Here is a 56,665-nt window from a genome sequence, read left to right on the forward strand (position 1 = left end):
GGAGCGGGAGAAGAGTCTCGAACTCTCGACCTATACCTTGGCAAGGTATCGCTCTACCAACTGAGCTACTCCCGCATCGGAAACAGAACGCTATTATAAGTCACCGTTGGCGTTTGTCAACTATTGAACTTGGTTTTTTAATTATTTATTTAATTATCTTCTTGCGGTTTTCAGCGTCGGCTTCCTTGATCATCGGCATGGCGCGACGCAGGTAATACAGCATTGACCACACCGTCAACACCGCCGCCACCAGCAGCAGCAGGCTGCCCCACAGACGGGTATCGATGATGGAGAACAGCGTGTCGTAGTACAGCAGCATGGGGATGGCAATCATCTGGGCGGTGGTCTTGATCTTGCCCAGCGAACTGACGGCCACCGACTTGGACGCACCGATCTGGGCCATCCACTCGCGCAGGGCCGAGATGGCGATCTCGCGACCGATGATGACGAAGGCGATCACCGGGTGTACGCGATCCAGATGCACCAGCACCAGCAGTGCACCGGTGACCATGAGCTTGTCGGCCACCGGGTCGAGGAAGGCACCGAAGGCCGAGGTCTGGTTCCAGCGCCGGGCCAGGAAGCCGTCGAACCAGTCAGTCGCAGCAGCGACGATGAACACGGCGGTAGCGGCGATACCTTGCTCATAGCGGTTCAGGCCGATCTCGGGCAGATAGTAGACACCGACGACCAGGGGAATGAGCGCCACCCGCAACCAGGTCAGCAGAATCGGAATATTGAAAGGCATACGTCTTGGAGGGTGGGTGCGGCGTACACAAAAAAAATTTACCGAATAGTAGCAGAGTCGTCCCCTGCTGCGCCCGCCTTTCATTCGGCTGGCGCCGCGCGGCGCATCGCGCACGTGACGGATCAGTGCAATTGCCGGTAGATTTCCTCGGCCAGCTGGCGCGAGATACCTTCCACCGAAGCCAGGTCATCCACGCTGGCATCGACCACGCCGCGCAAGCCACCAAAGCGCACCAGCAGGCGCTGGCGACGCTTGGCACCGATGCCTTCGATCTCTTCCAGGCGCGAGGTCTGGCGTGCCTTGGCGCGCTTGGCCCGCATGCCGGTGATGGCGAAGCGGTGCGCTTCGTCGCGGATCTGGGCGATCAACATCAGCGCGGCCGACTCCTTGCCCAGTTCCTTGGGCGCGCGTCCATCTGCGAAGACCAGGGTTTCCAGGCCGACCTTGCGCCCTTCCCCCTTGGCTACGCCGACGATGAGGCTGATGTCCAGGCCCAGTTCAGTAAGGACCTGGCGTGCCATTTCCACCTGCCCCTTGCCGCCGTCGATCAGGACGATGTCGGGCATGACGCCTTCGCCGTTGGCGACCTTTTCATAACGGCGCGTGAGCACCTGGCGCATGGCGGCGTAATCATCACCCGGGGTGATGTCGTTGATGTTGTAGCGGCGGTATTCACCGTTCTGCATGGCATGGTGATGGAACACCACGCAGGATGCCTGCGTGGCCTCGCCCTGGGTGTGGCTGATGTCGAAGCATTCGGCGCGCAGTTCGTCCAGGTCGTCGCGTTCCAGCTCGAGCACCTCGGCCAGGGCACGCGTGCGGGCCTGCTGCGAACCCTGTTCGGAGAGCAACCGGGCCAGCGCGATGCCGGCACCCTTGGTCGCCATGTCCAGCCACTGCCGGCGCTGCCCCTGGGGCTGGAAGGTCAGCGTGATGCGGTGGCCACACTGTTCCATCAGCGCCACCATCAGGGCCGGATCGTCGAATTCGGTCCCCACGATCAGCGAGCCGGGGACGAACTTGTCGATGTAATGCTGGGCCAGGAAGGCCTTGAGCACTTCGACCTCGATGCTGTCCTCGGCGGTATCCATCGCATCGTCGACGTGCGTGGGGAAATAGGCACGGTCGCCGAGATGACGTCCGCCGCGCACCATCGCCAGGTTGACGCAGGCACGACCGCCCTGCACCACCACCGCAATGATGTCGATGTCGGCGTCGCTGACGGTTTCCATGCTCTGCTGGTGCAACACACTGGAGAGCGAGCCGATCTGGTCGCGCACGGCAGCGGCCTGCTCGAACTTGAGGTCGGCGGCGAAGGCATGCATCTTCTGCTCCAGCGCTTCCATCACCTCGCTTTGGCGACCACGCAGGAATTTCGAGGCGTTCTCGACGTCGATGGCGTAGTCCTCACGACTCACCAGATTCACGCAGGGGCCGCTGCAGCGATGGATCTGGTGCAGCAGGCAGGGACGCGTGCGATTGGTGAAGACCGTGTCTTCGCAGGTGCGCAGCAGGAAGACCTTCTGCAGGATCTGGATCGATTCCTTGACCGCGCCGGCATTGGGAAACGGCCCGAAATACTGGCTGCGCTTGTCCACCGCACCACGGTAATAGGCCATGCGCGGAAAGGCGTGGCCGGTGATCTTCAGATAGGGGTAGGACTTATCGTCGCGAAAGAGGATGTTGAAACGCGGCCGCAGGGTCTTGATCAGGTTGTTTTCCAGCAGCAGCGCTTCGGCTTCGCTACGGGTCACCGTGGTTTCCAGGCGGGCGATGCGCTCGACCATCATGGCGATGCGCGGGCTGGTCAGGGTCTTCTGGAAATAGCTGGAAACCCGCTTCTTGAGGTCGCGTGCCTTGCCCACGTAGAGCACATTGTCTTCGGCATCGAAGTAGCGATAGACGCCGGGCAGGTGCGGCAGGCGGCCGACCGTTTCAAGCACGATCTCGCGTGGATCGGGCAACGCAGAGGCAGGAATATCGGACATGGATATGACGGCAGCTTACAGCGATTGCAGCAATGTGCGCGCAGCCAGATAGCGCGCATCGGCTTGCAGCGCATCCCAGCCCGGGGCCTGGCCCAGCGGCAGCAGGCTGGCACGGCGTGTGGCGGAAGCGGTATCGGTGCCGCCCTTGAGACCGGCCAGGATGGCATCGGCCTTGTCGGGCGAATTGCAGATCAGCGCCACGTCGCAACCCGCATCCAGCGCAGCCTGCGCGGCCTCCAGCGGGCCACCGGCGACACTGGCGCCGTGCATGCTGAGGTCGTCGCTGAAGATCACACCCTGGAATCCGAAACGCTCGCGCAGCAGCGACAGCCATACCTTGGAAAAACCGGCCGGCTGGGCATCCACCTTGGGATAGATGACGTGGGCCGGCATCACCGCCGCCAGGCTCATGCCGAGCCAGTCGTAGGGCGTCGCATCCTCGCCGAGGATGTCATCCAGTTCCCGCTCGTCGACCGGGATGGCCACATGCGAATCGGCCGTGACGAAACCGTGCCCGGGGAAATGCTTGCCGCAATTGGCCATGCCGGCCAGCGCCAGGCCGTGATTGAGACTCTTGGCCAGCAAGGTCACCACGCGCGGATCGCGATGGAAGGAGCGGTCGCCGATCACGGTGGAGACGCCGTAGTCGAGGTCAAGCACCGGCGTGAAGGACAGGTCGATGCCACAGGCGCGCAACTCGGCGGCCAGCACGAAACCGGTGGCGGTCGCCAGCTTGGTGGCCTGCAGCACATCACGGTCCCACAGCTGACCCAGTTGACCCATGGCCGGCAGGCGGGTGAAACCGTCGCTGCGAAAACGCTGCACACGCCCACCTTCGTGATCGACCGTGATCAGGATGCCGGGGCGTGCCTGGCGGATGGCGCTGGTCAGCGCGATCAACTGCGCACGGTTCTCGTAGTTGCGGGCGAACAGGATGACGCCGCCGGTCAGCGGGTGCTGCAGGCGGGCGATATCGGCGGCATCCAGCCGCGTGCCGACCACGTCCAGCATCACCGGACCCAGGGGCTGGACGGCTTGGTTCATGACTTCTCCACGATGACAAAGGCGACGGCGTATTCCACTTCGTCGGTGATGGTGACGTGGGCGCTGAGGCCCTGCTCTTGCATCCATTGTTGCAAGGCGCCGCTGCAGACCACCACCGGCTTGCCGCTGGGGGCATTGAGGACCTGCATGGCGCGCCAGGTCATGGGCATGCGCATGCCCATGCCGATGGCCTTGGAAAAGGCTTCCTTGGCCGCGAAACGGGTGGCCAGGAAGCGGATGCCACGGGCCTCCACCTTGGCCTTGCGCCGCAGGTATTTTTCCATTTCCTGCGGCCCCAGGATCTTGCCGGCGAAGCGATCGCCGTGGCGCTTGAGCGCCGCTTCCAGGCGCGGGATCTTGAGGATGTCGGTACCGATGCCGTAGATCATGCGATGCGCCTCAAGCCTTGGTGCTGGACTTGGTCGCTTCCAGGCGCGCCTTGACCATGATGGCCTTCATTTCGGAGACCGCATTGCGCCAGCCCACGAAGACCGCATGCGCCACCACGGCATGGCCGATGTTCAACTCGGCGATCTCGGGAATGGCGGCAATCGCCTGGACGTTGGTGTAGTGCAGACCGTGCCCGGCATTGACCTTCAGACCGAGCTTGATGCCGGCCTGGACGGCGATGCGGATGCGTTCCAGTTCTTCCTGCTGCTCCTGCTCGCTGGTGGCGTCGGCGTAGCGACCGGTGTGCAGTTCGATCACCGGCGCGCCGGATTCGGCGGCGGCCTGGATCTGTTGCACGTCGGGATCGATGAAGAGCGAGACGCGTACCCGTTCCTGCTGCAACTGGCGGATGGCGGACTGCACATCGGCAAAGTGGCCGGTCACGTCCAGCCCGCCTTCGGTGGTGACTTCAGTGCGCTTTTCCGGCACCAGGCAGACATCCTGCGGCTTGATGAGACAGGCGAAGTCGATCATTTCCTTCGTCACTGCCGCTTCCAGGTTCATGCGGGTCTGCAGCAGCGGGCGGATGGCCTTCACATCGTCGTCGCGGATGTGGCGACGATCTTCACGCAGGTGCAGGGTGATGACGTCGGCACCGGCTTCCTCCGCTTCCAGGGCAGCCCGGATGGGATCGGGATAGCGGGTACCGCGCGCATTGCGCAGGGTGGCGACGTGGTCGATGTTGATGCCCAGTTCGATGGTCGGGCCGGCGGGCTGCAGGAAACTCATGGCGTCAGGATGCTTCGTGTGAGTGATATTCGGATGTGCTGTATGCATCTGGCCGCGCATCGCAGATGATGCGGCCAGACGATGATTGTAGCGACTTGGGAGCGTGCGTGGGAGGAGCGACGGCGAGCGCGCCGCCGCCGGATCACAATTGCATGAGGTCGATCAGGATCTGGCGCGTATTCAACTGCGCCCCACCAAGATGGTGCGCCAGCAGATAGCGCATCAGGAATTTGCTCTGGAGCTGGGTGGTAGGGTCGCTGTAGTCCTCGCGCTCCATGTCCAGCAGGGTCTTGCCGCTGACCTTGGGCGCACGGTCGGAAATGCGCTCCGGACGCGTCCCCTGCTCCGGATCGACGACATAGATGCCATCGGCCTGGACCGTCTTGCCGCTGACCACGCAATGACTCCAGTTGCCGGCCACGCCGGTCTGCCTGAGCAGGACCCGTTCGAACTGGCGCAGCACGATCGGTGCATTCTCGCCATGGGCCAGCTTGTTCAGGGTCGCCACGTAATGATCGAACAGCGCCGGGTGTGCGTCTTCGCGGGCCAGCAGCTTGACCAGCAATTCGTTGAGATAGAAACCGCACAGCAGCGCCGACTTCTCCAGTGGCAGCAGGCCACCGACCCATTCGGCATCGGTCAGGGTACGCACCTCGGACTTGCCGCTCCACGACAGCGACAGTGGCTGGAAGGTCTGCAAGGCGCCACGCAACTTGGAATGCGGGCGCTTGGCGCCCTTGGCCACCAGCGCCACGCGACCATGGTCACGCGAGAAGACGTCGATGATGAGACTGGTTTCCTTGTAGGGATAGCTGTGCAGCACGAAGCCCGGCTGCGCCAGTACCTTGTGCTCCTTCTCCGGCACGGCGCGGCTGCGCGCACGAGGCGCGGCCGGCTTGCGCGCAGGAGCCTTGACAGGCGCCTGCGGCACGACTGCCGGCGCTGCGGCATTTGCCGGGTCAGCCTGGCTGTCGAGCTGGGATTCGGTGAGCATGGTAGTCATGGATATCCGTCCTGAATGCGTGAAGCCACGTCGTTAGGGCGCGGCGTAATGCCATGATGATGCAGGAATTTCGCGCAGCCCGCAGGACGGGCCGCAGCCGGGATCATTCGTAGCCGTAGGCACGCAGGCCGGCTTCGTTGTCGGCCCAGCCCGATTTGACCTTGACCCAGATCTCCAGGTAGACCGGACCGCCGAAGAGACGCTCCATGTCCAGCCGCGACTGGGTGGAAATTTCCTTCAGGCGCGCGCCCTTCTGACCGATCACCATGGCCTTGTGGGTGTCGCGTTCGACCAGGATGGCGGCGAAGACGCGGCGCAGGTTGCCTTCCTGCTCGAACTTCTCGATCAGCACCGTGCTGGTATAGGGCAGTTCTTCGCCGACAAAGCGGAACACCTTTTCACGCACGATTTCGGAGGCCAGGAATTTCTCGCTGCGGTCGGTGATGTCGTCTTCGTCGAACATCGGCGGATTCTGCGGCAGCAGCTTGCGCACCTCCTCCTGCAGACGATCCAGCTGGAAGCGCTGCTTGGCCGAGACCGGCACCACGGCGGCGAAGTCATGATGCGAGGCCACTTCGGCAGCAAAGGGCATGAGGGTGGTCTTGTCCTTGTTGCGGTCGGCCTTGTTCAATACCAGGATGCAGGGCACGTTGGACGGCAGCAGGTCCAGCACCTGCTTGTCGGCCGGGCCGAAGGTGCCCGCCTCGATGACGAACAGGATCACATCAGCTGCCGTCAGGGTATTGGTGACGGTGCGGTTCAGGGTCTTGTTGAGCGCATTGCTGTGACGGGTCTGGAAGCCGGGCGTATCGACATAGACGTACTGGGTGTTCTCGATGGTCTGGATGCCGGTAATGCGATGGCGCGTGGTCTGGGCCTTGCGCGAGGTGATGCTCACCTTGGCGCCGACCAGTACGTTCATCAGGGTCGACTTGCCGACGTTGGGACGACCGACGATGGCGATGTAACCGCAACGGTAATCGTCTGCCGGGGTCTGCGCCGACGCGTCGCCGGCCATGGGGGAATCTGTCATGCTGTTCTGGATTGCGTGGCGGATGAAGCCGCCGAAATGGGTTCTGCCGCGACCGTTTCAGCGCGGTCGCCAGTGTTGTTCTTGCCCTCGTTGCGGGTGGCCGCCGCAGGGCTCTTCGGCTCCTTGGCGGACTTGGCCGGCTTGCTGGCCGGAGCACGCTCGGAGGAGGACGCCCCCTCCGGACGATTGCCCTTGCCGCTTTCCTGGTCCGGTGCATCGGGCTGGATGGTGGCGATGCCGGCCAACTTCAACTGGGTGGTGCGGGTGCGCGGCTTGCGGCCGGCCGAGGGCGTCTTGGCCAGCGCCAGCTGCACTGCCTCCAGCGCCAGTTTGGCAGCGGCCTGTTCACCGGCGCGGCGACTGCCACCGGTGCCGAAGACCTGGATGTCCAGCTTGGGCACCAGGCATTCGATCTCGAATTCCTGGCTGTGGGCGGCACCGTGGGTGGCAATCACGTTGTATTGCGGCAGCGGGATTTTCTTGCCCTGAAGGAATTCCTGCAGCAGTGTCTTGGCATCCTTGCCCAGCGTACGGGGATCGACGTGTTCCAGCACCGGGACGTAGAGCGAACGGATCACCGCGCGCGCCGCCTCGAAACCGGAATCGAGGAAGATGGCGCCGAACAGCGCCTCCAGGGTATCGGCCAGGATCGAGGGGCGGCGGAAACCGCCCGATTTCAGCTCACCCTCACCCAGGCGCAGGAACTGCGACAGCTCCAGCCGCTGGGCGATCTCGTACAGGGACTGCTGCTTGACCAGATTGGCGCGCAGGCGGGAAAGGTCGCCTTCGTCGATCTTGTCGTAGCGTTCGAACAGCAGGGATGCCACCACGCAGTTCAGTACCGAATCGCCGAGGAATTCCAGCCGCTCGTTATGCAAGGCGCTATGGCTACGATGGGTCAAGGCCTGCTGCAGGAGCGACGCATCCTTGAAAGTGTGGCCTAGCCGTTGTTGCAAGAGTTGAGGATCCATTTTTTCATCCGTCATTCAGTCTGCCGCCCCGTTCGCGCAGCGGCGCGAGGATCGGGGATTACCAGCCTGACCAGTCAGCGGGATCGGTGCAAAGCAAAGCTCAATACTGCTCCGGGTCTGCCTCCACAACGCAAAATTGCCAAATGGAAACTACGGAAAACTGCGAAACCTTCGAAAGCTGCTCGATCAGAACGTGGCGCGCCTTAGTGGAAGCTGCCGATCCGCTTGATATCGCCCAGGTTCATCCAGACAAAGAAGGCCTTGCCGACGATGTTCTGGTCCGGCACGAAGCCCCAGTAACGACTGTCGAGGCTGTTGTCCCGGTTGTCGCCCATCATGAAGTACTCGCCCGGCGGCACCGTGCAGGCAAAACCTTCAGCGTTGTAGGTGCACAGCTCATGATGCGGGAAGGCATCCGGGTTGGGCACGAAGTTGGGAGCACGCTCATCAGTGAGGATCTTGTGTTCCACGCCGGTCAGGTTTTCCTGCCATTGCTTATAGTACGTCAGATTTTCCTCGTCCAGATAATCCGGCAGCGCTTTATAAGAAATTTGTTCACCATTTACGGTTAAGCGCTTGTTTTTATAGACAATTTTATCACCAGGAACGCCAACCACGCGCTTGATGTAGTCCACCGACATGTCCTTCGGATACTTGAAGACCATGACGTCGCCGCGCTGCGGCTGGTTCACTTCGATGATCTTCTTGTTGATGATGGGCAGGCGGATGCCGTAGGTGAATTTGTTCACCAGGATCAGGTCGCCGACCAGCAAGGTGGGCACCATGGAGCTGGAAGGAATCTTGAATGGCTCGTAGAGGAAGGAGCGCAGGCAGAACACCAGGGCGATCACCGGGAAGAAGCTGCCCGAGTACTCGATCCAGGCCGGCTGCTTCATCAGGCTGGCCTGCAGGTCGGCGCGGCCGGTGGCCACGGCGCCGTCACGCTTGATGCCCTGGGCCTCGTCACGCGCCACGCGGGCATCGAACTCGGCCAGGGCGGCATCGGCGCGGGCGCGACGCTGCTTGGACAGGAAGAAGGTATCGGCGAACCAGATCACGCCGGTCACCAGCATCAGGACGAACAGAATGAGTGCGAAGTTGCCCAACAAAGCCTGCATGTTATTTATCTTCCACTTGTAAGATTGCCAGGAATGCTTCCTGCGGGATTTCGACCGAGCCCACCTGCTTCATGCGCTTCTTGCCGGCCTTCTGCTTTTCCAGCAGCTTGCGCTTGCGCGAGATGTCGCCGCCGTAGCACTTGGCCAGCACGTTCTTGCGCATGGCCTTGACGTTTTCGCGCGAGATGATGGTGGCGCCGATGGCGGCCTGGATGGCGACGTCGAACATCTGGCGCGGAATCAGCTCGCGCATCTTGGCCGCCACCTGGCGGCCACGGATCTGGGCGGCGGCGCGGTGCACGATGATGGCCAGTGCATCGACCTTTTCGCTGTTGATCAGCATGTCCACCTTGACCACGTCGGCGGCCCGGTATTCCTTGAACTCGTAGTCCATCGAGGCATAGCCGCGCGAGGTCGACTTCAGACGATCGAAGAAGTCCAGCACGATCTCGGCCATCGGCATTTCATAGGTCAGCTGCACCTGCTTGCCGTGGTAGCTCATGTTCATCTGGATGCCACGTTTCTGCGTGCACAGGGTGATGACGGAGCCCACGTATTCCTGCGGCATGTACAGGTTGACGGTGACGATGGGTTCGCGGATTTCCTCGATCTTGGACACTTCCGGCATCTTCGACGGGTTGTCCACCATCAGCATGGTGCCGTCCCGCTGCTGCACTTCGTAGACCACCGTGGGCGCAGTGGTGATCAGGTCCATGTCGAATTCGCGCTCCAGACGCTCTTGCACGATTTCCATGTGCAGCAGGCCCAGGAAGCCGCAGCGGAAGCCGAAGCCCAGCGCCTGCGAGACTTCGGGCTCGTACATCAGCGCGGCGTCGTTGAGCTTCAGTTTTTCCAGCGAGTCGCGCAGGGCGTCGTACTGGTTGGCCTCCACTGGGAAGAGGCCCGCGAACACCTGCGGCTGCACTTCCTTGAAGCCTGGCAGCGGCGAAGGCGCCGGCTTGCCGGCCAGGGTGATGGTGTCGCCCACGCGGGCCGATTTCAGTTCCTTGATGCCGGCGATGACGAAGCCTACCTGCCCTGCCGTGAGCGCATCACGCGATTGCGACTTGGGCGTGAACACGCCGATGCTTTCGGTCAGGTACTGGGTCTCGGTGGCCATCAGCAGGATCTTGTCCTTGGGACGCAGGGTGCCGTTGACGATACGCACCAGCATGACCACGCCGACATAGTTGTCGAACCAGGAATCGATGATCAGCGCCTGCAGCGGCGCATCCGGGTCGCCCTTGGGCGCCGGCACCTTGGCGACGATGGCTTCCAGCACCTCTTCCACGCCCAGGCCGGTCTTGGCCGAGCATGGGGTGGCATCAGAGGCATCGATGCCGATCACATCCTCGATCTCGCTCTTGGCGTTGTCGGGGTCGGCCGACGGCAAGTCGATCTTGTTCAGTACGGGCACCACTTCCACGCCCAGGTCCAGGGCGGTGTAGCAATTGGCCACGGTCTGCGCTTCCACGCCTTGCGAGGCATCAACCACCAGCAGTGCACCTTCGCAAGCCGACAGCGAACGCGAAACCTCATAGCTGAAGTCGACGTGACCCGGGGTATCGATGAGGTTCAGATTGTAGATCTGGCCATCCTTGGCCTTGTAGGACAGGGCTGCGGTCTGGGCCTTGATGGTGATGCCGCGCTCGCGCTCGATATCCATCGAATCCAGCACCTGCGCTTCCATCTCGCGGTTGGAGAGGCCCCCGCACAACTGGATGATGCGGTCGGCGAGCGTAGACTTGCCGTGATCGATGTGGGCGATGATCGAGAAATTACGGATATTGTTCATTAACAGACTGGAAACGATGAAAAAAGGCGCTCCGAAGCGGGCAGTGCCCAGCCGAGCGCCTTTGCAACAGCTTATTCGACCCGGCATTTTACCGGATTTCAGAGTGACAAGCCCGACTTTCAGGTGCCGGGCTGCGCTCGCGGAGGCGAAAAAACCTCAGGAAAGCGCGCCACGCGGCGCTGCCGAGCATGACCGACAGGCAACTTTTACTTGCGCGGAAATGAATCGACAGGCTCCCTCACACAGCTTTACCTGGCGGCAAGAAAATCCTGCAAGCGCAGCGGATCAAGATGGTAATGACACAACTGCAACCACTGCCCATCCCTCGCCTGCCCCATCAGGACCGGCACCAGCTCGTCATAGCGCGCCACCAGAGCCGGATCAGCATCCACATCGATCATTTCGATATGCGCCGGCTGCGCACCCAGCGCGGCGCGCAAGGCGTCACGCAAGTCATCACACAGGTGACAATAACTGCGCGAATAGATGATGAACTGCAATTCTGCGGGCTGGGCCGGCTGACCTTCACTAGGGGATGCAGGGGACGTATGGGACATGTGACAGAAGGGCGATCAATCCCGGGCGATGGATGGAAAAAGGCTGCGACTCCCGGGAATCGCAGCCTTGAGCATCAATGCCCGCAGGCATTGCTTAGCGGAGCGGACTTCCTCAGTTGCCGCCGTTCGGGCGCAGCGGCACGAATTGCGAGGAGTCGCCACGGCGTACCAGTACCGCGGCGCGCTTCTTGGCATCCAGCTTGGCGACCAACTGCCCGAATTGCTTCGCATCCTTGACATCGACTTCGTTCAGGCGCTGGATCACGTCGCCCGGGCGGATGCCGGCGGCTGCGGCGGCACCGCTGACGGCCTCCACCAGCACGCCGTTATCGACCTTCAATTCCTTCTTCTGGGCGTCAGACAGGTCGCTCACCACCAGGCCCAGGGCATTGGGGGTGTTATCCGGCTTGGCTTTCTTTTCCTCGGCCTGCTTGGGCTTGTCGGCTTCCAGCTCGACCACGGTCACCGTCAGGTCACGCGCACTGCCCTTGCGCCAGATGTTGACGGTCGCCTTGGCCCCCGGCTTGGTGGCACCCACCATGCGCGGCAGATCGCTGGGGCGTTCGATGGCAGCGCCGTTGTACTTCAGGATGATGTCGCCTGCTTCCAGGCCAGCCTTCTCGGCCGGGCCGCCGGCTTCCACACGCTGCACCAGGGCCCCCTGGGCACGCGCCAGGCCCAGCGACTCGGCCACATCCTTGGTCACTTCGCCGATCTGCACGCCGATGCGGCCACGTGTCACGCGACCGCTGGCCTTCAACTGGTCGGCCACGCGCAGCGCCTCATCGATGGGCACGGCAAAGGAAATCCCCATGAAGCCACCAGAACGGCTGTAGATCTGCGAGTTGATGCCGACCACTTCGCCCTTGAGATTGATCAGCGGGCCACCGGAGTTGCCCGGATTGACGGCAACGTCGGTCTGGATCAGCGGCAGATAGTCGCCGGTATCACGCGCCTTGGCCGAGACGATGCCAGCAGTGACCGTGTTTTCCAGCCCGAAGGGCGAGCCGATGGCCAGCACCCACTCTCCGACGCGAATCTTGTCGGAGTCGCCCATGTTCAGACGCGGCAGATTGCTGCCGTCGATCTTGAGCACAGCCACATCGGTGCGGGTATCGGAGCCGACGATCTTGGCTTTGAATTCACGCTTGTCGGTCAGGGTCACATAGACCTCGCTGGCACCTTCCACCACGTGGGCATTGGTCAGGATGAAGCCGTCGGCGGAGATGATGAAGCCGGAACCAACACCACGCGGCACCTCCTCCTGCTGCCCCTGCCCACCCTGTTTGCCATTGCCACGAGGCGTTCCGGGCTGCTGCTGGCGTGGGACGGGGATACCGAAGAAACGCCGGAAGAATTCCTGCATTTCCGGATCATCCATCCCGCCCTGCCCCTGGGCATTCTGGCGTACGCGCTCGGTAGTCCGGATATTGACCACACCGGGGCCGGTGCGCTCGACGATGTCGGCAAAATCGGGCAGCGCGGCCACACTTGGCGAGGCCACGGGCGGCGCAGCCAGCACGCCCGGAGCGGCGGCCACAACGGAGGCGGCCAGCAAGGCGCTGGCAAAGGTCTTCTTCAACGGAGTCATTGCAACAGTCTCTCTTCTATTTGGATGTCAGTTCAATGGAATCGGCGACTTGCCGGATCGCGGCGGCGGGCACTTCACCAACCACCGTCAACCAGTAGTCTCCCTGGCGGCGACCGAGGATATTCAGGGCCCCTTGCTGGATCGTACCTTCTTCCCCGCCCTGGCTACCGGGCTCGATGAACACCGAGATGGCGGCCAGACCATCGGAAAACACGATCTGTGACACCTCACGTCCGGCTGGCTGGTTCTGGGCAGGCACCGGTCCGTCCGGCGTCACACCGGGGATCATGCGTCTTACCTGCTGGATCTTACGAAATCCCGACGGTGGCGTAATCCGCCATGCGGAAAGATCGACCGGGCTCATGGCAGTCTTTTCCACCTGCCAGCCGCGCGTATCCCTGTAGGTGGGGTTGACGCGGCTGCGATCAATCCCGCCGATCTCTATTTGTGTGAAGGCGATCTGCTCGATCACCTCCCCCTTCGCTCCCAGCGTCTGGGCGCGTAACAACAGGCCCGTGGCCTTGTCGCCGCAGAACCGGTAACCGTAACGCAGCTTGTCCAGTGGCTCCAGCACCACGGCATCACACACCCGTCCGGCCACGCGCTCGGGGGCGCCAGCCTTGAATCGATAGTGGACAGCCAGTTCATCGGGGCGGGCATCCAGGATCGCCGGGAACACATCCCGGCTCACACGTTTTTCCATGCGCATGATGCGTACGTCAGGCAGATAGCCGACGACATCATCATTGTTGCGAATGAATTCGCTGGGCTTGCCATCGAGCAGCTCCAGCTTTTCGTGCTCGGTCTTGCCGGCGACCACGTGCGTGACACGCGAACTGCGGATCAAAGAGCCCTGCTGATAGACGAAACTACCCGAATAATTCAATCGCTGCGCGGCAGATTGCATTTTTTGCAACTGCGTCGGCAATGGGGAAGGAGTGGAAGCTTCACTGGCAGGAGATGCTGAAACGCCATCCGCCGCATGAGCGGATGGCGAGAACAACATGGGCAGGAAGCAGAGTACGCCGTACAGACGCCCCGTTTGACGCATCTTATTTATCGGCGTCAGAGGAGAAGGCAGCAGAACGGGCGTATTGCGCCGAACTATAGGAAGGCGAGAAACGCTGGTGGGCAGACAGGTACTGGTCGATACGCGGGTCGCGCTTGACTTCACCCTGCTGGGCCAGCGAACTGAACTGGTTCACGTTTTGCGGATTGCCGCTGGTATCGGCCACCGTGGCAATCGCCGACGGTACCGAAGGGGCAGCCAAGGGAGCCGAAGCCACCTGAGCGACCGGAGCCGCCATTCTGGCATCGGCATTGACTACCGCCTGCTGCGGCATGGCCACGAACACTGCGGCCACGGCAGCTGCAGCCGCTGCCGCGCTGGGCATCAACAGACGCACCAGACGGCTGGGACGAGCCGCGCGATGATCACCATTGGCGGCAGTCTTGACTGCAGCTGGCTGAACCTCAGCAGCGGCAGGCACTGCCGCGGTCACTGCGGCAGCCTGCGGCGCCACGATGGCCGGCTCGGCGTCCAGCAATGCCGCCATGCGGGCCGAGAAGCCGGCGCTCAGGGAGACATCCATCTCTTCCGAACGCAGCACCTCGCCGATGCGGTGGTAATCTTCCCACGCGTCCTGGGCGTTCTCGGAAGAACGCAAGGCCGCGAAGGCAAGGGTCATTTCGTCAGAGCTCAACTCGCCATCGGCAAGGGCTGAGATCTGTTCTCTGGTCGTTACTTTGGTATCCATAAGCAGTCACCCGGCAAAAATCTTAGTTCCATACCCGCTTTATTATTTTCTTTCTTACAACAGGCTTGCGGCCTCATTACCAGCGCTTGTCCGCCGCCGTATCCAGCAAGGGACGCAACTTCTCGGCAATTGCTTCCCGGGCGCGGAAAATGCGACTGCGCACGGTGCCGATCGGACAATTCATCGCATCTGCAATCTCGTCGTAGCTCAACCCCTCGATCTCGCGCAACGTGATGGCAGTACGTAATTCTTCCGGCAATGCCTCCATCGCCACGTTGACCGTTTGAGCAATTTGCTTGGTAGCCAACATCGACTCTGGAGTGTTGATGTCCCTCAGATGGTCCGCATCGTCAAAAGTTTCAGCTTCTTCTGCATCGGCTTCTGTCGAAGTTGGCGCCCGACGGCCCATGGTGACCAAATAGTTCTTGGCAGTGTTGATACCGATGCGGTACAGCCAGGTATAGAAGGCCGAATCGCCGCGAAATTGCGGCAATGCCCGATAGGCCTTGATGAAGGCTTCCTGTACCACGTCTTCAGCTTCGGCCTGGTCGCGCACCAGGCGCGAGACCAGCCGCATGAGCTTGCGTTGATACTTGACTACCAATAGCTCGAACGCCTTCTTGTCGCCGCGCTGGACGCGCTCAACAAGCTGCTGATCTATTTCGCGTTCTGTCGTCAAACCGGGTTCCTTGTTTTTTATGGCCGTGTTGTTTTATCGTCATTGCCCGTGGCAGATGCTTCCAGCCCGGCAATTTTCAAGTCTGCCGACCTTATTTTTCGAGCATCTTCGCTTTGGCCGTATTGTGACTGATCAGCCAGCGACATGCCACGGAAAGTGAACGGAAGGTATCTTCAGAAACCGAATCCGGAAGAATGGGAATGGTACGGGTCTTGCCGTTTTCCAGGCGCAGGCGCAGAAACAGCATGCCTGGCCAGATGGTGCTGCCGGCCAGCAATTGGGCCAGCCCGGCCTTCATGACCTGCGGCTTGGCGCGCGCCGACTGCACCAGGTGCTCCACCACGCGGATCTGCCCGGTGCCGGAAATATGCAGCCAGATGACCTTGCGATCGCGCAATACCATGGCCAGGGCGACTGCGGCTGCCAGGATGCAGCCTCCGGCGAGGCCCAATCGCGCCGGCAAGGACAGCGCGCCCGGCATCAGCAACGACATCAGTATGCCGGCCAGCGCCACGCACAGGCAGGCAAAGCCAGTGACCAGCAGGAGTAGCCGGGACGGTTTGATATCCGCAGAAACTGCTATAGACATGAGATGCTCGGGAGCGATGGCGCCGTTAAAACGACAAACCCGGCTTCCTGGGAAGCCGGGTCTTGCATTTTACATCTTGCCGATGACCAGGGTACCGTTGGTACCACCGAACCCGAAGGAGTTCTTGACAGCAATATCGATCTTCATGTCCCGCGCCTGGTTGGCGCAGTAATCCAGATCGCACTCCGGATCCTGATTGAAGATGTTCATGGTCGGCGGCGACACCTGATTGTGCACGGCCAGTACAGTCAGCACGGTCTCCAGACCGCCAGCGCCACCCAACAGGTGACCGGTCATGGATTTGGTCGAATTGACAACCATCTTGTAAGCATGGTCGCCGAATGCAGCCTTGATCGCGTCCGACTCGTTCTTGTCGCCCAAGGGGGTCGACGTACCGTGCGCGTTCAGGTACTGCACCTCATCGCCATTGACGCCTGCATCGCGCAGTGCATTGAGCACGCAGCGACGCGGACCGTCAAGGTTGGGGGCAGTCATGTGGTAAGCGTCGCCGCTCATGCCGAAGCCGAGCAGTTCCGCATAGATCTTGGCGCCACGGGCCTTGGCGTGTTCGTACTCTTCGAGCACCATCACGCCGGCACCCTCGCCCAGCACGAAGCCGTCGCGATCCTTGTCCCACGGACGGGACGCGGTCGCGGGATCATCGTTGCGGGTCGACAGCGCGCGCGCCGAAGCGAAACCACCGATGCCCAGCGGCGAGACACTGGATTCAGCGCCACCAGCAACCATCACATCCGCATCACCGTACATGATCATGCGCGCGGCGGAGCCGATGCAGTGCAGACCGGTGGTGCAGGCGGTGACAATCGCCAGGTTAGGGCCCTTCAGACCAAACTTGATGGACAAGTTGCCGGAGATCATGTTGATGATCGAGGCCGGGATGAAGAAGGGACTGATGCGGCGCGGACCACGGTTGGTCAGTTCGGCGTGGGTATCTTCGATCAGCGGCAAGCCGCCGATGCCCGAACCGATCATGACACCGATGCGCTCGGCATTCTCGTCGGTCACCGTCAAGCCACTGTCCTGGATGGCCTGGATACCGGCGGCCATGCCATAGTGGATGAAGGTGTCCATATGACGCGCTTCCTTGGCGGGGATGTAATCCTCGATATTGAAGCCCTTGACTTCACCGGCAAAGTGCGTGGTGAAGGGGGTAGCGTCGAATTTGGTGACGGTAGCGATGCCGGACTTGCCTTCCTTGATGGCACTCCACGTATCGGCGACGTTGTTGCCGACAGGCGAGATGCATCCCAGGCCGGTAATGACTACACGACGTTCACGAGTGCGGCTCAAGCAATTCTCCTGAAACTTTGACCAAAGCCCTTATCAGGCCTTGACTTGCGACTTGGCGTAGTCGATCGCCTGTTGCACGGTGGTGATCTTTTCGGCTTGTTCGTCGGGGATTTCCATTTCAAACTCATCTTCCAGTGCCATGACCAGCTCGACGGTGTCCAGCGAGTCGGCGCCCAGGTCGTCCACGAACGACGATTCGTTCTTGATGTCGGCTTCGGCGACGCCCAGTTGCTCAGCGACGATCTTCTTCACGCGTTGTTCGATATCGGACATAGTGTTCCTCCAGAGGGATGATAGGTTACAAAAGTGCGCGCATTTTAGCAGGTTTGCGCGGGGAAAATTTACTTTTAACTATTCCTGGCAAGATTGCGCCAAGTGCAGCTTAACTTCAAACAAAAGTCGGCAAAAGGACTTGAATCAAGCCCTCAGGACTTACTCAACCCATGTACATGCCACCGTTCACATTGAGGGTGGTACCGGTGATGTAGGCGGCTTGCGGCGAGGCCAGGAAGGCCACCGCATAGGCGATCTCCTCGGCCGCACCCAGACGACCCAGCGGAATCTGCTGCAAGATCGCGGCGGACTGCTGCTCGTTCAAGGCCTTGGTCATGTCGGTATCGATGAAGCCGGGCGCCACGCAATTGACGGTGATGTTGCGGCTGCCGATCTCGCGCGCCAGCGCGCGGCTCATGCCGGCCACGCCGGCCTTGGCGGCGGCGTAGTTCATCTGGCCGGGATTACCGGCCTCGCCCACCACCGAAGTGATGTTGATGATGCGACCGCTGCGGGCCTTCATCATGCCGCGCAGTACCGCGCGGGAGAGACGGCCCACGGCCGTGAGGTTGGTGGCGATGACGCTGTCCCACTCCTCGTCCTTCATGCGCATGGCCAGTTGGTCCTGGGTGATACCGGCATTGTTGACCAGGATGGACAGCGAACCGAATTCCTTCTGCACCTGCTCCACCACGGCCACGCTGGCCTCGGCATCGTTGACGTTCAACACCACGCCGCGACCGGCTTCCGACCCCAGCGCCGCCAGGTATTCACTGATGGCGGCCGCGCCGGCCTCGGAGGTGGCGGTACCGACCACCTTGGCACCCTGGCGCGCCAGTTCGGTGGCGATGGCACGACCGATACCGCGCGACGCGCCGGTCACCAGGGCGACCTGGCCCTGCAGATTCTGTGCACTCATTTCAGCAACTCCAATACTTTGTTCAGGGATTCCTGGTCGACGATGGCCTCACCCACCAGTTCGCCATTGATACGCTTGGTCAGGCCGGTCAGCACCTTGCCGGGACCACATTCGATCAGGTGGGTCACGCCACCGGCGGCCATCTTCTGCACGGTCTCGACCCAGCGCACAGGCGCTGCAGCCTGGCGCACCAGCGCATCCTTGATGGCAGCCGGATCGCTGACCACGGCCACATCGACGTTATTGATCAGCGCAATCTGCGGTGCGGCAAATGCCACGTTGGCCAGATAGGCTTGCAGGCGATCCGAAGCCGGCTTGAGCAGCGACGAGTGGAACGGCGCCGACACCGGCAGCGGCAACGCACGCTTGGCACCCTTGGCCTTGGCGATGTCGCAGGCGCGGCCGACCGCAGCCTTGTGACCGGCGATCACCACTTGCGCCGGCGCATTGAAGTTGACCGCCTCGACCACTTCACCTTGCGCGGCTTCGGTACAGGCGGCGCGCACGTCGTCGTCGGACAGACCGAGAATGGCGGCCATGCCACCCTGCCCGACCGGCACCGCTTCCTGCATGGCCTGGGCGCGGAAGCGCACCAGCGGCACGGCATCCTTGAACTGGATCACACCGGCGGCGACCAGCGCCGAGTATTCACCCAGGCTGTGGCCGGCAACCAGCGACGGCACCTTGCCACCGGCGGCCAGCCAGGCGCGATAGAACGCCACGGCAGCCGTCAGCATGACGGGCTGGGTGTTGGTGGTCAGGTCCAGGTCTTCCTTGGGGCCTTCGGCAATGAGCTTGCCCAGGTCGAACTGCAGCGCGTCGGAGGCTTCGGCGACGGTCTGGCGAACGATCTCGTTGTCGGCAAAACCGTTGAGCATCCCGATCGCCTGAGAACCCTGGCCCGGGAAAACAAAAGCAAATGTTGTCATGCTTGGATGTGATTGAGTTTGGATAAAAATGCGGGGCCGGCGCCAGAGAACCCGGCGCCACGCTCCCTGCCCTGCTTACATGCGCGCCAACACGGCGCCCCAGGTGAAGCCGCCGCCCACGCCTTCCATCATGACGGTGTGACCTGGCCGGATACGACCATCGCGCACCGCCTGGTCCAGCGCCAGCGGGATCGAGGCAGCCGAGGTATTGCCGTGTTCGGCAACGGTGACCACCATCTTTTCCAGTGGCAGCCCCATCTTCTTGGCCGTCCCCTGCATGATGCGGATATTGGCCTGGTGCGGCACCAGCCAGTCCACGTCGCTGGACTGCATGTTGGCTGCTTCCAGCGCTTCACGCGCCACTTTGTCCAGCACCGAGACGGCCAGCTTGAACACGGCCGGACCATCCATGTACAGATAGGCGGAACCGGCCACTGCACCATTGTTCACACTGCCCGGCACACAGAGGATGTGGCCGTGGCTGCCGTCGGCGTGCAGCTTGGTCGCCAGCACGCCCGGCTCCTTCGAAGCACTCATGACGATGGCGCCGGCGCCGTCACCGAAGAGCACGCAGGTGGTGCGATCCTTGAAGTCGAGGATGCGCGAGAAGACTTCCGCGCCGATCACCAGCACGTTCTTGTGGGCGCCGGACTTGATGAAGCTGTCAGCCACCGACATGGCATAGACGAAGCCGCTGCACACTGCCTGCACGTCCATGGCCGGCGCGCCGTTGGTGATCCCCAGCTTGCGCTGGACCACACAGGCGGTGCTGGGAAAGCCTCCCAGGTGATCCGGGGTGGACGTCGCCAGGATGATCAGGTCGATGTCGTTGGGCTGCATGTTGGCCGCCTCCAGCGCGCGCTGCGCTGCGGCCAGGGCCAGGTCGCTGGAGAGCTGGGTCGGCTCGGCGTAGTGACGCGCGGAGATACCGCTGCGCGTGACGATCCATTCATCCGAGGTCTCGATACCCTGCTCTGCCAGTTGTGCAGCCAGTTCGTGATTGGTCACGCGCTTGGTCGGCAGGTAGCTGCCAGTGCCGACGATTTTGCTGTAAGTGGTCATGCCGTCTTCTTGCTCTGTTAATTCGGTTGATCCAGCGAGACCGGTGCCGCAGGCTCCATCGCCACGACAGCCGTCTCGGCCGCGCGCCCCTGTCCCTGGGGCATCAGCTCCGCCATGGTGGCGGCAATACGGGCGAGCACATCATACTTGGCCGCATCATACGCGCGGCGGATGGCCCATTCGAACGCATACACATCGGCGCCGCCATGGCTCTTGAACACCAGGCCCTTCAGGCCCAGCAGGCTGGCGCCATTGTAACGGGAGGGATTGAGCCGGCGCGACAGCGCCTTGATGGCGCCATAGGCGATCAGGGCGCCCAGCTTGTTGATGAAGCCCTTCTTGAATTCACTGGTGAGCACGCTCTTGACGAAACGCCCCAGCCCCTCGGAGGCCTTCAGGGTGACATTGCCGACGAAACCGTCGCACACCACCAGGTCGGTCGTGCCTTCGAAGATATCGTTGCCTTCCACGTTGCCGTAGAAGTTGAGGATACCCTTCTCGTGGTCGGCACGCAGCAGCCCGGCGGTCGCCTTGACCAGCTCGTTGCCCTTCATGTCTTCCTCACCCACGTTCAAGAGGCCGACGGTCGGTTTGGGCTTGCCCTCCATGACCGCCACCAGGGCCGAACCCATCAGTGCAAATTGGTGTAAATGCTGAGGCTCGCAGTCGACATTGGCGCCGAGGTCGAGCATGTAGGTAGGGCCATCCTTCTGGTTCGGCAGGATGGTGCAGATGGCCGGGCGATCCACGCCGGGCAGGGTCTTGAGCACATAGCGCGACACTGCCATCAGGGCCCCGGTATTGCCAGCCGACACGGCCGCCTGGACCACGCCATCCTTGACCAGGTTCACGGCCACGCGCATGGAGGAATCCTTCTTGCGGCGCAGTGCGACCTCGATCGGGTCTTCCATGGTCACCACCTCGGTGGCGTTCTGGATCTGCACACGCGGCTCGCCGGCCAGCCGGTATTTCTTCAGCAGCGGCAGCAGCACGCTTTCCTGCCCTACCAGGATCAGCTCGGCATCGGATTCACGCTTCAGGAAGGAGGCAGCGGCCGGGAGAGTGACTGACGGGCCATGATCGCCACCCATGCAGTCGATTGAAATTTTGATGGTCATCGATTTGATTCAGAGCCTTGCCAGCCCACATTATGAGGCAGATTGGAGACCGCTCAAAATAGCACGCACGTACAGCGCGGAAAGTGAAGGTTCACGCAAGCAGGCAGGCACGTCCGCACGCGGATTACACGGATGCAACGGACATAAAAAAGCGGCGCAAAATGAACCTCCTGAATCAGAAGCTCATTGCGCCGCTTTTCTCCAAAAACAGCAAGCTCAATGAATGAGATTACTCGTCGTTCTTGGTCTTCAGCACCTTGCGACCACGGTAGAAACCGTTCGGGCTGATGTGGTGACGCAGGTGGGTTTCACCAGTCGTCGGCTCCACAGCCAGCGGGGGTGCAGTCAGAAAGTCGTGTGCGCGATGCATACCGCGCTTGGACGGGGTCTTTTTGTTCTGTTGAACGGCCATGATTACTCCTAAACCTTACTTAAGATTGAAAATTTTAACACACCGGATTGCGTTTTTCCGCAAACCCACTGTGCCGCTGCCCGGCAACGCCAGACATTCCCCAACAATACTTGTTACTGCTTCAACTTCTTCAGTACCTCAAACGGGGAAGCCCGTTCAGCACCTTTGGCCTCGGCCGCCACACCACCCTCAGGACAGACATCATGCTTGGGTGCCACCGGCAGGGCCAGCAGCGCATCGTCTTCGATCAGGTAGTTCACATCGAAGGCTGCCGATCCGACGATGACGTCGATCTCGTCATCATCCAGCAGTTCTTCGATGGTGTCGGCTTGCGCCTCATCTTTTGCCAATACCAGCAGCGACTTCGAATCAATCTCGAAATTCAATGCCGTCAGGCAACGCTGACAGATCAGATTAACTGCACCCGACACTGCCAGACTGAGTTGAGCATGCCCCAGCTTGTCGATGTCGCCGGAAAGAGCCCAACGAATCGTGCCGGAACGGTCAACCGTCTCTTGCGCCAGACGACCTAATTCAGCAACCGGAATCTCACCCTGCGCCTGCTGTTTCAGCCTGCAGAATTCGAACGCGTCGATAACAAATGCATTCATAGCCAAAGCAGAATCCGGAAAACCTGCGATCATAACAGAAAATTTCCTTACCAGTCAAAGCCTTAGCACACCATTTGCGGCAGACAGGCGAAAAAATCGCCCAACCTGTCGCGGCAAACCCTCTTTTACGTCGATTTTCCGCCAGAATCCCGGTTTTACTTGCCCACGTCGCCTGTCGACATCAGCCACCACACCACCACACACCATGTTGCAACAGCATCCCGAAACCTCCCCTACCCGCCTGATCCTGGGCTCCAGTTCGATCTATCGAAAGCAATTGCTGAGCCGGCTCGGCCTGCCTTTCGAGACCATGATCCCGGACATCGACGAAACCCCGCATGCCACTGAGACGCCCGAGGCCACCGCCCTGCGACTGGCGCGTGAAAAGGCCGCCGCCATCGGCGAGCGCAGCGGGCCGGCCCTGGTGATCGGCTCGGACCAGGTCGCCACCCTGGATGGCCTGCAGATCGGCAAACCCGGCAACCATGCCAATGCACTACGGCAATTGCAGTTGATGCGCGGGCGGGAAGTCGTCTTCCATACCGCCCTGTGCCTGTGGGATGGTCGAAATGGGCAGGCTGGCGCGACTGCGCAAGTCTGCAATGTGCAGACGCTGGTCCGCTTTCGGGACTTGGAGGATGCAGAGCTGGACGCCTACCTGCGCATCGAACAGCCCTACGACTGCGCCGGCAGCGCAAAGAATGAAGGCCTGGGCATTGCCATCCTGGAAAGCATACGCAGTGACGACCCCACTGCACTGACCGGCCTGCCACTGATCGCCCTGACCGGCATGCTGCGCCAGGCTGGAATCCGCTTCTTCAGGACGGAGAACGCCGGCAATCAGTAATTGCGACGCGGATAACCCTCGGCCAGGATGCGCTGCCACACCACCTCGCGCTGCTCCACATCCATGAAGACCCATTGCGCGACCTCATCGACGGTGCGACCGCAACCGCGGCAGACATCATCGAATGTGGTCGAGCAAACCGCCACACATGGCGTATCGGGCCGCTCGGGCGCAGGAGACAAGGACGAGGGAGACAGGGATGTGGAAGACATTGACAGAATCTGAACAGAAAACGTGAAGCGGCATGATCGGTCATATCGACCAGCCTCATGCGCGCCGTGTCCGCCATCTTACCAAGAACCGGTGCACTACCACCCCTGACACCAGAAGGGATAATCAGTCCTGACAGGGAAAACCCGAACGGAAATGCGGAAACGACAGACAAAAAAAAGCCCGCGACCAAGAGGTGCGGGCTTCAATCCAATTTCTTAAGGAGGAGATTGGAGGAGACAGGTGCAACTATAGCGACGGCCCACTGCCGAGTCTGCTTTATTGTGGCAATAGCAGATATTCACCACCCGCATAACTGTTGCAGCACCACCTCATCCACCTCACCCGCGTCACGCCACCTGAGCAACACTGTGCAGAGCCGACGTCACCGGCCGTGGCGGAGTACCACCCTTGCGCTCACAAGCTTGCACCAGCAACAGCACGCATAGCGCCAGGACCGTGCCACTCATTCTCATGATCAGCTCCCGATGTGAAGTGTCATGCAAGCACGATCCACCCTGGCGGGCAGCCTGTCAAGCCACGCTGCGCAAGCCCGGCTCCATGCGGGCGCTGGCCAGGTTCTTTTCGTAGAGCGCAGCAATCATGTCCGATTGCGTCATCATCCCGGCCAGCTTGCCGTCGGCCTGCACAATGGGGATCTGGTGCAAGCCATCGGCCATGCGCGGCACCAGCTCCAGCACCGGCGTATCCACCTGCGCCGTGATCACGGGACGGCTCATGATCTGCCCCACCACCTCCGGCTTGTCCGAATGACTGAACGGCACCCGGCGCAAGAGCTGCCGCAATTGCGCCACCAGTCCGGTATGCACCTCCACCCCGGCATGCTCCAGGAAATCGCTGCGACTGACGATACCAATCACATGCTGCCCCCGATCCAGTACGGGCATGGCGCGCAAGCGGTGCTGCTGCAACAGCCGCCAGGCCTCATCCAGCCGGGTGGCAAACTCCACCGCCACCACATCACGGGACATCACCGCCGCACACAGGGTCTGGCCGAAGCGGCGGTGGTAGGCGCGCATCTCAGTCTGCAGAAAGATTTCCTCCAGATCGTCGCGACCGATGTCGAGCACCTGATTGAAATCTTTCAGCACCTCATCCAGATCTTCATGCGAAAAGCCCAGCCGCGTGATCGGCAGTTCATCGCGCGTCTGGTGCGGATGCGGTGCCGCGCTGTGCTGCGCATGGGGATAGCGGCGCCCGGTGGCGTTGTTGAAAAACAGTGCCGTCAGCAACAGCAGCGCCGAATTGAGCAGCACCGGCGACAACACGAAGGCATAGCCCATCTCATGCACCACTGGCCCACCCAGTACGGCGGTCAGCGCCACCGCGCCGCTGGGCGGATGAATACAGCGCAGCAGGAACATCGCGCCGATGGCCAGCGAGATTGCCAATGCCGCCGCCAGCGCCGGCTCCTGGACCAGCCTCGCGCAGGTCACACCGATAAGCGCCGCGCACAGGTTGCCACCGATGATGGACCAGGGCTGGGCCAGCGGACTGGATGGCACCGCGAACAACAGCACCGCCGACGCCCCCATGGGCGCGATCAGCCAGATGGTGTGGACTTCATGCGGAAGGACTGCATAACTGATCAGGCCGACCAGCAGAATCCCGAACAGACTGCCGGCGCAGGAGCGCATGCGCTCGAAGCGATCGACATTGGTCTTGGCAGGAATAAAACTTTTGAACCACAGCAAGATAGAATCGGGCATATCCGTTCCCTGACAACTTGGGCAGACGACAACCTGGGACGCAGCCACGTACCAGGCCAAACCGCAATTACATCACAAGATGATATATATGTCCCGCTTACCCCGTATTGCGCAGTTCCGCGCACCGGCAAACTCCCTCCACGATGAAGGCCAGTCCTCATGAAAAGCGCCAGCCGCCTGCAAAAGGAGGATTTCGAAGCCCTGTCGGATTTTCGCTACCAGTTGCGCCGCTTCCTGCGCTTTTCGGAAGACGCCGCGCAAAGTGAGGGCCTCACTCCCTTGCAATACCTGTTGCTATTGCATATCAAGGGCTTTCCCGGGCGCGAGTGGGCCAGCATCAGCGAACTGGCCGAACGCTTGCAGGCCCAGCACCACGGCGTGGTGGCGCTGGTTACGCGCTGCGTGAAGGCGGGACTGGTCACCCGTGCCCCGGATGATCGCGACAAGCGACTGGTGCAAGTCCGGCTGACCGAACTGGGCGAGCAGTACCTGCACCGCCTGGCGCAATTGCACCGCGACGAACTGCAATCCCTGTCGGGCGTGTTCCAGGTCTCGCACATCTCGGCCTTCAACGACCGCGACTGAGCTTGCACATCGCCGTCCGGCTGGGCGCCTGTGGATGTCCGCAGGCCCTGCCGCGGCAAGCTGCTGTTATGCTTGCGACAACTTGCCACCACCCATCCCCATGAATCGCAAACCCGCCACCGCCGCTGCGCCCTCCCGCGCCATCACCAAGGAAGACGTGGCGCGCGCTGCCGGTGTTTCGCACATCACGGTATCGCGGGTCATCAATACGCCGGAGAAGGTGGCCCCCGCCACCCGTGAGCGGGTCGAGGCCTTCATCAGCAGCATGGGGTACATCCCCAACATGCTGGCCGGCGGGCTGGCCTCGCGGCGCACACGCATCGTGGCCGCCATCGTGCCCACCATCAGCCATTCGATCTTCGCCGAAACCGTGCGTGGGCTGTCCGAACAACTCAGCCTGCAGGGCTACCAGTTGTTGCTGGGACAGACCAATTATTCGGAAGAAGCGGAAACAGGGCTGGTGGAAGCCTTCATCGGCCGTCGGGTCGACGGCCTGGTGCTGACCGGCGTGCAGCATTCGGTACGTACCCGCCAGCGCCTCAAGGCGGCCGGCATCCCGGTGGTGGAAACCTGGGATCTAACCCCGCAACCGATCGACATGCTGGTCGGTTTCGACAACCATGCCGCCGGCCACGCCATGGGGCAGTACCTGCACCGCAAGGGTTATCGCCGCATGGCCTTCGTGGGCGGCGAAGACCCGCGTGGCCTGGCACGCTATGCCGGCATGCGCGAGGCGCTGCTGGCACAGTCGGCAGCGGAGCCGGTGCATCTGGTCATGCCCATGGGCTCCTTCCTGCAGGCCGGGCGCGAAGCCATCTGCCGGCTCCTGGCATTACAACCCGGCATCGACGCCGCCTTTTTCAGCAATGACGTCCTCGCCGCAGGCGCTGCCCTGGAGTGCGCCCGACGCGGCATCGCCGTGCCGCAGCGCATCGCGCTGGCCGGTTTCGCCAATCTGGATATCGCGCCGGAAGTCTTGCCCGCCCTCACCACCGTCCAGATCAGCGCCCACCAGATCGGACTGACGGCCGCCGAGATGCTGCTGACCCGCTTCGATGGCGATGCAGTCACGCAAACGGTATGCGATCTCGGCTACGCCATCCTCGAACGCGACAGCGCCTAAGGCTCAGGAGGCTCAGGAAGCCCAGCAAGCCCAGGGACCTCAGGACATAAGGTCGTCGGCAGTCGCCTGTTCGACCCGATTGCGCCCGATCCGCTTGGCCCGGTACAGGGCCAGATCGGCGTGCTTGATCAGTTCGTCGAGTCCCTCGCCATCACCCAACGCCGCCACGCCGAAGCTGGCACTGACCTTGATCCGGCGCCCGTCCTCGATCTCGAAATCGGCGTGCTCCAGGGCCGCACGCAATTTCTCGGCAGCGCTGCCAGCCTGCGCCAGGTCGGCTTCCGGCAGCAGGATGACGAACTCCTCGCCGCCATAGCGTGCCAGCACATCCACCTTGCGCAGCAAGCCGGCCACGAGCTGGGCCACGCCGCGCAGGATGACGTCGCCAGCCTGGTGGCCGTAGGTGTCGTTGATGCGCTTGAAGTGGTCGATATCGAACAACACCACCGCCATGCCCCGCCCATAGCGCTGCGACAGGCCCATCTGCTGGCCGGCCTGGGTGAAGAAGGCACGCCGGTTCAGCACCCCCGTGAGGAAATCGGTATTGGAGGAGGTCTGCAGCTGCGTGATCAATGCTTCGCGCTCGCTGGCCAGGCTATTGCGCTCTCGCATGCGCTGCTTGAGCACTCGCAGGGCGCGCATCATGGCAGCGATCTCGTCGCGATGGCGCGCCTCCGGGATTTCCTGCTCCAGCTTGCCCTCCACCAGACCGGCCACCAGATCGGTGGCCCGCACCAGCGGCTGCACCACACGCCGCCGAATGAGCACCATCAGCAACTGGAAGAACAGGCAGGCCGTCAGCGTCAGCCCCACGACCAGCACCAGCAGGTTGCGCGCCCGGGCATTGTTCTGTTCAGCCTGCCGCATCAATTCAGCCAGCAACAGGTCGCGCAGATCGGTGATGGATTGCATCTGCGGCACATAGAACTTGTAGAGATCGGCGGTGCTGACGCCATAGCTGCTGGAATGCAGGCCAATCTGCAGCAGGAAGTCGAGGAACTGGAATCCGCTATCGAAATACTCCTTGTCCACCCGGTCCAGCGCCTCGGCAAACTGCGGCTGGCTCGCGTAGCCAGCCATCTGCGCAGCCACCACACCGCGCAACAGTTCGATGCGGCCATACAGGCGCCCGATTTCGATGACCTCATCCTGGGTCAGCTGGCGCTGCGCGATCAGCGGCGCGACGAAGCGCGAACCGACCTGCCCGGCGTACTCGCGCAGGCTGGCGGTGGCACGCACGGCCGACAGACCATCGCGCAGGCGCGGGTCGGCCCGATCCACTTCCAGGGTCAATTCGCTGACCACGCGAATCATCAGCGGCATCAGGTCCACCATGCCGGCGACGGCGGCCAGCACCAGCACGTCGCTGCGATTGTCGGCCGACAGGCGCGCCACCCGATCCAGATTGGCCCGGGCCGGCCCCAGTCCCTGCTCCACCGTGCGCACCTTGTCCAGCGCCCAAGACTGGCGCAAGCGGGCATCGGCTTCCAGCGCCGCATGCAAACTGGCCAGGGCGACGTCGGTCTGTTGCCGGGCGCCGGCCAGTTGCTTCAGGAGTGCCTCGGATTGTTGCGGTGATGCGCCCAGGAAAGCATTGGCCGGGCCACGCTCGGCCGAAACCTTCTCCATGGCCAGCAGAGCCAGCCGCAGATTGCGCAAGGCAGGCACACTGTTGGCGCCGTTGCGATAGGTACTCCATTCCGTCCAGACCAACGCCACTGCAAATGCCAGAAACAGCATCAGCAAGCCGATGGAAATGAGCCGGAACAGACGATTCAAGGACATGATGAGCCCGCTACGAAGGCAAGTGCATTTGACGAATATAACAAGGCCGACCAATCGACGGCACGACTACATCGCGAGCAGGGATGAAAAAAGCGGGCGGCGCAGACACGGCGCCACGAAAGCAGGCATGCGCTCCCACGTCATGGGAGCAACCGGCGCATCACGCGCTTCCCCCTCGTGAACGCGTGACGACCGATACGATGAACAAAGCGCGGCGATGCGCTTGCTCCGGAAGCATTTCCCGCGCAGGCGGCGGGCGGGCAAATCAGGTAGCCAATGACGAAACCTCAGACAAAGGCGACCAGCCAACACGACAACCCGAAACGACAGGCAAAAAAATAAGGCCCTGAAAAATTCAGAGCCTTATCTATACAACTGCTACAACTGCGAGCCAACTGGCGGAGAGGGTGGGATTCGAACCCACGGTACGGGAAACCGTACGCCTGATTTCGAGTCAGGTACATTCGACCACTCTGCCACCTCTCCGGTTAACTTCGGTCGTTTCACTGCGTGGTGCAGCAAAGACAGCGACTATAGCAGAACTATTTTCATAGTGGAATGTTTTTTTGAAAAAACTTTAAAAAAAGAGCTTTTCATCTTCTTGAACCGGAAGCAGCGTGGCGAAAGAATCCTTCTTCACCTACAAACCGCTCAGACTGCATTTCTCATCATCATCTTGTCATAAATCACTTCTAGCATCCGTAAACTATTTGTCGTTCTTTGGACTCTCAGACCCGGATTCAGCCAGATGGCGCCCCTATCCAACGCTACCTTCCCGCTCGGCGCAGAAGTCGTCGATCTCATTGCCCGTGCCTCGGGTGCCGCCCTGCGTGGCGTCGAAGATCCGGACCCGATGCTGTCCCTGCTGCACGAGATCATCGCCCAGCGCAAGCTCTCCGCCCTGTTCCAGCCCATCGTGCGCATGCGCAATGGCGAAATCCTGGGCTATGAAGGATTGATCCGAGGGCCCTCCAATACTCCCCTGCACTCCCCGCTGGCGCTGTTCAAGGTAGCGCGCGCGCACAACCTGTCGGTGCAGATGGAATACCTGTGCCGGCACATCGTGCTGACCCGCTTTGCGCAACTCGGCCTGCCGGGCAACCTGTTCCTCAACGTTTCCCCCGGGGCGCTGATGCAGCCCGAGGCGATCCAGGGCGAAACCCTGCGCTATCTGGAAAAGCTGGGCGTGAATCCGCAGCGCATCATCATCGAGCTGACCGAGAACGAACCTACCTACGACTACGCCCTGCTGCGCAATGCCGCCATGCACTACCGCGACATGGGCTTCCAGATCGCCATCGATGATCTCGGTGAAGGCTTTTCCAGCCTGCGCCTGTGGTCGGAACTGCAGCCGGAATACGTGAAGATCGACATGCACTTCGTGCAGGGCATCAACCACGATCCGATGAAGCTGCAATTCGTGCGCTCGATCCAGGAGATCGCCGAGAAGTCCGGCTCCATCGTCATCGCCGAAGGCATCGAATCGCAGGCCGAGCTGCTGACCATCCGCGACCTGGGCATCGCCTGCGGCCAGGGCTACCACATCTCGCGCCCGCTGCCGGAGCCGCCGGTCTCGATCTCGGAAGACGTCACCAAGACCCTGCGCCGCGACAAGGTACCGCTCCATGCCAACAAGTACGGCCCCGGCAAGCGCAGCGCCACCGTCGCCAAGCTGCTGCGCGAGACGCAATACGTCAGCCCGGAAGTCACCAACGATGCGGCCTACGACATGTTCGTCAACGATCCGCAGCTGCAGGCCCTGCCGGTGGTCAGCAACGGCTTGCCGATCGGCCTGATCAACCGCTACAGCATGGTGGAGCGCTTCGCCCGCCTGTACGGGCGCGAGCTGTACGGCAAGAAGTCCTGCGCCTTCTTCATGGACCCCAATCCCCTGCTGACCGAGCAGGACACCAGCCTGCAAGATCTCTCCAACCTGCTGGTGCAGGCCGAGACGCACCACCTCTCCAACGGCTTCATCATCACCGACCGGGGCCAGTATGTGGGCCTGGGCACCGGCCACGACCTGCTGCGCGAAATCACGCAGATGCAGATCGACGCCGCCCGCCACGCCAATCCGCTCACGCAGTTGCCGGGCAACGTCCCCATCAACGACCACATCGAATACCTGCTGCAAAGCGGCGTCGAATTCTGCATCTGCTACTGCGACCTGGACCAGTTCAAGCCCTTCAACGATGTCTATGGCTATCGCAAGGGCGACGACATGATCCAGGCTACCGGCCGCGTGCTGCAGCAGGCCTGCGATCCTGCCCTGGACTTCATCGGCCACATCGGCGGCGACGATTTCCTGATCATGTTCCAGAGCGAAGACTGGGAAAAGCGCTGCCGCGTCATCCTCGACAACTTCGACGCCGAGGCCCGCGCCTTCTACTACGACGAAGACCTGGCGCGTGGCGGCTACTACACCGAGGATCGCCAGGGCAACCGGGTGTTCCACCCGCTGGTTTCGGTATCGCTGGGCGCGGTGAAGATCGAGCCTTCGCAATACTCATCACCGCACCAGATCGCCTCGGCCGCCACCCGTGCCAAGAAACAGGCCAAGAAGATCCAGGGCAACAGTCTCTTCATCGAGCGCCGCATCCCGGCCACCTTCTCCTGGGCCATGAAGGACGCCTAGCCGGCACGCTCAGGAAAACGTTTTCTCACCCGCACACCCGCAAAAAAACGGCCGCCTCATCAACGAGGCGGCCGTTCGTGCGTCCTGCAGTGGTACAGCGGATCAGGCGCCCGGCACCAGCTTGCTCACGCCACCCATGTAAGGCTGCAAGACCTCCGGGATATCCACGCTGCCATCGGCCTGCTGGTAGTTTTCCAGCACGGCGACCAGGGTACGGCCCACGGCCAGACCGGAACCGTTCAAGGTATGCAGCAGTTCCGGCTTGCCCTGGGCATTGCGGAAGCGCGCCTGCATGCGACGCGCCTGGAAGGCTTCGCAGTTGGAGACCGACGAGATTTCGCGATAGGTGTTCTGCGCCGGTAACCAGACCTCGATGTCATAGGTCTTGGCCGCGCCAAAGCCCATGTCACCGGTACACAGGGTGATGACGCGGTACGGCAGGCCGAGCTTCTTGAGGATGGTCTCGGCGTGGCCCAGCATCTCGTCCAGGGCTTCGTAGGACTTCTCGGGGTGGACGATCTGCACCATTTCCACCTTGTCGAACTGGTGCTGGCGGATCATGCCGCGGGTATCGCGACCATAGGAGCCGGCTTCCGAACGGAAGCAAGGCGAGTGCGCCGTGAACTTCATCGGCAGCGCATCGCCGGCCACGATCTCGTCGCGCACGAAGTTGGTCAGCGGCACTTCAGCCGTAGGGATCAGGTACAGCGCGGCGTTCTCGGCCTCGCCTTCCTGGCCCCCCTTCTTGGCAGCGAACAGGTCGGCTTCGAACTTGGGCAACTGGCCGGTGCCGCGCAGGCTGTCGGCATTGACGATGTAGGGGGTATAGCACTCGGTATAGCCATGCTCCATGGTATGGGTGTTGAGCATGAACTGCGCCAGCGCGCGGTGCAGGCGGGCGATGCCGCCCTTGAGCACGGCGAAGCGCGAACCGGTGAGCTTGGTGGCAGTATCGAAATCCAGGCCCAGCGGGGCGCCGACATCGACGTGATCCTTGATCTCGAAGTCGAACTGGCGCGGCGTGCCGACCTTGCGCAATTCCACATTGCCGCTTTCGTCATTGCCGGCCGGCACCGACTCGTGCGGCAGGTTGGGAACCGCCTGCAGGAAGAGGTTCATCTGGTGCTGCACTTCTTCCAGCCGCGCCGCCGACGACTTGAGCTCGTCGCCGATGCCATTGACCTCGGCCATCACCGCGGAGGCATCCTCGCCACGGCCCTTGAGCATGCCGATCTGCTTGGACAGGGTGTTGCGCTTGCCCTGCAGTTCTTCGGTGCGGGTCTGGATCTGCTTGCGTTCAGCTTCCAGTGCGTTGAAGCCGGCCACGTCCAGGACGAACTTGCGGGCCGCCAGGCGGGCCGCAACGTTCTCGATGTCTTTACGGAGGAGTTGGATGTCGATCATGGGGAGAAAATACGATAGGTTTGAAGCAGGAAACCGCGATTGTACCAAGTCGCGCGCCCGTCACGGGGTTCCAGCCCCCTTCCCCCGCAAGAAAATGCTGCGGCCCTGGTAGCGGCCACCGGCCTTGCGGGTTACCATTCGGCCCATTCCCGTCATCCAGAGAGCTTCCCCGCCCATGTCCGACCAGCCCGACCCGCGCCCGCAGCGCGATGTTCCCGTCCTGTTTTCCCTGCTGGGCCTGGTGGCCGCCTTCGCCGTGGGACTGTGGGCCGGCATCCACTACATGTCCAATGACGCCAGCCTGTTCTACGGACTGATCGCCGGCCTCTCCTTCGGCGCCGCCTTCGCCTTCGGGCAGCAGATCAAGAACCGCTTCATCCCGCCCAAGGTGCGCAAGACCGACTGGAAGGTGCAGGCCCCGGGCGCGGCCGAATTGTCCAGCGGCCGCCTCGCGGCACAGCAGGCGCGCAAGATCAGTGTCGAATTCGACGATCAGGAAATCCGAACCATGGTGCGTGGCGCCAAGCGCGAAGGCATCGCCTGGAGCGCCATCGACGACGTCACCATCCGCATCAGCGACGACAGCCTGCCCCAGCCGCAATGGATCATCGCCGGCCAGACGGCCGAGGGTATCAAGGGCGTACTGGTCCCCAACGACGCCGATGGCCTGGAAGAGCTGATGGAAGCGATGAAGCAGCGCCTGCCCGGCTATGACAACGACAAGAACTATGAGACCGTGATCGCCGCCATGTCCGCCATGGAAGGCAGTTTCCACGTCTGGCACCGGGCGGCCGCCTGATCTCAAGCCTGAGGCATCAGGCCCTGCCGGTACGGATCAGCCTGGTTCGCCCGCATCCGCCATGGTTGGCTCCCGGGCCAGCCTTTCTGCCAGGAAGTTGACGAAAGCCCCCAGCCGCGGCGGCAGGTGGCGGGTCGCCGGATAGAGCGCCCACAGATCGCCGCAATAGTGCGTCCTGAAACCCCATTGCGGCAGGACCTGGACGATACGCCCCTGCGTCAGCGCCTCCCGGGCGACGAAATACGGCAGGCTGCCGATACCGAGATGGCGCAGCACTGCATCCAGTCGCACCCCGGTATGGTTGGCCGCATAACGCCCCCGCACCTCGACCGTGACCCGTTCGCCCTGCCGGCGGAAGCGCCAGCGCGCGTCCCCGGGCGCCTCGCCGAGGTAGATGCAGGAATGTGTCTTGAGTCCCTGTGGATGCTGAGGCGTCCCGTGCTGCGCCAGGTACTCCGGCGTGGCGCACAGCAGGTGCTCGATGCGCGTCAGCCTGCGGCCCATCAGGCCCGGCGGCGGCTGGTCGGTGATGCGGATGGCCAGATCCACCTCCTCATCGATCAGATCCATGTAGCGGTCTTCCAGCCTCAACAGGACGTCCACCCTGGGATGGGCGGCAAGGAAATCCGGCACATGCGGATGTACCAGGTAATGCCCGACCGCCTTGGGCACGCTCACCCTGACCTGCCCCTGCGGCGCGGCATCAAAACCACCGGAGGCGGCCAGCACCGATTGCGCGGCGTCCAGCATTTCCCGGCAACGCTGGTGGATGTCACGCCCGCTCTCGCTCAGCCGCAGCTTGCGGGTGGTTCGTTGCAGCAACTGCGTGCCGAGTGCCTTTTCCAGGCGTGCAATGGCCCGGCTGACAGCCGAGGGCGTCGCGCCCAGCTGGCGTGCCGCTTCCGAGAAACTGCCCGTCTCCACCACCTTGGCAAAGACAGCCATTTCGTTGAGCAGGGCGATGCTTTGATTTGTGCTCATGGGGCAAAGATTATTTGCTTGGGTAATGGATTATCGCAACTTCACCCGGGCGATACAATTCCCATCCCTCTCCCTGATCGACCGAAAGGCCAGCCGTGACCGACCGCCTCTACCTGACCCAGCCGACGCTGGAAGCCGATACCGAAGTGTTGAGCTGCACTCCCCTGGAAGATGGTCGCTACGCGGTTCACCTGGCGGCCACGCCGTTTCATCCGCAGGGCGGCGGCCAGCCCAGCGATGTCGGCTGGCTGGGCGAAGTCGAGGTAACGAAGGTCGTGAGCGAAGGCGACGAGATCATCCATTACACCAGCGCGGCCGTTGCAGCCGGCCCGATCCGCGCCAGGGTGGATGCCCAGCCACGGCAGCTGCATGCGCGGCTACATTCCGGTGGGCATGTGATCGGCTATGTGATGGCACAACTGGGATGGCGCGCCACCAAGGCTCACCACTGGCCAGGGGAAGGTCGTGTCGTCGGCGTCAGCGCCCCCGACGCCGGCGCGCAGGAACTGGAAGCGGCAGAGATCGAACACCGCTGCAATGCCCTCATTGCCGACGACCTGGCCTGCGCGCTCTCCAGCGAAGGTGGACGCCGCCAGGTCGGTTTCGGCGCCCTGCCCGCCTATCCCTGCGGCGGCACGCATGTGGCGTCACTGGGCGAGATCGGCAGGATCGCCATCCAGTCGGTACGAGTGAAAAAGGGTGAGGCCTCGATCCGCTACGATGTGGTGGCCTGAGGCCACCTTCTACGGTCGCACTCAGTCGTTACCGGCTTCCTCATCCCACTTGCGCAGGGTCGCCAGCTTCTCGCCGATCTTGATCTCCAGCCCACGCGGCACCGGCTGATACCAGCCCGGCTCATCGATGCCATCCGGCAGATAGGTCTCCCCGGCAGCATAGGCATTGGGTTCGTCATGGGCATAACGGTATTCATGTCCGTAGCCCAGTTCCTTCATCAGCTTGGTCGGCGCATTGCGCAGGTGCACCGGTACCTCGCGGCTCTTGTCCTGCTTCACGAAGGCGCGGGCGGCATTGTAGGCGTTGTAGCCGGCATTGCTCTTGGCCGCCACGGCCAGGTAGATCACCGCCTGGCCCAGCGCCAGCTCGCCTTCGGGGCTTCCCAGACGTTCGAAGGTCAGCGCGGCGTCGTTGGCGATCTGCATGGCACGGGGGTCGGCCAGGCCGATGTCCTCCCAGGCCATGCGCACGATGCGGCGTGACAGGTAGCGCGGATCGGCGCCGCCGTCCAGCATGCGGGTCAGCCAGTACAGCGCCGCGTCCGGGTGGGAACCGCGCACCGACTTATGCAGGGCTGAAATCTGGTCATAGAAATTGTCACCGCCCTTGTCGAAACGGCGGCTGTTCAGGGTCAGCGCATTTTGCAGGAAATCGGCCGTCACCAGCACCGTACCGGTGGTGCGGGCAGCGGTTTCAGTCTGCTCCAGCAGGTTCAGGAAGCGACGTGCATCGCCGTCGGCGTAGCCGATGATGGTATCGGTGGCCTGCTCGTCGAAGTGCAGCTCGCCCAGCGCCTTTTCCTGGGCGCGCTTGAGCAGGAGCCGCAGTTCGTCGTCGCTCAGGGACTTGAGCACATACACCTGCGCCCGCGACAGCAGCGCCGAGTTGACCTCGAAAGAGGGATTCTCGGTGGTGGCGCCGATGAAGGTCACCAGGCCGCTCTCGGCGTAGGGTAGCAGCGCATCCTGCTGCGACTTGTTGAAGCGATGGATTTCATCCACGAACAGGATGGTGTGCTTGCCCATGGCCAGGTTCTGCTCGGCCTGTTCCATCGCCGCACGGATATCCTTGACCCCCGAGAACACCGCTGACAAGGCGATGAATTCGCACTGGAAGGCCGTTGCCGTCAGGCGCGCCAGCGTGGTCTTGCCCACCCCCGGCGGCCCCCAGAAGATCATGGAATGCGGCTTGCCCGACTGAAACGCCAGGCGCAAGGGCTTGCCTTCGCCCAGCAGGTGCGATTGGCCGATGACCTCGTCCAGCGTCTTGGGACGCAGGGCTTCGGCCAGCGGCGCGGCGGGTTCTTGTGCAAACAGGTCAGCCATGCGGGGGCTCCCCGGCCAGACTGGTTGCGTGGTCCGGCGATGGCGAGCGCATCGGGGCGGTCTCGAAAATCGGTTTCATGTTCTTTCAGGATGCGGGCGCGGCGCCGGATTGCAAGGCGCATTCGCCAAAGGCCGTAGTCTAACGCAGCAGCGGGACGATGAGGGCAGATGGCGGGCAGAGGGCTGGCAGAGGGCAGCAGGCATCGGGCGCAAGCGTTACAATGCCGCCTGCCCTTTTGACTGCCCACCCCGAATTGCCATGCCCTTCGTCGTCACCGATTCCTGTATCCAGTGCAAGTACACCGATTGCGTCAGCGTCTGCCCCATGGACTGTTTCATGGAGGGGCCAAATTTCCTGGTCATCGATCCGGACGGCTGCATCGATTGTTCCATGTGCGTACCGGAATGCCCGGTCGGGGCCATCTACAACGCCACTGATCTGCCGACGGCGCTGGCGCACTTCGAGGACCTCAACGCCAAGCTGGCCAGGCAAGCCGGCTGGAAGCCCATCACCCAGGCCAAGGCGCCCCTGCCGGAACATGCGCAATGGAAGGACCGGACCGACAAGCTCCCGCTGCTGCAGATGCCGCCGGCCTGATCCGCCCTCTTCAAAAACCAAACAGCCCCGCAGGCTCGCGCTTGCGGGGCTGTTGCTTTGGAGCGCGGCGGGGTCAGTTGTCGAACACGTCCGCGCCCTTGGGGACCACGAAATTGAAGCTGTTGCCCTTCAGCGAAGGGTTCTTCTCGAAGCTGTCGAAAGTCAGCACCGACACCTGGCCGAAGGAATCATGCAATTCCATCGCCACCGGCGTGCCGTTCTTCAAGCCGATACCGATGTTGTCGAAGGTGGTATCACGGCTCTTGGGGGTGGCTTGCAGCCATTCCAGGCCATCCTTGTTGCCGGCTTCCTTCAAGGTAAAGTTCTTTTCCAGGTCGTTGCTGCCGAACAGGATCGCGGCCGGGGAAGAACCCAGCGCATTGCCCAGCTTCTTGGTGGTGACCTGGTTCAGGTCCTTGTCGTAGATGAAGAGTTTTTCTCCATCGGCCTGGATCACCTGCTCATAGGGTTTCTGGTAGGTCCAGATGAACTTGCCCGGGCGCGAAAACACGAAGCTGCCGCTGGAGGTATTGACTACCTTGGATGTGCCGTTCTCGTTGCGCACCATGCGCTGGGTGAAGCTGCCCTTGGCCGATTGCGTGCTGCTGACGAATTGCTTGAACTGGTCCAGCGCGGCGGCCGAAGCACGGCCCGGCGTGAGCGCGGTGATGGCGATGGCACCGGCCACGGCCAGTGCCGAGAGGCCGGCAGCCATGACCATGCGGCGCAGCTTGAGGTTGAGGGTGCGGGCTTGCGCGGGACGCGAGCGCAAAGCGGTTCTGGAATTGTCCATGTTGTTCGATTCCTTCTTGATTGATCCACCCGGAGGTGGCAGCCGGCGCGAAAGTGGCCGGCCTTCAGGGCGTGGTGGAAGACGTCCGCGACGATGCCGATGCGGACTTCCTATTCGGCTGCATCCGCGGCACCCGCCGGCACCAGGATTTCACGGTTGCCGTTGGATTGCATGGTGGATACCAGTCCGCTCTGCTCCATCTGCTCCAGCAGGCGCGCGGCACGGTTGTAGCCGATGCGCAGATGACGCTGCACCAGCGAGATCGAGGCACGGCGATGCTTGAGGACCACGGCCACGGCCTGGTCGTACATCTCGTCGCCTTCGCCGCCACCGGCGCCGGCTGCGGCACCACTGCCACCGCCGTCGGCGTCTTCCAGCACGCCTCCCTCTAGGATGCCCTCGATGTAATTCGGTTCCCCCTGGGATTTCAGGTGTTCCACCACCCGGTGCACTTCATCGTCGGAGACAAAGGCGCCGTGCACCCGTACCGGCAGGCCGGTGCCAGGCGGGTTGTAGAGCATGTCGCCCATGCCCAGCAGGGTCTCGGCGCCCATCTGGTCGAGGATGGTGCGGGAATCGATCTTGGACGACACCTGGAAGGCGATGCGGGTCGGTACGTTGGCCTTGATCAGGCCGGTGATCACGTCCACCGAGGGCCGCTGGGTCGCCAGGATCAGGTGGATGCCTGCGGCGCGCGCCTTCTGGGCGATGCGGGCGATCAGTTCTTCCACCTTCTTGCCCACCACCATCATCAGGTCGGCCAGTTCGTCGATGATGATGACGATGGTTTCCAGCTGCTCCAGCGGTTCCGGTGCATCCGGGGTGAGGCTGAAGGGGTTGGGGATCTTCTCGCCGCGCTTGTCGGCGTCCGCGATCTTCTGGTTGTAGCCGGCCAGGTTGCGCACGCCCAGCTTGGACATCTTCTTGTAGCGGCGCTCCATCTCTTCCACCGCCCAGTTCAGGGCGTGGCCGGCCTGGCGCATGTCGGTCACCACGGGCGCCAAGAGATGCGGGATGCCTTCGTAGATCGACAATTCCAGCATCTTGGGGTCGATCAGGATCAGGCGCACCTGGCGTGGCGAGGACTTGTACAGCAGCGACAGGATGGTGGCGTTGATGCCGACCGACTTGCCCGAACCGGTGGTGCCGGCCACCAGCAGGTGGGGCATCTTGGCCAGGTCGGCTACCACCGGATTGCCGGCGATGTCCTTGCCCAGCGCCACGGTGAGGCTGGAGTGGCTGTCGTTGTAGACCTTGGAGCCGAGGATTTCGGTCAGGCGTACGATCTGGCGCTTGGGGTTGGGCAACTCCAGGCCCATGTAATTCTTGCCCTGGATGACTTCCACCACGCGGATCGAGGTCAGCGACAGCGAGCGCGCCAGGTCGCGCGCCAGGTTAACGATCTGGCTGCCCTTGACGCCGGTGGCCGGTTCGATCTCGTAGCGGGTGATCACCGGGCCGGGATAGGCGGCCACCACCTTGACCTCGACGCCGAAGTCGGAAAGCTTCTTCTCGATCAGCCGGCTGGTGAATTCCAGGGTCTCTACCGACACCGTCTGCTGCGATGGCGGCGCTTCATCCAGCAGCGACAGCGGCGGCAGTTCGCTGTTGAGGTCGTCGAACAGGCTGGTCTGTTTTTCCTTCTGCACGCGGTCCGACTTCTGCACTTCCACGATCTGCGGTTCGATGCGGATCGGCGGTGCCTCGACGATCTTGGCGCGCTCCTGGACCACGGTTTCCTCGCGCTTGACGGCGGCTTCCTGGCCGGCGCGACGGTCGGCGCGGGCGGCGAAGAAATCGCGCACCCAGAACAGGCCGTCCTCGATCAGGCCGCCGATGCGCTCCACCGCTGCCAGCCAGGACACCTGGAACAGCAGCGAGAACCCCAGCCCGAACAGCAACAACAGCAGCAACGTCGAACCGGTAAAGCCGAAGGTCGGCTGCATGCCGGCACCGATCATCTCGCCCAGCACGCCGCCGGAGGAATGCGGCAGCTTGGGAGTAAAACGGTGCATGCGGGTGAATTCGATACCCATGCTGCCGGTGAGCATGAAGACGAAGCCGACGGCGCGGATCAGCGGTTCCTGCTGGTGCTCCGGCTCGACCGGCTGCTCCACCAGGAAACGGTTGGACAGGCGGCGATAGCCGGTCCACACCGAACGCGCCACCAGCACGCACCACCACCAGGCCGACAGGCCAAAGATATAGAGCATCAGGTCGGCCATCCAGGCGCCCACCCGGCCGCCCCAGTTACCCACGCGCGGCACCGAACTGGCCACCGACCAGCCGGGGTCGGTCTTGGAATAGGTCAGCAGGATCAGTACCAGGTAGAGCAGCAAGGCCGCCAGCGCCAGCCAGCGTGCCTCCGATAGCAACCGCACCAGGCGACTGGGCATAGGAGGCGCCGGGGCCTTGGTATTGCGGATGTGGGCTTGACTCGTCTTCGACATAACTTCCGTGCAAAAAAAACCAGCCGTCATTGTAACGGCATTGAATTGGCGCTTCGCGGATTTGCGCCAGGCAGCATCGCCAACGGCTGAACTGACCGGCTTTTACCGCTATCGTTCTGCTTTCCTGATGCTCAATTGCTCGCTCGGGTGCTTTCCAGCGTTCTTTCCTGATCCTGATACTGCACTTCTGTTGCCGCGCCCGTGAATGAGCGAGACAGGCTGGGTGGACGCTGATGCCGTGCCCATCTACATCCGACCCACTGCCGACCTATCGCTGGGATAGCGTAATTCCATGAGCCTGGATGAGGGCTTGGACTATAATCTTACCCGTTTTGCAGCGCGGCAATCCGCAAACTTCGGTGCCCGCCAGTTGATCCGCTTGCCCTGCCCGCCCCGTTGTCAGCGACGGTCGGGAATTGAAATCCCGGGAGTCGCCTCAAGTTGCAGAGGCGATCCCACAACATTTGATGAGTAGCTTATGAGCACGCCCAAACATGCCAAGGTCCTGATTCTCGGCTCCGGCCCCGCCGGTTACAGCGCCGCCGTCTATGCCGCGCGCGCCAACCTGAACCCGGTGCTGATCACCGGCGTGGAACAGGGCGGCCAGTTGATGACCACCACCGATGTCGAGAACTGGCCCGGTGATCCGCTGGGCGTGCAAGGTCCGGAACTGATGCAGCGCCTGCTGCAGCACGCCGAACGCTTCAATACCGAGATCATTTTCGATCACATCCATACCACCAAGCTGTCCGAACGCCCTTTTCGCCTGATCGGCGACAACGGTGAATACACCGCCGACGCCCTGATCATCGCCACCGGCGCCTCGGCCCAGTACCTCGGCCTGCCCTCGGAACAAGCCTTCATGGGTCGTGGCGTGTCGGCCTGCGCCACCTGCGACGGCTTCTTCTACCGTGGCCGTGAAGTGGCGGTGGTCGGCGGCGGCAATACGGCCGTGGAAGAGGCGCTGTACCTCTCCAACATCGCCAGCAAGGTCACCATCATCCACCGCCGCGACAAGTTCCGCGCCGAGCCCATCCTGATCGACCGCCTGCTGCACAAGGTCACCGAGGGCAAGATCGCCATCCAGTGGCATTCCACCCTGGACGAAGTGGTCGGCGACGACAGCGGCGTGACCGGTATCAAGATCAAGTCCACCCAGGACGGTGCCATCACCGAGATCCCGGTCCACGGCCTGTTCATCGCCATCGGCCACAAGCCCAATACCGGCATCTTCGACGGCCAGCTCGACATGCAGAACGGCTACCTCAAGACCCGCACCGGGACCGAGGGTTTCGCCACGGCAACCAGCATCGAAGGCGTGTTCGCCGCCGGTGACGTGCAGGACCACATCTACCGCCAGGCCATCACCAGCGCGGGGACGGGTTGCATGGCGGCACTGGATGCCCAGCGCTACCTGGAAGGGCTGGAATAAAAAATGCTGCGCTGCGAGAACTCGTAGCGCAACAAGGCATCAAAACGCCGGTGACGAGTATTCGTCCCGGCGTTTTTTGTTTACATTAAGCTTATTCTAAAGACAACAAAAGCGCCCTTCCCCTCATTTCAACAAGGAAAGCACCGTGCCACGCTCCTCTGCTGCCGTCACTACCGTGTTTGCCTCGCTGACCCTGGGCGCCGTACTGGCTGCCTGCAGTGCCTCGCGCGAAAGCGCCGACGCCGCTGCCGGCCCCGGCCAGTGCGATGCCTCCCGTGCCGATCACCTGATCGGCGAGAACCTGAGCGGCTACCTGGAACGCCAGGCCCAGGCCGAATCGGGCGCGGCCGAGGTGCGCGTGCTCAAGCCTGACGACGTGGTCACGATGGAATTCAATCCGCGCCGCCTCAACCTCTACATCGATCCCGGCAAGGTCATCATCAAGGTCGCCTGCGGCTGAGGCCTGCGATCACGCTGTCGAGCGACTGCACTTCTGCTAAAGTTGCCAGCTCAGGGAAACGTAGGCTACAGGGTTGGGTGCTGTCATGGCGACAATGAAGGACTTCTCGGCGCTCAAGGGATTGCGCCGCGATCTGCAGGAACAGGAAAAAGCGCGCGCGCTGGCCTTGGCCGAGCGCCAGCGTCAGGAAGCGGCCGCCCGCGAGGAGGCCAATCTGTTCCGCCACAGCATCGGCCAGGTGGCGCCGCTGCATCAGCGGGTGGTCGACAAGACCCTTCACCTGCCCGATCCCCCCTTGCCCATTCCACGCCAGCACATCGCCGATGAACAGGCGGCGCTGCTGGAGTCGCTCTCCGACGAATTCACCATCGAAACCCTGATGGACAGCGACGAGAACCTCAGTTTCGCCCGCCCTGGCGTGGGTGCCGATGTGCTCGGCAAGCTGCGGCGCGGCAACTGGGTGATCCAGGCCCAGCTCGACCTGCACGGTTATCGCCGCGATCAGGCGCGTGAAGCGCTGGGCGAATTCCTGCGCCAGTCACGCCGGCGCGGTCTGCGCTGCGTGCGCATCATCCACGGCAAGGGACTGGGTTCGGTCAACAAGGAGCCCGTGCTCAAGCACAAGGTACGCAACTGGCTCGCGCAAAAAGATGAAGTGATGGCCTTCTGCCAGGCCCGCGCCGCCGATGGCGGGGCCGGTGCGCTGGTGGTGCTGCTCAAGTCCAGCGAGCGCAGCTAAGGCCCGCAGCCCGCCTACGCAAGTTCGTCGAGCATGGCCACAATGGCCTCGAAATGCGGGCGCGACGCCGCATCCGCCGACAGGCAGGCCTGCCGCAATCCGGCCAGCACCGCCCGTCCCTTTTCCTCGGCCGGCTGGCTGTGTGCCAGCAACTCTTCCAGCAGACAACCGTAAGCCCGCACCTCCATGGCCTGCACGCCCCAGGCATGGGGCTTGGCGGTGTCGTAGAACCAGGCCGCACCGAAGTCGCCCAGCAGCGCCGCACCGGAACGATGCAGGATATTGTGGGCATACAGGTCGCCATGGACGATGCCCTGCGCATGCAGGTGCGCCGCCGCCGAAGCGATATCGCGCGCGATCGCCAGCGCCTGCGACCACGGCAGCGCCATCGCTTCGGGATACACGTCGCGGGTGCAGGACTGCAGACTGGGCGGCCCGGCCAGGTTGGCATAGTCCGGATCGATCAGCGGCATCACCAATCCCGCCACGCCCTGCGGATGTCCCTGCAGGCGGCCCAGCACCGGAATCAGCCCGCGATGCCGGCCTGCCATGATGCAGGCGGCCATTTCGCGTTCCGGCAGGCCATCGCTGGTGACGGCGCCCTTGAAGAGCTTGACCGCCACCGGCTGTGGCGCACCATCGACATGCCAGCGGGCGGCATGGATCACCCCGGAGGCGCCCTCGCCCAGCTTGTCCTGCAGCTGCAGATCGTCCCAGGCGATGTCCGCCACCTGCGCCAGGCCATCGGCCCGTTCTTCCACCGGCGCGCACCAGGGGTTGCCGGCCATGGCCAGCCAGCTCAGTCGCGGCAAGGTCAACAGCCAGTGCGGGAATTCTTCCAGCGCATTGGCGGCCAGGCGCAGCAGTTCCAGATTGCGGCAGGCCGCCAGTTCTGGCGGCAAGGCGCGCAGGCGGTTACCGGCCAGCATCAGCTTTTGCAAGGGCCGGCAACGGCCGATGCTGGCCGGCAGTGCCTCGATGCGATTGTCGGTCAATACCAGCCAGCGCAACGAGGGCGGCAGGGAGTCGGCCGGCACCGTTGCGATCTGGTTGGCCTTGAAGCCGATCATCTCCAGCGACGGGCAACGGCCGAGGACAGCTGGCAATTCGGTGAACAGATTGTCGGAACAGAAGACGATGCGCAGCCGCGTCAGGCGTGGCAGGTCGTCCGGCAAGGCGCTGAGCTGGTTGCCGCTCAGATCGAGGATTTCCAGCGTATCGGCCAGGGTGAAAATCTCCGGCGGGAATTCACGCAGGCCGCAAGACAGTGAAAGCCGCGTCACGCCAGCCAACTCGCCACTACGCAATTGTTCCAGGGTATGCATGCAAAAAAGCCTGATTCGATCAAAGCGCGCAGTGTACCAGCCAAGCCCCTCCGCAAGACTTCAGTTCAGAACAGATCAAGCTGATCATCCTTGCCCCGCTTGCCCTGCCCGCCCCGGGCCGTCGGCACCAGCAACGGCCGCCGGAAACGGCTGGCATCCAGCGTGGCGAAGGCGCGGTTGCGATGGTCGATGCCCAGCCGGCGACTGGCCTTGTCGAAGCGCTGCTGCAGGAGCTCGGCCCAGACACCGGTGCCGCGCATGCGGGTGGCGAAATCGGCGTCGTAATCCTTGCCACCCCGCATGTCCTGGATGCGGTTCATCACCCGTGCCGCCCGGTTCGGGAAGTGCGCCTGCAGCCACTGCCTGAACAAGGGGCTGACTTCCCATGGCAGGCGCAGCACGATATAGCCGGCCTGGCTGGCACCGGCTTCCACGGCCGCTTCCATGACCCGCTCCAGGTCCGGCTCGGTGACGAAGGGAATCACCGGCGCAATCGATACGCTCACTGGAATACCTGCCTCGGCGAGCGTACGGATCACCCGCAGGCGCCGCGCCGGACTGGCCGCCCTGGGTTCCAGGGCGCGGGCGATGACCGGGTCCAGCGTGGTGATGGTGACGGCGGCAATGGCCTGGCGCTTGGCTGCCATCGCCGCCAGCAGGTCGATGTCACGCTCGATCAGGGACGACTTGGTGATCAGGGCCACCGGGTTTTCGCAATCGTGCAGGATCTGCAGGATGCGGCGGGTCAACTGGCGCTCGCGCTCGATGGGCTGGTAGGCGTCGGTATTGATGCCCACCGTGATGGTGTCAGGCTGGTAGGACGGCCGGGCCAGCTCGCGCAGCAATAGTTCCGGGGCATTGGTCTTGGCCACCAGCCGGCTTTCGAAATCCAGGCCCGGCGAGAGGCCCAGGTAGCTGTGCGAGGGTCGGGCAAAACAGTAGATGCAGCCGTGCTCGCAGCCGCGGTAAGGATTCAGGGACAGCGAGAACGGCAAGTCGGGCGAGGCATTGCGGCTGATGATGGACTTGGCCGTCTCTTCCGTGACGATGGTCTTCAGGCGCGGCGGTTCCTCGTCCTGTTCGCCAGCATCGGTGGTCTCGGTCTGTTCCGCGCCAGCGGCCGGTTCACCGGTCGATGGACCATCACCGGCAAATTGCAGAGGCTGCCAGCCATCATCGAATTCCTCGCGGTTCACCGATTCGTAGCGCCCGCGCAGGTTGGTGACCGCACCCCGCCCCTTTTGCGCCACCTGTTGGCGATGGATGAAGGTAGCCGGTGTGATGGTCGCATCATCGTCGGCCGAGGACGATGGCGCCGGCTGGTCAGGAAACGGCCGGGCGATGCCCTGTGGGAATTTGGGGAAGGAAGCCATAGCTAGCTGATTTAGCTGAATAATACTGTATATATACACAGTATATTGCCCACACTTCCAGCCGCCTGCAAACCCTGTTTCAATTTAGCCGGCTGCCGGATTAATCAGGTATGCTTGTTCACCCCAGGCTTCCCGAAAGATAAGAAATAGAACACCGGGCAGACACGAAGACAGGGCATAAGGATCGCAAAGGTCCAAGGAGACAAGGATGCAATACCAGGCAAACCGGCCAGGCGCCGGTGCATTGCTGGGCGCAGCGCCCCTGGTGCAGGCCACGGCCGACGGCGAGCCGGACCTGCAGGCCATTGCGCGCTCGCACCAGCGCAGTTCTTCCTACGGCATCACTCGCGGTCAGCGGCCCGATCTGGAACAGCTCTCGCGTGCCGACCTGGCGCAGACGCTGGAGGCCAGCCAGTCACTGTCCGGCCATGCCCGGCCGGTGATGGAAACCCTCTACGACCAGATTCGCAATACCCACAGCATGGTGATCCTGTCGGACGCCGAAGGCACCATCATCCATACCCTGGGCGACCGCGATTTCCTGGCCAAGGCCGACCGCGTGGCGCTCGGTCCCGGCGGGCGCTGGTCGGAGCAGTTGCGCGGCACCAATGCCATCGGTACGGCCCTGTTCGAACAGAAACCGACCACGGTCCACGCCCAGCAGCACTACCTGGATGCCAATCGCTTCCTGACCTGCTCGGCAGCCCCCATCTTCGACCATCGCGGCAAGGTGCTGGGAGTGCTGGACGTGTCGGGCGAATGCGGCAGCTTCCACAAGCACACCATGGCCCTGGTGCGCATGTCGGCGCAGATGATAGAAAACCACCTGCTGGCCGGCAGTTTTCCCGATTGCATCACCCTGCACTTCCACAGCCGCGCCGAATTCGTGGGCACGCTGGTGGAGGGTATCGTCAGCTTCACGCCGGGCGGACGTTTCCTGGCGGCCAACCGCAGTGCCCAGTTCCAGCTGGGCCTGACGCTGGCGGCACTGCAGTCGCATACCTTCACCTCGCTGTTCGGGGTGCCGTTGTCGCTGTTGTTCGAGCAGCACCGCAAGGCCGCGCCCGGCCTGCTGGAGCTGTGCCTGCACAATGGCATCCGCATCCACGGTCGCGCCGAGCTGCGGCTGCGCGACCAGCATTTCCAGAACGCCCGTGAAGCAGTCATCGAGGCGCCAGAACTTGGAACGGCGCCAGCAGCGGCAGCAGCGTCTGCACCCGCGTTGGCGCCGGCCTGCCACCCACCGGCCGTGCGCGGACCTGCAGACCTGCCCGATCTGCAGGCGCTGGAGACCGGCGACGCCCGCATGAGCGACATCATCGGCAAGCTGCGCCGGGTGATCGACCGCGCCATCCCGGTCTTGATCACCGGCGAGACCGGCACCGGCAAGGAGTGGCTGGCGCAGGCCATCCACCGCGCCAGCGCCTGTTCGCGTAGGGCGCAAAGCCAGGGGATGGCGGCGCCCTTTGTGGCGGTCAACTGCTCGGCCATTCCGGAAAACCTGATCGAAGCCGAACTGTTCGGCTATGAAGACGGCGCCTTCACCGGCGCGCGCCGCAAGGGTGCCATCGGCAAGATCGCGCAAGCCCAGGGCGGCACGCTGTTCCTCGATGAAATCGGCGACATGCCATTGTCACTGCAGGGTCGTTTGTTGCGGGTGCTGCAGGAGCGTGCCGTCACGCCGCTGGGCAGCCAGCGTGTGATCCCGGTGGAATTCGCACTGGTGTGCGCCACCAACCAGCCGCTACGCGAGATGGCAGCGCGCCATGCCTTCCGCGAAGACCTGTACTACCGCATCAATGGCTTGCAGGTCAGGCTGCCCGCCCTGCGCGAACGCAGCGACCTGGATTGCCTGATCGAGCGCATCCTGCAGGAAGAAGGCGGCCCGCAGGCGCCGCGCTTCGATGCCCAGGCCCTGGCGCTGCTGCATGCCAGCCGCTGGCCGGGCAACCTGCGGCAATTGTCCAACCTGGTCCGCACCGCGCTGGCCATGGCCGAGGGCGAAGCAGCCATCAGCCTGCGGCATCTGCCGGACGACTTCCTCGAAGACGCGGCGGCCAGCTCCCCGCTGGCCAGCGTTGACGACGAACCACCCTCTCCGCCACTTTCCATGCAGGACACCGAATGGGCCGCCATCGAACGCGCATTGCGCAGGCATGACGGCAATGTCAGCGCTGCCGCCAAGGCGCTCGGGGTGTCGCGCAATACGCTGTACCGTCGCTTCAAGTCACGCGGGCACTGAGCGGTTCCAGAGCGTCATATTCTTCATCGGAAAACAGCCGCGAGCGCGTCAGGAAGCGCTTGCCGCTGCCATTCTCCAGCGAGAACATGCCACCGTTGCCATTGACCACGTCAATGATCAGCTGCGTGTGCTTCCAGTACTCGAACTGGTCGGCGCCGATGTAGAACGGCACGCCGTCGATCTCCCCCAGGTACACATCGGTGTCGCCCAAGGTGAAGTCTCCTTCGGGGTAGCACATTGGCGCGCTGCCATCGCAGCAGCCGCCGGACTGGAAAAAGATCAAAGCGCCATGGCGTGTCTTCAACTGGCGCAGCAGTGCCACCGTGGCGTCGGTGGCGGTAACCCGGGGTAAGGCGCTCATCGGCATGCTCCTGGAAAGTCCACATAAAAAAGGCGCCGGCCGTGGGAGAACGGACCGGCGCCCAAGCTGCCTTGCTGCAAGGAGCCAAGGAGACAAACGAAGGATCGGAACCCGATCAGAAGAAGCCCAGCGCCTTGGGGCTGTAGCTGACCAGCAGGTTCTTGGTCTGCTGGTAGTGGTCCAGCATCATCTTGTGGTTTTCACGACCGATGCCGGATTGCTTGTAGCCACCGAAGGCCGCATGCGCCGGATACAGGTGATAGCAGTTGGTCCACACGCGCCCGGCCTGGATCTCGCGGCCCATGCGGAAGGCACGGGTGCCATCGCGGGTCCATAGGCCTGCACCCAGGCCGTAGAGGGTGTCGTTGGCGATGGCCAGGGCTTCTTCCTCATCCTTGAAGGTGGTCACCGAGACCACCGGGCCGAAGATTTCTTCCTGGAAGATGCGCATCTTGTTGTTGCCCTCGAACACCGTCGGCTTGACGTAGTAACCCGAGGCCAGGTCACCGCCCAGTGCTTCACGACCGCCGCCGGCCAGCACCTTGGCGCCTTCCTGCTTGCCGATGTCGATGTAGGACAGGATCTTTTCCAGCTGCTCCTGCGAGGCTTGCGCACCGATCATGGTGCTCTTGTCCAGCGGGTTGCCCTGCTTGATGGCAGCCACGCGCTTCAGGGCGCGTTCGATGAAGCGCTCGTAGATCGATTCCTGCACCAGCACGCGCGAGGGGCAGGTGCAGACTTCACCCTGGTTCAGGGCGAACATGGCGAAACCTTCCAGGGCCTTGTCGAAGAAGTCGTCATCCTTGTCCAGCACGTCGGCGAAGAAGATGTTGGGCGACTTGCCGCCCAGCTCCAGGGTCACCGGGATCAGGTTCTGGGAGGCGTATTGCATGATCAGGCGACCGGTGGTGGTCTCGCCGGTGAAGGCGATCTTGGCGATGCGCTTGTTGGAGGCCAGCGGCTTGCCGGCTTCCACGCCAAAGCCCTGCACGATATTGAGCACGCCCGGCGGGATCAGGTCGGCGATCAGTTCGATCAACACCATGATGGAGGCCGGCGTCTGTTCGGCCGGCTTCAACACCACGCAATTGCCCGCAGCCAGCGCCGGCGCCAGCTTCCACACCGCCATCAGGATGGGGAAATTCCAGGGAATGATCTGGCCCACCACGCCTAGCGGCTCATGGAAGTGATAGGCATAGGTGTCGTTGTCGATGGTGCCGATGCTGCCTTCCTGGGTGCGCACGGCGGCGGCGAAGTAGCGGAAATGGTCGATCGCCAGCGGGATGTCTGCAGCCATGGTTTCGCGGATCGGCTTGCCGTTGTCCAGGGTCTCGGCGGTGGCCAGCAGCTCCAGATTGGCTTCCATGCGGTCGGCGATCTTCAACAGCAGGTTGGCACGATCGGTGGGCGAGGTCTTGCCCCAGCTCTTCTTGGCGGCATGGGCGGCGTCCAGCGCCAGCTCCACGTCCTCGGCGCTGGAACGGGCCACTTCACAGAAGGCGCGTCCGATCACCGGGCTGATGTTCTCGAAGTATTCCCCCTTCACCGGCGGGACGAATTTGCCGCCGATGAAGTTGTCGTAACGTTGCTTGAAAGGGTCACGTACGCCGAGTTTGCTGATGTCTGCCAGGTTCATGTCGTCTCCGTTATGGTGATGGTTGAAATCCCGCACGCATCGATGGCCGCGGCGGGCGTTCGACCTCCTGAGGGGCAAATCGCATGCCAGCCGGCAGAGGCCCGTCCCAGGCGGCCCAGCGGCCTGTACCACCGGTGTGGCGCTGTCACGCTGTGTCAGACTGGCGCAATCCGTCACGCCACGGCGCAACAGACTGCAACAGCTTTCCGGCTGCAATGGACGTAAAAAAACCGGCCAGCGGCCGGTCTCGGGGAGAGCGGAACCTGCTCAGACGGCATCGGGACCGGTTTCACCGGTACGGATACGGATCACCTGTTCCACTTCCTGCACGAAGATCTTGCCATCGCCGATCTTGCCGGTGCGGGCAGCCTTGATGATGGCATCCACTGCCTGCTCCACCACCTTGTCATCGACCACCACCTCGATCTTGACCTTGGGCAGGAAATCGACCACGTATTCGGCGCCGCGATACAGCTCGGTATGCCCCTTCTGACGACCGAAGCCCTTCACTTCGGTGACCGTCAGGCCCGTGACGCCGACTTCGGCGAGGGATTCACGCACCTCGTCCAGCTTGAACGGTTTGATGATGGCGGTCACTTGTTTCATGGCAATTCCTCTCTTGGTATGTCGTAAAGAAACGATCGGTTGCGATCTGTTGAATAGCGGGTACTGCGATGTTGTTCTTTTAGGGACAGGGACGTGGCCCCCTGCCCACTCGTACATTGTCAATCAGGCTCGCCTAGCTTTCAACCACCCTGCGCAAGCGAGCCCTCAAAAAGCCGGTTTCAGCCCTCCAGATCCGGAATCCGCTCCAGATCCTGCAGCCACACGGTGGCCTCGCCATCGCTGGGGGCGCGCCAGTCGCCGCGCGGCGAGAGCGAGCCGCCGGTACCGACCTTGGGCGCATTGGGGACGCAGGAACGCTTGAACTGGCTGGTCTTGAAGAAGCGATAGACGAAGATGCCCAGGTTCTTCTTGATCTGCGGCAAGCTGTACTGGTTGTGGGCGCCATGCAGGCCGTCGGGCCAATGACCGGCATCGCGGTCATGCCAGGCGCTGTGCGCCAGGAAGGCCACCTTGGCCGGCGTGAAGCCGTAGCGCAGGATGTAGTAGAGGTTGAAGTCCTGCAATTCGTAGGGACCGATGAAGTCCTGGGTGCGCTGACCGGGTTCGCCATCGGAGGCGCCCGGCACCAGTTCCGGGCTGATCTCGGTTTCCAGGATGTGGATCAGCACTTCCGGCTGCTTCAGTTCCAGCGAGCCGGACTCGGCTACCCAGCGCACCAGATGGGTGATGAGGGTCTTGGGTACGCTGGCGTTGACGTTGTAGTGCGACATGTGGTCGCCCACGCCGTAGGTGCACCAGCCCAGCGCCAGTTCCGACAGGTCGCCGGTGCCGATGACGATGGCGCCATGGTGGTTGGCCAGGCGGAACAGGTGATTGGTACGCTCGCCGGCCTGCACGTTCTCGAAGGTGATGTCATAGACCGGCTCGCCCCGCGAATAGGGATGGCCGAGATCCTTCAACATCTGTTCGCAGCTGGGACGGATATCGATTTCCTGCGCCGAGCAACCGACCTGCGTCATCAACTGATGCGCCTGCACCAGGGTGCGACTGCTGGTGGCGAAACCGGGCATGGTATAGGCCAGTATGTTGGTCCGCGGCAGGCCCAGCTTGTCCATGGCCTTGGCGCAGACCAGCAGGGCATGGGTGGAATCCAGGCCGCCGGAAACGCCGATGACCACCTTCTTCAGGCCCGACGAAGACAGGCGCTGCACCAGCGCCATGACCTGGATGTTGTAGACCTCGCGGCAGCGCAGTTCGCGCTGCTCCGCGTTGGCCGGCACATAGGGGAAACGCGCCACCCGGCGTTGCAGCGGCAGCGGGCGGTCCTGCGGCAGCTGGACATCGAACGCCACCACCTCGAAGCGGCGCACTTCGTCCGCATGGCGGCGCACCGACTGGCCGAAGGTGGTCTGGTGGAAACGCTCGCGCGAGAGACGCTCCAGGTCCACATCGGCATAGATGACGTGGCCACCCTGGGTGAAGCGCTCGGACTCGGCCAGCAGTTCGCCGTTCTCGCAGATCAGCGCCTGGCCGTCCCAGGCCAGGTCGGTGGTCGATTCACCATCGCCGGCCGAGGAATACAGGTAGGCTGCCAGGCAGCGCGCCGATTGCTGCGACACCAGCTGGTGACGGTAACCCGACTTGCCGACCACGATATTGGACGCCGACAGGTTCACCAGCACGGTGGCGCCGGCCAGGGCCGCAAAGGAGGACGGCGGGATCGGCACCCAGACGTCTTCGCAGATTTCGACATGGAAGCGCAGGTCGGGGATATTGCTGATCTCGAACAGCAGGTGACTGCCGAAATCGACGTCCTGGCCCAGCAGACGGGTGCGGCGGGTGACGGCGCAATCGGCGCTGCTGAACTGGCGCGCTTCGTAGAATTCGCTGTAGTTGGGCAGGTAGCTCTTGGGGACCACACCCATGATGCGGCCGGCGCTGACCACCACGGCGCAGTTATAGAGCTGGTGTTCGACCTTCAGCGGCATGCCCACCACCAGGGCGGCCGGGATGCGCAAGGAGGCTTCCAGCACGCGCTGCAGGGCATCCTGCGCGGCGTCCAGCAAGGCACGCTGCTGGAACAGGTCTTCGCAGCTATAGGCCGACAGCCCCAGTTCGGGGAAGGCCACCAGGACCGCGCCACCGGCGGCGGCCTGCTCGGCCAGGGCGATGGTGCGCTGGGCATTGTAGACCGGATCGGCCACCTTGCAGTCCGGCACTGCCACGGCGACGCGGGCGAAACCGTGGCTATAGAGATTGAAGAATGGGCTAGTCATATCGTGCGGACTTTCTTGCTCTGTGCGGGTCGCCGCGATGGCGACGCGTTCTGTCGGTTTTGCGTAGAATGCCTGTTCGAGCGGGGCCGTGGGCCGCGCCTTCTTATGCAGGTCACTCGCAGTCCATGGATTATCGCACGCGAATCGTTTCTTCTCTGGCCGAGATCGGCCCCGGCCGCTGGGACGCACTGGTGGCCACCCAGGCCGAAGGCAACCCCTTCCTCAGCTACGCTTTCCTGCATGCGCTGCACGAGAGCGGCGCGGCCAGTGCCGACACCGGCTGGGAGCCGCATTACCTGACGCTGTGGCAGGACCAAGCCCTGGTGGCGGCCTTGCCCCTGTATCGCAAGTTCCACTCCTATGGTGAATATGTCTTCGACTGGGCCTGGGCCGAGGCCTACCAGCGCCACGGCGTCGAATACTATCCCAAGCTGCTGGCCGCCATCCCCTTCACGCCGGTGCGCGGGGCGCGGCTGATGGCAGTCGACGAGACGGCCCGCGCCGGCCTGCTGGCCGCCTTGCAGGCGCTGCAGCAGGAGGGCGAACACTCGTCCACCCACATCCTCTACCCGCCCCCGGAGCAGGCGGAACAGCTGGCCGATGCCGGTTTCCTGCTGCGCAGCGGCGTGCAGTTCCACTGGCACAACGAAGGCTATGGCAGCTTTGCCGAGTTCGTCGATACCCTGGATCGCAAGAAGCGCAAGAACATCCTGGCCGAGCGGCGCAAGGTGGCTGAACAGGGCGTGCAATTCACCTGGCTGCGGGGTAGCGAAATCACCGAGGCCCACTGGCGATTCTTCAACCGCTGCTACCGCCATACCTATGCGGCGCATTATTCGACGCCCTACCTGAACCTGGATTTCTTCCGCCGCATCGGCGCCACCATGCCGCAGCACCTGCTGCTGACCCTGGCCCTGCGTGATGGCCAGCCCATCGCCTCCTCACTCACCGTGCATGACGGCGACACCCTCTACGGTCGCTATTGGGGCGCGCTGGAACACGTCCCCTGCCTGCACTTCGAGACCGCCTACTACCAGCCGCTGGAATTCTGCATCGCCGAAAAGATCCGCTGGTTCGAAGGCGGCGCCCAGGGCGAGCACAAGATGGCACGCGGCTTCCTGCCGCAGAAGACCTGGTCGGCACACTGGCTGGCGCATCCGGGGTTCTACGATGCCGTGGAGCACTTCCTGGCCCGCGAAGTCGGCGGCATCGATGGTTATATCAACGAGCTCAACGAGCGCAATCCCTTCCGCGATCCGCCCCGCTGAGGCGGCGTAAAAAAAACCGGCCCGCAGCAATGCTGCGGGCCGGCCTCCTGCCATCCGGATTACTTGTAACCGACGCGATCCAGCATCTGCAACACCTTCTGCTGGTTGGCACCAACGGCGCCGATGTTGATCACTTCAGCCTTGAACGGACCCATCTTGACCAGCGCCGGGTTCTCGGTCTTCACGCTCTTGACGGCCGGCCATTCGTTATTGCCTTCAGCGAAGTAGCGCTGGGCCGCATCGCTGGCCAGGTATTCCAGGAACTGCACGGCTTCGGCCTTGTGCGGGGCATGCTTGGCCACGCCACCACCGGCGATGTTGACGTGCGCGCCATAGCTCTTCTGGTTGGGCCAGACGATGCCGACCTTTTCCATCAGGGCCACATCTTCCGGCTTGGTGGAACGCAGCAGGCGGGCCACGTAGTAGGAGTTGGAAATGGCCACGCCACATTCGCCCGAACCCACGGCCTTGATCTGGTCGGTATCGCCACCCACCGGCTGGCGTGCCTGGTTGGCGACCATGCCCTTCAAGATGGCTTCGGTCTTGGCCGCGCCATCATGCTCCAGCAGCGCGCCGAACAGCGAGACGTTGTAGGGGTGCGAGCCGCTGCGGGTACAGAGTTTGCCCTTGTTCTTCGGGTCGCCCAGGGCCTCGTAGGTGTCCACGTCTTCCGGCTTGACGCTGGTCTTGTTGTACACGATCACGCGGGCGCGGGTGGAGAATCCGAACCACTGGGTGCCGTCGCTGCCCTCCTTGCTGTGCAGGTTGGCGGGGATGCGTTCGTCCAGCAGCTTGGACTTGACCGGCTGGAACAGGCCATCGCTCTGGGCCTTCCACAGGCGCGCCGCATCCACCAGCAGGATCACGTCGGCGGGACTGGAAGCACCCTCGCTCTTGAGGCGCGCCAGGATGCCGGCATCATCGCCATCGACGCGGTTGATCTTGATGCCGGTGGCCTTGGTGAAGTCGGCGTAGAGCGCTTCGTCGGTCTGGTAGTGGCGTGCCGAGTACAGGTTCAGGACCTTTTCCTGCGCGAAGCTGGAGGCGGCAATGGCAGCCAGTACGGCGCCGACGGCGAATTGACGGGAGAACATGGACCATCCTTTTCAAAAAGAGTGAACGACCGCCGTGGCGAAACGGCGTTTTCTTTTGGCGCGGAAGGCGGTCCGGGGAGCGGGCTCCAGGATGGACTTGGCTGTCGCAGCGGGCGGCCTGATGGCTGCCTCGTTATGGGTATGCGTGTGCATCTGCGTGTACATACGCGAGAGGTAAAGCGCAGGCGAATATATCACAAATAAGAAGCATTATCATCTTCTAGAAGACATATCGGAAAGCCGTGCTGTGAACGTAGAAACGCCCTTGCCAACTGATGTGGCAAGGGCGTGATGACGTGCTGTGAGTGCAGCGAAAGCGACAAAGACAGCGAAGGCGAACGAAGCGCGCTCAGATCACCTTGACGGCGAAATCGACGCCGATGCCGGCCCACCACTCCTGCTCCTTCTGGAACCAGAAGGAAATGCTGGGATGCTCCTTGATGTAGTCGCGACGGATCTCCAGGTCGATGCGGCTCTTGAGCTTGACCCTTACCTTGTCCAGGTCCAGCGTGATGTGCGCGTGGCGGAACATCACCGCCAGCCGCAGCGCCAGCACCGCCTTGGCGAAATCGACGTCCGCCAGCATCTCGCTGATCTTCTTCAGGTTGCCCTTCTGACCGAGGATCAGGGTACTCATCAAACGCTGCTCGCGGGTGGTAAAGCCCGGCAGGTCGGCATTGGCGATCATGTAGGCCGAATGCTTGTGGTAACCGGTGGGCGACACCACCAGCCCGGTCTCGTGCAGCAAGGCGCTCCAGTAGAGATAGCGGGCGTAGGAGTCGGTGGCCGGCTTCAGCAGATCGAAGAAACCTCGCGCGGTATCGGCCACGCCATGGGCGCGGGCGGCATCGACGTGGAAGCGGCGGGCAAACTCTTCGACCGAACGATCGCGGCGGTCGGCCTTGGTGGCGCGCAGTTGCAGGTCCCACATCACGCCCATGCGCAGGCCGGCTTCCACCGGGGTGATGACCTCGATGCGGAATTCCTGCATGAAGCCGATCAGCACCGCCAGGCCGCCCATGATCACACCGGCACGGTCGGGTTTCATGCCGTCCAGCGCGATCTGGCTGACATGACCGAAGTCGATCAGGCGCTGCATCAGGTCGGCCAGGCTGGGCAGGCTCACGCGGCCATCACCCATGCCGTTGCGACGGATGGTGTCGGCAATGGCGCGCATGGTGCCGGAAGAGCCATAGACATTCACCTCG

The 56,665-nt window shown here is 62.7% G+C and carries 53 protein-coding genes and 2 tRNA genes (1 of these 55 cut by a window edge); 13 read left to right on the plus strand and 42 right to left on the minus strand.

Features of this window, described 5'->3' with window-relative positions; translation table 11 throughout:
- Positions 1 to 2: 2 nt before the first annotated feature.
- The 23 genes from HFRIS_RS11345 to plsX all read right to left on the minus strand — a co-directional run bounded on the left by HFRIS_RS11345 (position 3) and on the right by plsX (position 21,661).
- Positions 3 to 75 (minus strand) — tRNA-Gly (locus HFRIS_RS11345).
- Between the two features lie 70 nt (positions 76 to 145).
- Complete coding sequence (gene pgsA, locus HFRIS_RS11350) at positions 146 to 745, minus strand: CDP-diacylglycerol--glycerol-3-phosphate 3-phosphatidyltransferase (protein ID WP_006463484.1); 600 nt, start codon at positions 743 to 745, stop codon at positions 146 to 148.
- Between the two features lie 122 nt (positions 746 to 867).
- Entirely contained in the window at positions 868 to 2,733 is a 1,866-nt protein-coding gene (gene uvrC, locus HFRIS_RS11355) for an excinuclease ABC subunit UvrC (protein ID WP_006463485.1), read from the minus strand.
- Positions 2,734 to 2,748: 15 nt separating this feature from the next.
- Positions 2,749 to 3,777 carry a beta-N-acetylhexosaminidase gene (nagZ, locus tag HFRIS_RS11360; protein WP_006463487.1) on the minus strand — a complete coding sequence of 343 codons (1,029 nt, stop codon included), beginning with the start codon at positions 3,775 to 3,777 and terminating at the stop codon, positions 2,749 to 2,751.
- Entirely contained in the window at positions 3,774 to 4,166 is a 393-nt protein-coding gene (gene acpS / locus HFRIS_RS11365; protein WP_006463490.1) for a holo-ACP synthase, read from the minus strand. The genes nagZ and acpS overlap by 4 nt, the downstream gene beginning before the upstream one ends.
- 10 nt (positions 4,167 to 4,176) lie before the next feature.
- The gene (gene pdxJ, locus HFRIS_RS11370) at positions 4,177 to 4,956 is read right to left on the minus strand and encodes a pyridoxine 5'-phosphate synthase (protein ID WP_006463492.1); all 780 of its coding nucleotides are present in this window, start codon (positions 4,954 to 4,956) and stop codon (positions 4,177 to 4,179) included.
- 142 nt (positions 4,957 to 5,098) lie between these two features.
- A complete protein-coding gene (gene recO, locus HFRIS_RS11375) occupies positions 5,099 to 5,959 on the minus strand; it encodes a DNA repair protein RecO (RefSeq protein ID WP_006463493.1) in 861 nt (286 codons plus the stop codon).
- Positions 5,960 to 6,062: 103 nt separating this feature from the next.
- Positions 6,063 to 6,992, minus strand: a complete 930-nt coding sequence (gene era / locus HFRIS_RS11380; RefSeq protein WP_039875381.1) for a GTPase Era — start codon at positions 6,990 to 6,992, stop codon at positions 6,063 to 6,065.
- Positions 6,989 to 7,963, minus strand: coding sequence for a ribonuclease III (rnc, locus tag HFRIS_RS11385; RefSeq protein ID WP_006463495.1), 975 nt, complete (start codon positions 7,961 to 7,963; stop codon positions 6,989 to 6,991). The genes era and rnc overlap by 4 nt, the downstream gene beginning before the upstream one ends.
- Positions 7,964 to 8,166: 203 nt before the next feature.
- Entirely contained in the window at positions 8,167 to 9,081 is a 915-nt protein-coding gene (gene lepB / locus HFRIS_RS11390) for a signal peptidase I (RefSeq protein ID WP_006463496.1), read from the minus strand.
- 1 nt (position 9,082) lies between these two features.
- Positions 9,083 to 10,876: a translation elongation factor 4 gene (lepA, locus tag HFRIS_RS11395; protein ID WP_006463497.1), complete on the minus strand. Its 1,794-nt coding sequence runs from the start codon at positions 10,874 to 10,876 to the stop codon at positions 9,083 to 9,085.
- 248 nt (positions 10,877 to 11,124) lie between these two features.
- A complete protein-coding gene (locus HFRIS_RS11400) occupies positions 11,125 to 11,433 on the minus strand; it encodes a glutaredoxin family protein (RefSeq protein ID WP_039875383.1) in 309 nt (102 codons plus the stop codon).
- A gap of 112 nt (positions 11,434 to 11,545) precedes the next feature.
- A complete protein-coding gene (locus HFRIS_RS11405) occupies positions 11,546 to 13,024 on the minus strand; it encodes a DegQ family serine endoprotease (protein WP_039875385.1) in 1,479 nt (492 codons plus the stop codon).
- Between the two features lie 16 nt (positions 13,025 to 13,040).
- Positions 13,041 to 14,075, minus strand: a complete 1,035-nt coding sequence (locus tag HFRIS_RS11410; RefSeq protein WP_039875386.1) for a MucB/RseB C-terminal domain-containing protein — start codon at positions 14,073 to 14,075, stop codon at positions 13,041 to 13,043.
- A gap of 1 nt (position 14,076) precedes the next feature.
- Entirely contained in the window at positions 14,077 to 14,781 is a 705-nt protein-coding gene (locus HFRIS_RS11415) for a sigma-E factor negative regulatory protein (protein ID WP_039875388.1), read from the minus strand.
- A 76-nt stretch (positions 14,782 to 14,857) separates the two neighbouring features.
- On the minus strand, positions 14,858 to 15,460 hold the full coding sequence (gene rpoE, locus HFRIS_RS11420; protein WP_006463502.1) for an RNA polymerase sigma factor RpoE: 603 nt from the start codon (positions 15,458 to 15,460) through the stop codon (positions 14,858 to 14,860).
- Positions 15,461 to 15,551: 91 nt separating this feature from the next.
- Positions 15,552 to 16,049: a protein YgfX gene (locus tag HFRIS_RS11425; RefSeq protein ID WP_039875390.1), complete on the minus strand. Its 498-nt coding sequence runs from the start codon at positions 16,047 to 16,049 to the stop codon at positions 15,552 to 15,554.
- A 69-nt stretch (positions 16,050 to 16,118) separates the two neighbouring features.
- Positions 16,119 to 17,360 carry a beta-ketoacyl-ACP synthase II gene (gene fabF / locus HFRIS_RS11430; protein WP_006463504.1) on the minus strand — a complete coding sequence of 414 codons (1,242 nt, stop codon included), beginning with the start codon at positions 17,358 to 17,360 and terminating at the stop codon, positions 16,119 to 16,121.
- Between the two features lie 33 nt (positions 17,361 to 17,393).
- Positions 17,394 to 17,633, minus strand: a complete 240-nt coding sequence (gene acpP / locus HFRIS_RS11435; RefSeq protein WP_006463505.1) for an acyl carrier protein — start codon at positions 17,631 to 17,633, stop codon at positions 17,394 to 17,396.
- Positions 17,634 to 17,796: 163 nt separating this feature from the next.
- Positions 17,797 to 18,552, minus strand: coding sequence for a 3-oxoacyl-ACP reductase FabG (fabG, locus tag HFRIS_RS11440; RefSeq protein WP_006463506.1), 756 nt, complete (start codon positions 18,550 to 18,552; stop codon positions 17,797 to 17,799).
- Complete coding sequence (gene fabD / locus HFRIS_RS11445) at positions 18,549 to 19,481, minus strand: ACP S-malonyltransferase (protein ID WP_039875392.1); 933 nt, start codon at positions 19,479 to 19,481, stop codon at positions 18,549 to 18,551. The genes fabG and fabD overlap by 4 nt, the downstream gene beginning before the upstream one ends.
- A gap of 75 nt (positions 19,482 to 19,556) precedes the next feature.
- Positions 19,557 to 20,543 carry a beta-ketoacyl-ACP synthase III gene (locus HFRIS_RS11450; RefSeq protein ID WP_006463508.1) on the minus strand — a complete coding sequence of 329 codons (987 nt, stop codon included), beginning with the start codon at positions 20,541 to 20,543 and terminating at the stop codon, positions 19,557 to 19,559.
- Between the two features lie 17 nt (positions 20,544 to 20,560).
- On the minus strand, positions 20,561 to 21,661 hold the full coding sequence (plsX, locus tag HFRIS_RS11455; RefSeq protein WP_006463509.1) for a phosphate acyltransferase PlsX: 1,101 nt from the start codon (positions 21,659 to 21,661) through the stop codon (positions 20,561 to 20,563).
- Here plsX and HFRIS_RS25435 point away from each other — a divergent pair.
- Positions 21,633 to 21,884, plus strand: coding sequence for a hypothetical protein (locus HFRIS_RS25435; RefSeq protein WP_161625973.1), 252 nt, complete (start codon positions 21,633 to 21,635; stop codon positions 21,882 to 21,884). The genes plsX and HFRIS_RS25435 overlap by 29 nt on opposite strands.
- A 6-nt stretch (positions 21,885 to 21,890) precedes the next feature.
- Here HFRIS_RS25435 and rpmF read toward each other — a convergent pair whose 3' ends face one another.
- Positions 21,891 to 22,073: a 50S ribosomal protein L32 gene (rpmF, locus tag HFRIS_RS11460; RefSeq protein ID WP_006463510.1), complete on the minus strand. Its 183-nt coding sequence runs from the start codon at positions 22,071 to 22,073 to the stop codon at positions 21,891 to 21,893.
- A gap of 113 nt (positions 22,074 to 22,186) precedes the next feature.
- Positions 22,187 to 22,717 (minus strand): YceD family protein, encoded by a 531-nt coding sequence (locus HFRIS_RS11465; protein ID WP_006463511.1) that lies wholly within the window; start codon positions 22,715 to 22,717, stop codon positions 22,187 to 22,189.
- 172 nt (positions 22,718 to 22,889) lie between these two features.
- Here HFRIS_RS11465 and HFRIS_RS11470 point away from each other — a divergent pair, with 172 nt between their 5' ends.
- Positions 22,890 to 23,531: a Maf-like protein gene (locus tag HFRIS_RS11470; RefSeq protein ID WP_006463512.1), complete on the plus strand. Its 642-nt coding sequence runs from the start codon at positions 22,890 to 22,892 to the stop codon at positions 23,529 to 23,531.
- Here the strand turns inward: HFRIS_RS11470 and HFRIS_RS11475 are convergent.
- Both HFRIS_RS11475 and HFRIS_RS11480 read right to left on the minus strand, forming a co-directional pair.
- Positions 23,525 to 23,743 carry a DUF1289 domain-containing protein gene (locus tag HFRIS_RS11475; protein ID WP_039875400.1) on the minus strand — a complete coding sequence of 73 codons (219 nt, stop codon included), beginning with the start codon at positions 23,741 to 23,743 and terminating at the stop codon, positions 23,525 to 23,527. The two genes, HFRIS_RS11470 and HFRIS_RS11475, sit on opposite strands and share 7 nt — an antisense overlap.
- A gap of 531 nt (positions 23,744 to 24,274) precedes the next feature.
- The gene (locus HFRIS_RS11480; protein ID WP_006463514.1) at positions 24,275 to 25,471 is read right to left on the minus strand and encodes an HPP family protein; all 1,197 of its coding nucleotides are present in this window, start codon (positions 25,469 to 25,471) and stop codon (positions 24,275 to 24,277) included.
- Between the two features lie 159 nt (positions 25,472 to 25,630).
- Here HFRIS_RS11480 and HFRIS_RS11485 point away from each other — a divergent pair, with 159 nt between their 5' ends.
- Together HFRIS_RS11485 and HFRIS_RS11490 are read left to right on the plus strand one after the other, a co-directional pair.
- Positions 25,631 to 26,056, plus strand: a complete 426-nt coding sequence (locus tag HFRIS_RS11485; RefSeq protein WP_006463515.1) for a MarR family winged helix-turn-helix transcriptional regulator — start codon at positions 25,631 to 25,633, stop codon at positions 26,054 to 26,056.
- 100 nt (positions 26,057 to 26,156) lie between these two features.
- Complete coding sequence (locus HFRIS_RS11490; RefSeq protein WP_006463516.1) at positions 26,157 to 27,179, plus strand: LacI family DNA-binding transcriptional regulator; 1,023 nt, start codon at positions 26,157 to 26,159, stop codon at positions 27,177 to 27,179.
- 39 nt (positions 27,180 to 27,218) lie between these two features.
- Here the strand turns inward: HFRIS_RS11490 and HFRIS_RS11495 are convergent, their stop codons facing one another.
- Positions 27,219 to 28,964 (minus strand): diguanylate cyclase, encoded by a 1,746-nt coding sequence (locus HFRIS_RS11495; RefSeq protein ID WP_006463517.1) that lies wholly within the window; start codon positions 28,962 to 28,964, stop codon positions 27,219 to 27,221.
- 396 nt (positions 28,965 to 29,360) lie between these two features.
- A tRNA-Ser gene (locus tag HFRIS_RS11500) sits at positions 29,361 to 29,450 on the minus strand.
- A gap of 262 nt (positions 29,451 to 29,712) precedes the next feature.
- Here HFRIS_RS11500 and HFRIS_RS11505 point away from each other — a divergent pair.
- Positions 29,713 to 31,599 carry a GGDEF domain-containing protein gene (locus HFRIS_RS11505; RefSeq protein WP_006463518.1) on the plus strand — a complete coding sequence of 629 codons (1,887 nt, stop codon included), beginning with the start codon at positions 29,713 to 29,715 and terminating at the stop codon, positions 31,597 to 31,599.
- A 102-nt stretch (positions 31,600 to 31,701) separates the two neighbouring features.
- On the opposite strand, the gene serS is transcribed toward HFRIS_RS11505, so the two are convergent.
- Positions 31,702 to 33,003, minus strand: a complete 1,302-nt coding sequence (serS, locus tag HFRIS_RS11510) for a serine--tRNA ligase (RefSeq protein WP_006463519.1) — start codon at positions 33,001 to 33,003, stop codon at positions 31,702 to 31,704.
- 175 nt (positions 33,004 to 33,178) lie between these two features.
- Here serS and HFRIS_RS11515 point away from each other — a divergent pair, with 175 nt between their 5' ends.
- Positions 33,179 to 33,802, plus strand: coding sequence for a hypothetical protein (locus HFRIS_RS11515; RefSeq protein ID WP_006463520.1), 624 nt, complete (start codon positions 33,179 to 33,181; stop codon positions 33,800 to 33,802).
- Between the two features lie 36 nt (positions 33,803 to 33,838).
- On the opposite strand, the gene HFRIS_RS11520 is transcribed toward HFRIS_RS11515, so the two are convergent.
- On the minus strand, positions 33,839 to 34,783 hold the full coding sequence (locus HFRIS_RS11520) for a LysR family transcriptional regulator (RefSeq protein ID WP_006463521.1): 945 nt from the start codon (positions 34,781 to 34,783) through the stop codon (positions 33,839 to 33,841).
- A 95-nt stretch (positions 34,784 to 34,878) separates the two neighbouring features.
- Between HFRIS_RS11520 and HFRIS_RS11525 the strand changes: the two genes are divergently transcribed.
- Positions 34,879 to 35,517: an alanyl-tRNA editing protein gene (locus HFRIS_RS11525; protein WP_006463522.1), complete on the plus strand. Its 639-nt coding sequence runs from the start codon at positions 34,879 to 34,881 to the stop codon at positions 35,515 to 35,517.
- A gap of 21 nt (positions 35,518 to 35,538) precedes the next feature.
- On the opposite strand, the gene HFRIS_RS11530 is transcribed toward HFRIS_RS11525, so the two are convergent.
- Positions 35,539 to 36,843 (minus strand): replication-associated recombination protein A, encoded by a 1,305-nt coding sequence (locus HFRIS_RS11530; RefSeq protein WP_006463523.1) that lies wholly within the window; start codon positions 36,841 to 36,843, stop codon positions 35,539 to 35,541.
- Between the two features lie 259 nt (positions 36,844 to 37,102).
- Between HFRIS_RS11530 and fdxA the strand changes: the two genes are divergently transcribed.
- Positions 37,103 to 37,441 carry a ferredoxin FdxA gene (gene fdxA / locus HFRIS_RS11535; protein WP_039875403.1) on the plus strand — a complete coding sequence of 113 codons (339 nt, stop codon included), beginning with the start codon at positions 37,103 to 37,105 and terminating at the stop codon, positions 37,439 to 37,441.
- Positions 37,442 to 37,514: 73 nt separating this feature from the next.
- Here fdxA and lolA read toward each other — a convergent pair whose 3' ends face one another.
- Both lolA and HFRIS_RS11545 read right to left on the minus strand, forming a co-directional pair.
- Entirely contained in the window at positions 37,515 to 38,234 is a 720-nt protein-coding gene (gene lolA, locus HFRIS_RS11540; RefSeq protein ID WP_006463525.1) for an outer membrane lipoprotein chaperone LolA, read from the minus strand.
- A 110-nt stretch (positions 38,235 to 38,344) separates the two neighbouring features.
- Positions 38,345 to 40,684, minus strand: coding sequence for a DNA translocase FtsK (locus HFRIS_RS11545; RefSeq protein WP_039875405.1), 2,340 nt, complete (start codon positions 40,682 to 40,684; stop codon positions 38,345 to 38,347).
- 478 nt (positions 40,685 to 41,162) lie between these two features.
- Here HFRIS_RS11545 and trxB point away from each other — a divergent pair, with 478 nt between their 5' ends.
- From trxB to HFRIS_RS11560, 3 genes are all read left to right on the plus strand, one after another.
- Positions 41,163 to 42,116 carry a thioredoxin-disulfide reductase gene (gene trxB / locus HFRIS_RS11550; RefSeq protein ID WP_006463527.1) on the plus strand — a complete coding sequence of 318 codons (954 nt, stop codon included), beginning with the start codon at positions 41,163 to 41,165 and terminating at the stop codon, positions 42,114 to 42,116.
- Positions 42,117 to 42,261: 145 nt separating this feature from the next.
- Positions 42,262 to 42,576, plus strand: a complete 315-nt coding sequence (locus HFRIS_RS11555) for an I78 family peptidase inhibitor (protein ID WP_006463528.1) — start codon at positions 42,262 to 42,264, stop codon at positions 42,574 to 42,576.
- 85 nt (positions 42,577 to 42,661) lie between these two features.
- Complete coding sequence (locus tag HFRIS_RS11560; protein WP_039875406.1) at positions 42,662 to 43,315, plus strand: Smr/MutS family protein; 654 nt, start codon at positions 42,662 to 42,664, stop codon at positions 43,313 to 43,315.
- A 14-nt stretch (positions 43,316 to 43,329) separates the two neighbouring features.
- Here the strand turns inward: HFRIS_RS11560 and HFRIS_RS11565 are convergent, their stop codons facing one another.
- Both HFRIS_RS11565 and HFRIS_RS11570 read right to left on the minus strand, forming a co-directional pair.
- Complete coding sequence (locus HFRIS_RS11565; protein WP_006463530.1) at positions 43,330 to 44,640, minus strand: leucine-rich repeat-containing protein kinase family protein; 1,311 nt, start codon at positions 44,638 to 44,640, stop codon at positions 43,330 to 43,332.
- A 65-nt stretch (positions 44,641 to 44,705) separates the two neighbouring features.
- A complete protein-coding gene (locus tag HFRIS_RS11570; RefSeq protein ID WP_006463531.1) occupies positions 44,706 to 46,013 on the minus strand; it encodes a PA0069 family radical SAM protein in 1,308 nt (435 codons plus the stop codon).
- Between the two features lie 208 nt (positions 46,014 to 46,221).
- Between HFRIS_RS11570 and HFRIS_RS11575 the strand changes: the two genes are divergently transcribed.
- The gene (locus HFRIS_RS11575) at positions 46,222 to 48,255 is read left to right on the plus strand and encodes a sigma-54-dependent Fis family transcriptional regulator (protein ID WP_006463532.1); all 2,034 of its coding nucleotides are present in this window, start codon (positions 46,222 to 46,224) and stop codon (positions 48,253 to 48,255) included.
- Here HFRIS_RS11575 and HFRIS_RS11580 read toward each other — a convergent pair.
- The 4 genes from HFRIS_RS11580 to HFRIS_RS11595 all read right to left on the minus strand — a co-directional run bounded on the left by HFRIS_RS11580 (position 48,236) and on the right by HFRIS_RS11595 (position 53,095).
- Complete coding sequence (locus tag HFRIS_RS11580) at positions 48,236 to 48,616, minus strand: DUF779 domain-containing protein (RefSeq protein ID WP_006463533.1); 381 nt, start codon at positions 48,614 to 48,616, stop codon at positions 48,236 to 48,238. The genes HFRIS_RS11575 and HFRIS_RS11580 overlap by 20 nt on opposite strands.
- Positions 48,617 to 48,731: 115 nt before the next feature.
- Positions 48,732 to 50,252, minus strand: coding sequence for an aldehyde dehydrogenase (gene adh, locus HFRIS_RS11585; protein WP_006463534.1), 1,521 nt, complete (start codon positions 50,250 to 50,252; stop codon positions 48,732 to 48,734).
- A gap of 267 nt (positions 50,253 to 50,519) precedes the next feature.
- Positions 50,520 to 50,858, minus strand: coding sequence for a P-II family nitrogen regulator (locus tag HFRIS_RS11590; protein WP_006463535.1), 339 nt, complete (start codon positions 50,856 to 50,858; stop codon positions 50,520 to 50,522).
- Between the two features lie 179 nt (positions 50,859 to 51,037).
- Positions 51,038 to 53,095 (minus strand): NAD(+) synthase, encoded by a 2,058-nt coding sequence (locus tag HFRIS_RS11595; RefSeq protein ID WP_006463536.1) that lies wholly within the window; start codon positions 53,093 to 53,095, stop codon positions 51,038 to 51,040.
- A 125-nt stretch (positions 53,096 to 53,220) separates the two neighbouring features.
- Here HFRIS_RS11595 and HFRIS_RS11600 point away from each other — a divergent pair, with 125 nt between their 5' ends.
- On the plus strand, positions 53,221 to 54,363 hold the full coding sequence (locus HFRIS_RS11600) for a GNAT family N-acetyltransferase (protein ID WP_006463537.1): 1,143 nt from the start codon (positions 53,221 to 53,223) through the stop codon (positions 54,361 to 54,363).
- 59 nt (positions 54,364 to 54,422) lie between these two features.
- On the opposite strand, the gene HFRIS_RS11605 is transcribed toward HFRIS_RS11600, so the two are convergent.
- Positions 54,423 to 55,457 (minus strand): Fe(3+) ABC transporter substrate-binding protein, encoded by a 1,035-nt coding sequence (locus HFRIS_RS11605; protein ID WP_006463538.1) that lies wholly within the window; start codon positions 55,455 to 55,457, stop codon positions 54,423 to 54,425.
- A gap of 349 nt (positions 55,458 to 55,806) precedes the next feature.
- On the minus strand, positions 55,807 to 56,665 hold the 3' portion of the coding sequence (locus HFRIS_RS11610) for a Ppx/GppA phosphatase family protein (protein WP_006463539.1). Its footprint extends 599 nt past the window's final position; the window shows 859 of its 1,458 coding nt (coding positions 600-1,458); its start codon lies beyond the right edge, outside the window; the stop codon is at positions 55,807 to 55,809.

Source organism: Herbaspirillum frisingense GSF30 (genome assembly GCF_000300975.2).
Lineage (GTDB): Bacteria > Pseudomonadota > Gammaproteobacteria > Burkholderiales > Burkholderiaceae_D > Herbaspirillum > Herbaspirillum frisingense.

Coding starts and splice junctions, on each gene's coding strand:
- pgsA (WP_006463484.1), bottom strand. CDS start 745: ATGCCTTTCAATATTCCGATTCTGCTGACCTGGTTGCGGGTGGCGCTC.
- uvrC (WP_006463485.1), bottom strand. CDS start 2,733: ATGTCCGATATTCCTGCCTCTGCGTTGCCCGATCCACGCGAGATCGTG.
- nagZ (WP_006463487.1), bottom strand. CDS start 3,777: ATGAACCAAGCCGTCCAGCCCCTGGGTCCGGTGATGCTGGACGTGGTC.
- acpS (WP_006463490.1), bottom strand. CDS start 4,166: ATGATCTACGGCATCGGTACCGACATCCTCAAGATCCCGCGCCTGGAA.
- pdxJ (WP_006463492.1), bottom strand. CDS start 4,956: ATGAGTTTCCTGCAGCCCGCCGGCCCGACCATCGAACTGGGCATCAAC.
- recO (WP_006463493.1), bottom strand. CDS start 5,959: ATGACTACCATGCTCACCGAATCCCAGCTCGACAGCCAGGCTGACCCG.
- era (WP_039875381.1), bottom strand. CDS start 6,992: ATGACAGATTCCCCCATGGCCGGCGACGCGTCGGCGCAGACCCCGGCA.
- rnc (WP_006463495.1), bottom strand. CDS start 7,963: ATGGATCCTCAACTCTTGCAACAACGGCTAGGCCACACTTTCAAGGAT.
- lepB (WP_006463496.1), bottom strand. CDS start 9,081: ATGCAGGCTTTGTTGGGCAACTTCGCACTCATTCTGTTCGTCCTGATG.
- lepA (WP_006463497.1), bottom strand. CDS start 10,876: ATGAACAATATCCGTAATTTCTCGATCATCGCCCACATCGATCACGGC.
- HFRIS_RS11400 (WP_039875383.1), bottom strand. CDS start 11,433: ATGTCCCATACGTCCCCTGCATCCCCTAGTGAAGGTCAGCCGGCCCAG.
- HFRIS_RS11405 (WP_039875385.1), bottom strand. CDS start 13,024: ATGACTCCGTTGAAGAAGACCTTTGCCAGCGCCTTGCTGGCCGCCTCC.
- HFRIS_RS11410 (WP_039875386.1), bottom strand. CDS start 14,075: ATGCGTCAAACGGGGCGTCTGTACGGCGTACTCTGCTTCCTGCCCATG.
- HFRIS_RS11415 (WP_039875388.1), bottom strand. CDS start 14,781: ATGGATACCAAAGTAACGACCAGAGAACAGATCTCAGCCCTTGCCGAT.
- HFRIS_RS11425 (WP_039875390.1), bottom strand. CDS start 16,049: ATGTCTATAGCAGTTTCTGCGGATATCAAACCGTCCCGGCTACTCCTG.
- acpP (WP_006463505.1), bottom strand. CDS start 17,633: ATGTCCGATATCGAACAACGCGTGAAGAAGATCGTCGCTGAGCAACTG.
- fabG (WP_006463506.1), bottom strand. CDS start 18,552: ATGAGTGCACAGAATCTGCAGGGCCAGGTCGCCCTGGTGACCGGCGCG.
- fabD (WP_039875392.1), bottom strand. CDS start 19,481: ATGACAACATTTGCTTTTGTTTTCCCGGGCCAGGGTTCTCAGGCGATC.
- HFRIS_RS11450 (WP_006463508.1), bottom strand. CDS start 20,543: ATGACCACTTACAGCAAAATCGTCGGCACTGGCAGCTACCTGCCGACC.
- HFRIS_RS25435 (WP_161625973.1), top strand. CDS start 21,633: ATGCAGTCGATTGAAATTTTGATGGTCATCGATTTGATTCAGAGCCTT.
- plsX (WP_006463509.1), bottom strand. CDS start 21,661: ATGACCATCAAAATTTCAATCGACTGCATGGGTGGCGATCATGGCCCG.
- rpmF (WP_006463510.1), bottom strand. CDS start 22,073: ATGGCCGTTCAACAGAACAAAAAGACCCCGTCCAAGCGCGGTATGCAT.
- HFRIS_RS11465 (WP_006463511.1), bottom strand. CDS start 22,717: ATGATCGCAGGTTTTCCGGATTCTGCTTTGGCTATGAATGCATTTGTT.
- HFRIS_RS11470 (WP_006463512.1), top strand. CDS start 22,890: ATGTTGCAACAGCATCCCGAAACCTCCCCTACCCGCCTGATCCTGGGC.
- HFRIS_RS11475 (WP_039875400.1), bottom strand. CDS start 23,743: ATGTCTTCCACATCCCTGTCTCCCTCGTCCTTGTCTCCTGCGCCCGAG.
- HFRIS_RS11480 (WP_006463514.1), bottom strand. CDS start 25,471: ATGCCCGATTCTATCTTGCTGTGGTTCAAAAGTTTTATTCCTGCCAAG.
- HFRIS_RS11485 (WP_006463515.1), top strand. CDS start 25,631: ATGAAAAGCGCCAGCCGCCTGCAAAAGGAGGATTTCGAAGCCCTGTCG.
- HFRIS_RS11490 (WP_006463516.1), top strand. CDS start 26,157: ATGAATCGCAAACCCGCCACCGCCGCTGCGCCCTCCCGCGCCATCACC.
- HFRIS_RS11495 (WP_006463517.1), bottom strand. CDS start 28,964: ATGTCCTTGAATCGTCTGTTCCGGCTCATTTCCATCGGCTTGCTGATG.
- HFRIS_RS11505 (WP_006463518.1), top strand. CDS start 29,713: ATGGCGCCCCTATCCAACGCTACCTTCCCGCTCGGCGCAGAAGTCGTC.
- serS (WP_006463519.1), bottom strand. CDS start 33,003: ATGATCGACATCCAACTCCTCCGTAAAGACATCGAGAACGTTGCGGCC.
- HFRIS_RS11515 (WP_006463520.1), top strand. CDS start 33,179: ATGTCCGACCAGCCCGACCCGCGCCCGCAGCGCGATGTTCCCGTCCTG.
- HFRIS_RS11520 (WP_006463521.1), bottom strand. CDS start 34,783: ATGAGCACAAATCAAAGCATCGCCCTGCTCAACGAAATGGCTGTCTTT.
- HFRIS_RS11530 (WP_006463523.1), bottom strand. CDS start 36,843: ATGGCTGACCTGTTTGCACAAGAACCCGCCGCGCCGCTGGCCGAAGCC.
- fdxA (WP_039875403.1), top strand. CDS start 37,103: ATGCCCTTCGTCGTCACCGATTCCTGTATCCAGTGCAAGTACACCGAT.
- lolA (WP_006463525.1), bottom strand. CDS start 38,234: ATGGACAATTCCAGAACCGCTTTGCGCTCGCGTCCCGCGCAAGCCCGC.
- HFRIS_RS11545 (WP_039875405.1), bottom strand. CDS start 40,684: ATGTCGAAGACGAGTCAAGCCCACATCCGCAATACCAAGGCCCCGGCG.
- trxB (WP_006463527.1), top strand. CDS start 41,163: ATGAGCACGCCCAAACATGCCAAGGTCCTGATTCTCGGCTCCGGCCCC.
- HFRIS_RS11560 (WP_039875406.1), top strand. CDS start 42,662: ATGGCGACAATGAAGGACTTCTCGGCGCTCAAGGGATTGCGCCGCGAT.
- HFRIS_RS11565 (WP_006463530.1), bottom strand. CDS start 44,640: ATGCATACCCTGGAACAATTGCGTAGTGGCGAGTTGGCTGGCGTGACG.
- HFRIS_RS11570 (WP_006463531.1), bottom strand. CDS start 46,013: ATGGCTTCCTTCCCCAAATTCCCACAGGGCATCGCCCGGCCGTTTCCT.
- HFRIS_RS11575 (WP_006463532.1), top strand. CDS start 46,222: ATGCAATACCAGGCAAACCGGCCAGGCGCCGGTGCATTGCTGGGCGCA.
- HFRIS_RS11580 (WP_006463533.1), bottom strand. CDS start 48,616: ATGAGCGCCTTACCCCGGGTTACCGCCACCGACGCCACGGTGGCACTG.
- adh (WP_006463534.1), bottom strand. CDS start 50,252: ATGAACCTGGCAGACATCAGCAAACTCGGCGTACGTGACCCTTTCAAG.
- HFRIS_RS11590 (WP_006463535.1), bottom strand. CDS start 50,858: ATGAAACAAGTGACCGCCATCATCAAACCGTTCAAGCTGGACGAGGTG.
- HFRIS_RS11595 (WP_006463536.1), bottom strand. CDS start 53,095: ATGACTAGCCCATTCTTCAATCTCTATAGCCACGGTTTCGCCCGCGTC.
- HFRIS_RS11600 (WP_006463537.1), top strand. CDS start 53,221: ATGGATTATCGCACGCGAATCGTTTCTTCTCTGGCCGAGATCGGCCCC.
- HFRIS_RS11605 (WP_006463538.1), bottom strand. CDS start 55,457: ATGTTCTCCCGTCAATTCGCCGTCGGCGCCGTACTGGCTGCCATTGCC.